General features: G+C 47.5%; 50 protein-coding genes, 1 tRNA gene and 1 pseudogene. 31 read left to right on the top strand and 21 right to left on the bottom strand.

Annotated features, from left to right (window positions below; genetic code table 11):
• Positions 1-562: histidinol-phosphatase (locus Q0340_RS05255; RefSeq protein ID WP_298082459.1), on the bottom strand; the 562-nt coding region annotated here is incomplete at its 3' end.
• Positions 563-633: 71 nt separating this feature from the next.
• Between Q0340_RS05255 and Q0340_RS05250 the strand changes: the two genes are divergently transcribed.
• The 17 genes and pseudogenes from Q0340_RS05250 (at position 634) to Q0340_RS05170 (ending at position 16,481) form a co-directional block, all read left to right on the top strand.
• The gene (locus tag Q0340_RS05250) at positions 634-1,896 is read left to right on the top strand and encodes a peptidase U32 family protein (protein WP_298082458.1); all 1,263 of its coding nucleotides are present in this window, start codon (positions 634-636) and stop codon (positions 1,894-1,896) included.
• Positions 1,893-2,393 (top strand): 5-(carboxyamino)imidazole ribonucleotide mutase, encoded by a 501-nt coding sequence (gene purE / locus Q0340_RS05245; protein ID WP_298082457.1) that lies wholly within the window; start codon positions 1,893-1,895, stop codon positions 2,391-2,393. Before Q0340_RS05250 ends, purE begins: the two co-directional genes overlap by 4 nt.
• A gap of 3 nt (positions 2,394-2,396) precedes the next feature.
• Positions 2,397-2,897 (top strand): effector binding domain-containing protein, encoded by a 501-nt coding sequence (locus tag Q0340_RS05240; RefSeq protein WP_298082456.1) that lies wholly within the window; start codon positions 2,397-2,399, stop codon positions 2,895-2,897.
• 2 nt (positions 2,898-2,899) lie between these two features.
• Positions 2,900-3,736: pseudogene (gene glyQ, locus Q0340_RS05235) on the top strand (glycine--tRNA ligase subunit alpha); the annotation flags it as partial.
• A gap of 167 nt (positions 3,737-3,903) precedes the next feature.
• Entirely contained in the window at positions 3,904-4,626 is a 723-nt protein-coding gene (locus tag Q0340_RS05230) for a Nif3-like dinuclear metal center hexameric protein (protein ID WP_298082455.1), read from the top strand.
• Between the two features lie 9 nt (positions 4,627-4,635).
• Positions 4,636-5,343 (top strand): zinc ribbon domain-containing protein, encoded by a 708-nt coding sequence (locus tag Q0340_RS05225; protein ID WP_177388624.1) that lies wholly within the window; start codon positions 4,636-4,638, stop codon positions 5,341-5,343.
• Positions 5,340-6,728: a 3-deoxy-D-manno-octulosonic acid transferase gene (locus tag Q0340_RS05220; RefSeq protein ID WP_298082454.1), complete on the top strand. Its 1,389-nt coding sequence runs from the start codon at positions 5,340-5,342 to the stop codon at positions 6,726-6,728. Before Q0340_RS05225 ends, Q0340_RS05220 begins: the two co-directional genes overlap by 4 nt.
• On the top strand, positions 6,728-7,477 hold the full coding sequence (locus Q0340_RS05215) for an RluA family pseudouridine synthase (RefSeq protein WP_298082453.1): 750 nt from the start codon (positions 6,728-6,730) through the stop codon (positions 7,475-7,477). Before Q0340_RS05220 ends, Q0340_RS05215 begins: the two co-directional genes overlap by 1 nt.
• Positions 7,478-7,543: 66 nt before the next feature.
• Complete coding sequence (locus Q0340_RS05210) at positions 7,544-8,884, top strand: signal recognition particle receptor subunit alpha (protein WP_298082452.1); 1,341 nt, start codon at positions 7,544-7,546, stop codon at positions 8,882-8,884.
• A 78-nt stretch (positions 8,885-8,962) separates the two neighbouring features.
• On the top strand, positions 8,963-9,193 hold the full coding sequence (gene rpsP / locus Q0340_RS05205) for a 30S ribosomal protein S16 (protein ID WP_297901685.1): 231 nt from the start codon (positions 8,963-8,965) through the stop codon (positions 9,191-9,193).
• A gap of 1 nt (position 9,194) precedes the next feature.
• Positions 9,195-9,437 (top strand): KH domain-containing protein, encoded by a 243-nt coding sequence (locus Q0340_RS05200; RefSeq protein WP_005873158.1) that lies wholly within the window; start codon positions 9,195-9,197, stop codon positions 9,435-9,437.
• Complete coding sequence (gene rimM / locus Q0340_RS05195) at positions 9,430-9,960, top strand: ribosome maturation factor RimM (RefSeq protein WP_298082451.1); 531 nt, start codon at positions 9,430-9,432, stop codon at positions 9,958-9,960. Before Q0340_RS05200 ends, rimM begins: the two co-directional genes overlap by 8 nt.
• Positions 9,957-10,658 carry a tRNA (guanosine(37)-N1)-methyltransferase TrmD gene (trmD, locus tag Q0340_RS05190; protein ID WP_298082450.1) on the top strand — a complete coding sequence of 234 codons (702 nt, stop codon included), beginning with the start codon at positions 9,957-9,959 and terminating at the stop codon, positions 10,656-10,658. The genes rimM and trmD overlap by 4 nt, the downstream gene beginning before the upstream one ends.
• Positions 10,655-11,011, top strand: a complete 357-nt coding sequence (gene rplS, locus Q0340_RS05185) for a 50S ribosomal protein L19 (protein ID WP_297987718.1) — start codon at positions 10,655-10,657, stop codon at positions 11,009-11,011. Before trmD ends, rplS begins: the two co-directional genes overlap by 4 nt.
• Before the next feature lie 294 nt (positions 11,012-11,305).
• Entirely contained in the window at positions 11,306-14,260 is a 2,955-nt protein-coding gene (locus Q0340_RS05180; RefSeq protein ID WP_298082449.1) for an acyl-CoA dehydratase activase, read from the top strand.
• Positions 14,260-15,477, top strand: a complete 1,218-nt coding sequence (locus tag Q0340_RS05175) for a 2-hydroxyacyl-CoA dehydratase (RefSeq protein ID WP_298082448.1) — start codon at positions 14,260-14,262, stop codon at positions 15,475-15,477. Before Q0340_RS05180 ends, Q0340_RS05175 begins: the two co-directional genes overlap by 1 nt.
• 374 nt (positions 15,478-15,851) lie before the next feature.
• Positions 15,852-16,481 (top strand): hypothetical protein, encoded by a 630-nt coding sequence (locus Q0340_RS05170; protein ID WP_298082447.1) that lies wholly within the window; start codon positions 15,852-15,854, stop codon positions 16,479-16,481.
• Positions 16,482-16,532: 51 nt separating this feature from the next.
• Here Q0340_RS05170 and Q0340_RS05165 read toward each other — a convergent pair.
• The 3 genes from Q0340_RS05165 to Q0340_RS05155 form a co-directional block, all read right to left on the bottom strand.
• A tRNA-Ser gene (locus Q0340_RS05165) sits at positions 16,533-16,623 on the bottom strand.
• 624 nt (positions 16,624-17,247) lie between these two features.
• The gene (locus tag Q0340_RS05160; protein WP_297883182.1) at positions 17,248-17,664 is read right to left on the bottom strand and encodes a polymer-forming cytoskeletal protein; all 417 of its coding nucleotides are present in this window, start codon (positions 17,662-17,664) and stop codon (positions 17,248-17,250) included.
• The gene (locus Q0340_RS05155; RefSeq protein WP_306528386.1) at positions 17,616-18,536 is read right to left on the bottom strand and encodes a M23 family metallopeptidase; all 921 of its coding nucleotides are present in this window, start codon (positions 18,534-18,536) and stop codon (positions 17,616-17,618) included. Before Q0340_RS05155 ends, Q0340_RS05160 begins: the two co-directional genes overlap by 49 nt.
• Before the next feature lie 165 nt (positions 18,537-18,701).
• Between Q0340_RS05155 and Q0340_RS05150 the strand changes: the two genes are divergently transcribed.
• On the top strand, positions 18,702-19,145 hold the full coding sequence (locus tag Q0340_RS05150; RefSeq protein ID WP_005873145.1) for a Dps family protein: 444 nt from the start codon (positions 18,702-18,704) through the stop codon (positions 19,143-19,145).
• Between the two features lie 523 nt (positions 19,146-19,668).
• Here Q0340_RS05150 and Q0340_RS05145 read toward each other — a convergent pair.
• Complete coding sequence (locus tag Q0340_RS05145; RefSeq protein ID WP_297941615.1) at positions 19,669-20,025, bottom strand: histidine triad nucleotide-binding protein; 357 nt, start codon at positions 20,023-20,025, stop codon at positions 19,669-19,671.
• Between the two features lie 129 nt (positions 20,026-20,154).
• Between Q0340_RS05145 and pheS the strand changes: the two genes are divergently transcribed.
• The 6 genes from pheS to serA all read left to right on the top strand — a co-directional run bounded on the left by pheS (position 20,155) and on the right by serA (position 28,986).
• Entirely contained in the window at positions 20,155-21,150 is a 996-nt protein-coding gene (gene pheS, locus Q0340_RS05140) for a phenylalanine--tRNA ligase subunit alpha (protein WP_298082446.1), read from the top strand.
• Positions 21,147-23,477, top strand: coding sequence for a phenylalanine--tRNA ligase subunit beta (gene pheT, locus Q0340_RS05135; protein ID WP_298082445.1), 2,331 nt, complete (start codon positions 21,147-21,149; stop codon positions 23,475-23,477). Before pheS ends, pheT begins: the two co-directional genes overlap by 4 nt.
• Complete coding sequence (gene aroA, locus Q0340_RS05130; RefSeq protein ID WP_298082444.1) at positions 23,474-24,748, top strand: 3-phosphoshikimate 1-carboxyvinyltransferase; 1,275 nt, start codon at positions 23,474-23,476, stop codon at positions 24,746-24,748. The genes pheT and aroA overlap by 4 nt, the downstream gene beginning before the upstream one ends.
• Positions 24,738-25,574, top strand: a complete 837-nt coding sequence (locus tag Q0340_RS05125) for a 4-hydroxy-3-methylbut-2-enyl diphosphate reductase (RefSeq protein WP_298082443.1) — start codon at positions 24,738-24,740, stop codon at positions 25,572-25,574. The genes aroA and Q0340_RS05125 overlap by 11 nt, the downstream gene beginning before the upstream one ends.
• Before the next feature lie 112 nt (positions 25,575-25,686).
• Positions 25,687-27,354 carry a 30S ribosomal protein S1 gene (locus Q0340_RS05120; RefSeq protein ID WP_298082442.1) on the top strand — a complete coding sequence of 556 codons (1,668 nt, stop codon included), beginning with the start codon at positions 25,687-25,689 and terminating at the stop codon, positions 27,352-27,354.
• A gap of 54 nt (positions 27,355-27,408) precedes the next feature.
• On the top strand, positions 27,409-28,986 hold the full coding sequence (gene serA / locus Q0340_RS05115) for a phosphoglycerate dehydrogenase (protein ID WP_298082441.1): 1,578 nt from the start codon (positions 27,409-27,411) through the stop codon (positions 28,984-28,986).
• Positions 28,987-29,648: 662 nt separating this feature from the next.
• On the opposite strand, the gene Q0340_RS05110 is transcribed toward serA, so the two are convergent.
• From Q0340_RS05110 to Q0340_RS05100, 3 genes are all read right to left on the bottom strand, one after another.
• Complete coding sequence (locus Q0340_RS05110) at positions 29,649-30,599, bottom strand: DUF3137 domain-containing protein (protein ID WP_298082440.1); 951 nt, start codon at positions 30,597-30,599, stop codon at positions 29,649-29,651.
• 240 nt (positions 30,600-30,839) lie between these two features.
• Positions 30,840-32,966 carry a DUF1007 family protein gene (locus Q0340_RS05105; protein WP_298082439.1) on the bottom strand — a complete coding sequence of 709 codons (2,127 nt, stop codon included), beginning with the start codon at positions 32,964-32,966 and terminating at the stop codon, positions 30,840-30,842.
• A 3-nt stretch (positions 32,967-32,969) separates the two neighbouring features.
• Positions 32,970-33,896 (bottom strand): zinc ABC transporter substrate-binding protein, encoded by a 927-nt coding sequence (locus Q0340_RS05100; protein WP_298082438.1) that lies wholly within the window; start codon positions 33,894-33,896, stop codon positions 32,970-32,972.
• 114 nt (positions 33,897-34,010) lie between these two features.
• Between Q0340_RS05100 and Q0340_RS05095 the strand changes: the two genes are divergently transcribed.
• Both Q0340_RS05095 and Q0340_RS05090 read left to right on the top strand, forming a co-directional pair.
• Entirely contained in the window at positions 34,011-34,364 is a 354-nt protein-coding gene (locus tag Q0340_RS05095) for an HTH domain-containing protein (protein WP_298082437.1), read from the top strand.
• A 134-nt stretch (positions 34,365-34,498) separates the two neighbouring features.
• Entirely contained in the window at positions 34,499-34,939 is a 441-nt protein-coding gene (locus Q0340_RS05090; protein ID WP_005873131.1) for a hypothetical protein, read from the top strand.
• A gap of 841 nt (positions 34,940-35,780) precedes the next feature.
• Here Q0340_RS05090 and Q0340_RS05085 read toward each other — a convergent pair.
• The 4 genes from Q0340_RS05085 to rpmB form a co-directional block, all read right to left on the bottom strand.
• The gene (locus Q0340_RS05085) at positions 35,781-36,011 is read right to left on the bottom strand and encodes a YdcH family protein (protein WP_177387402.1); all 231 of its coding nucleotides are present in this window, start codon (positions 36,009-36,011) and stop codon (positions 35,781-35,783) included.
• Between the two features lie 248 nt (positions 36,012-36,259).
• Positions 36,260-37,453, bottom strand: coding sequence for a bifunctional glutamate N-acetyltransferase/amino-acid acetyltransferase ArgJ (gene argJ, locus Q0340_RS05080; RefSeq protein ID WP_298082436.1), 1,194 nt, complete (start codon positions 37,451-37,453; stop codon positions 36,260-36,262).
• Positions 37,446-38,576: a potassium channel protein gene (locus Q0340_RS05075; protein ID WP_298082435.1), complete on the bottom strand. Its 1,131-nt coding sequence runs from the start codon at positions 38,574-38,576 to the stop codon at positions 37,446-37,448. The genes argJ and Q0340_RS05075 overlap by 8 nt, the downstream gene beginning before the upstream one ends.
• A gap of 18 nt (positions 38,577-38,594) precedes the next feature.
• Complete coding sequence (gene rpmB, locus Q0340_RS05070) at positions 38,595-38,786, bottom strand: 50S ribosomal protein L28 (RefSeq protein WP_040304421.1); 192 nt, start codon at positions 38,784-38,786, stop codon at positions 38,595-38,597.
• Between the two features lie 144 nt (positions 38,787-38,930).
• Between rpmB and rpe the strand changes: the two genes are divergently transcribed.
• Together rpe and Q0340_RS05060 are read left to right on the top strand one after the other, a co-directional pair.
• Entirely contained in the window at positions 38,931-39,572 is a 642-nt protein-coding gene (gene rpe, locus Q0340_RS05065; protein ID WP_298082434.1) for a ribulose-phosphate 3-epimerase, read from the top strand.
• Positions 39,573-39,593: 21 nt separating this feature from the next.
• Entirely contained in the window at positions 39,594-40,400 is an 807-nt protein-coding gene (locus Q0340_RS05060) for a 3'-5' exonuclease (protein WP_298082433.1), read from the top strand.
• A gap of 786 nt (positions 40,401-41,186) precedes the next feature.
• Here the strand turns inward: Q0340_RS05060 and Q0340_RS05055 are convergent.
• The 4 genes from Q0340_RS05055 to Q0340_RS05040 form a co-directional block, all read right to left on the bottom strand.
• The gene (locus Q0340_RS05055) at positions 41,187-41,348 is read right to left on the bottom strand and encodes a hypothetical protein (protein ID WP_298082432.1); all 162 of its coding nucleotides are present in this window, start codon (positions 41,346-41,348) and stop codon (positions 41,187-41,189) included.
• Between the two features lie 510 nt (positions 41,349-41,858).
• Positions 41,859-42,092, bottom strand: coding sequence for a hypothetical protein (locus Q0340_RS05050; protein WP_298082431.1), 234 nt, complete (start codon positions 42,090-42,092; stop codon positions 41,859-41,861).
• Between the two features lie 174 nt (positions 42,093-42,266).
• The gene (locus tag Q0340_RS05045; RefSeq protein ID WP_298082430.1) at positions 42,267-43,403 is read right to left on the bottom strand and encodes a glycerate kinase; all 1,137 of its coding nucleotides are present in this window, start codon (positions 43,401-43,403) and stop codon (positions 42,267-42,269) included.
• A gap of 299 nt (positions 43,404-43,702) precedes the next feature.
• Positions 43,703-45,079 (bottom strand): GntP family permease, encoded by a 1,377-nt coding sequence (locus Q0340_RS05040; protein ID WP_298082429.1) that lies wholly within the window; start codon positions 45,077-45,079, stop codon positions 43,703-43,705.
• Positions 45,080-45,203: 124 nt separating this feature from the next.
• On the opposite strand from Q0340_RS05040, the gene Q0340_RS05035 reads away from it, so the two are divergent.
• The gene (locus tag Q0340_RS05035) at positions 45,204-45,338 is read left to right on the top strand and encodes a hypothetical protein (protein WP_298082428.1); all 135 of its coding nucleotides are present in this window, start codon (positions 45,204-45,206) and stop codon (positions 45,336-45,338) included.
• A gap of 614 nt (positions 45,339-45,952) precedes the next feature.
• On the opposite strand, the gene Q0340_RS05030 is transcribed toward Q0340_RS05035, so the two are convergent.
• The 5 genes from Q0340_RS05030 to bamD all read right to left on the bottom strand — a co-directional run bounded on the left by Q0340_RS05030 (position 45,953) and on the right by bamD (position 51,739).
• Positions 45,953-46,375 carry a Sua5/YciO/YrdC/YwlC family protein gene (locus tag Q0340_RS05030; protein ID WP_298082427.1) on the bottom strand — a complete coding sequence of 141 codons (423 nt, stop codon included), beginning with the start codon at positions 46,373-46,375 and terminating at the stop codon, positions 45,953-45,955.
• Between the two features lie 13 nt (positions 46,376-46,388).
• Complete coding sequence (locus tag Q0340_RS05025) at positions 46,389-47,288, bottom strand: DMT family transporter (RefSeq protein WP_298082426.1); 900 nt, start codon at positions 47,286-47,288, stop codon at positions 46,389-46,391.
• A gap of 288 nt (positions 47,289-47,576) precedes the next feature.
• Positions 47,577-48,212, bottom strand: a complete 636-nt coding sequence (locus Q0340_RS05020) for a GyrI-like domain-containing protein (RefSeq protein ID WP_298082425.1) — start codon at positions 48,210-48,212, stop codon at positions 47,577-47,579.
• Positions 48,213-48,575: 363 nt separating this feature from the next.
• The gene (gene lon / locus Q0340_RS05015; protein ID WP_298082424.1) at positions 48,576-51,083 is read right to left on the bottom strand and encodes an endopeptidase La; all 2,508 of its coding nucleotides are present in this window, start codon (positions 51,081-51,083) and stop codon (positions 48,576-48,578) included.
• Between the two features lie 8 nt (positions 51,084-51,091).
• Positions 51,092-51,739 carry an outer membrane protein assembly factor BamD gene (gene bamD / locus Q0340_RS05010; protein ID WP_298082423.1) on the bottom strand — a complete coding sequence of 216 codons (648 nt, stop codon included), beginning with the start codon at positions 51,737-51,739 and terminating at the stop codon, positions 51,092-51,094.
• A 252-nt stretch (positions 51,740-51,991) separates the two neighbouring features.
• Between bamD and Q0340_RS05005 the strand changes: the two genes are divergently transcribed.
• Together Q0340_RS05005 and Q0340_RS05000 are read left to right on the top strand one after the other, a co-directional pair.
• Positions 51,992-52,747, top strand: coding sequence for a type II secretion system protein (locus tag Q0340_RS05005; RefSeq protein ID WP_298082422.1), 756 nt, complete (start codon positions 51,992-51,994; stop codon positions 52,745-52,747).
• Positions 52,748-52,759: 12 nt separating this feature from the next.
• The coding region (locus tag Q0340_RS05000; protein ID WP_298082421.1) for a prepilin-type N-terminal cleavage/methylation domain-containing protein at positions 52,760-52,971 on the top strand (212 nt) is incomplete at its 3' end.

The raw sequence follows: 52,971 nt of genomic DNA, 5'->3' as shown, positions 1-52,971 counted from the left end.
GCTCCACGACGATGCCGCTTTTTTTGATCGCATTTATCGCACCGCCTGCTAAAACTCTAATATCTTTTTTCGGAGTAAATTTAAAAATTTTAATCAGATCCATGTGTCCTAAAATGTCGAATTTGCCGCTTTTGCACAGCGCGCAGATCAGCGCAAAGTATTCGCGATAAACATCGTCTATTTCGCGCCCGCTCCACTGATCTAAAAATTCCTCGTTATCAAAGCCCCAGTTGTTTAAAAAATGCACCGAACCGATGAGGTAATCAACCTCGCGCGCGAAAATCCGCTCATCTATTAGCTCTTTTTTCGTCATAAAATCGACCTCATATCCCAGCCGCACGTCGATCCGCCCGCTAAACTCATCTCGCAGATCCCTAATCATCCCCTCGTAAAGCTCCATCTGCTCGAAGCTCATTCGGTATTTTTGATCGAAGTTCATCGGCGCGTGATCTGCAAAGCCGAAAATTTCTATGCCTCGTGCGATCGCGGCTTCCAAATACTGCCGTGGCTCGCCGTTAGCGTGGTTGCAAAGATAGGTGTGGTTGTGCAGATCGGCTCGCATCAACTGCTCCTTAAATAAATTTTTGGCTAAATTGTAGTAAAATCGCGCTTAAAAAATCACTAGGAATATATTTGAAAAAACCCGAACTCTTAGCTCCTGCTGGGAATTTAACGAAACTAAAAATCGCCCTGGCTTACGGCGCGGACGCCGTGTATGCAAGCACCGGCTCATTTTCGCTGCGCCAGCGAAGCGCGAAGGAATTTAGTAAGGAAAGCTTCGCGCAGGGCGTCGCATACGCGCACGAGCGCGGCAAGAAGCTATATGCGACCGTAAACGGCTTTGCGACCAACGGCCAGCTAGGAAATATCGAAAGGCATTTGGAATTTCTTCGCGATCTGCGCGTAGATGGAATTTTAATCGCCACCCCAGGCGTTGCGAGCCTCGCGCGAGCCGTAGCTCCAGAAATTCCGATTCACGTCTCTACCCAGGCTAACGTGCTAAACTATCTCGACGCTCAGGTTTGGGCGGAGCTGGGCGCCGTGCGCATCGTCGCGGCGCGGGAGATGACGCTCAAAGACGCCGTGGAGATTAAAGATAAAATTCCGAGCCTCGAGATCGAAATTTTCGTGCACGGCTCGATGTGTTTCGCATACAGCGGGCGCTGTCTTGTTAGCGCGGTGCAAAGCGGACGCTTCAGCAACCGCGGAAGCTGCGCGAACGACTGTAGATTTAACTACGAGCTTTACGCGAAAAATCCCGAAACCAGCGCGCTTTTCCGCTTGCAAGAGCGCGAAGGGGAGGGCACTTTCGTAATGAACGCGAAGGATCTTAGCCTCATTTCGCACGTGCAAAAGATCATGCAAACGGGCGCGATCGACAGCTTCAAAATCGAAGGGCGCACCAAGAGCGAATACTACGTCGCATGCGCCACGAACGCCTACCGCGTGGCGATCGACGATGCCGCGGGCGATAAATTTGAGGCCGGCGTTTACGAGCGCGAGATCGCGACGCTTAAAAACCGCGGCTTTAGCGACGGATATTTGATAAAGCGCCCGTACGAGCGAGAGGATACGCAAAATTTAGACCGCAGCATCGAGCTTGGCACGCATCAGGTCTGCGCGATCTCGCAGGATGGCGAGTTTATAAGCGTCAAAGATAAAATTTTGCCAGGCGTTTCGTATGAAATTTTCGCTCCGCGCGGCTTTAAAATTTGCGCTTGCGATAATGAGATCGGCGAAATTTTTGAGCTTGACGGCAAGCCATATTTGAAATTTAAGAGGCTGCAAAGCCGCAGCGGTAAGGAATTTAGCGAGATTCACAGCGGCAATCTAAAGGAGATTAAGCTGCCCGCGAAACTCGCGGAGTTTTGCTTTTTAAGAAAGGAGATAGAATGAAATTTGTTTCTATAATAATGGGCTCAAAGAGCGATTACGAGGTCGTTTACGAGGCGGCTAAAATTTTAAACGAATTCGGCGCGCCGTACGAGATGATCGTATCTTCGGCGCACCGAAGCCCCGTCCGCACGGCTAAATACGTCGCGGACGCCGAGAAAAAGGGTGCGCAGGTTTTTATCTGTGCGGCGGGCATGGCGGCGCATCTTGCTGGAGCGGTCGCTGCGAATACGACCAAGCCGGTGCTAGGCGTCCCGCTCGGCGGCAGCGCGCTTGGCGGCGTAGATGCGCTGTATTCGACCGTGCAGATGCCTGCGGGTATCCCCGTCGCGACGCTTGCGATCGGCAAGGCGGGCGCGAAAAACGCGGCGTATCTGGCGGTGCAAATTTTAGCTCTAAGCGACGAGGTGCTAAGCTCGAAGCTAAAGGCGGATCGCGCGGCAAAAGCGGAGGCGCTGAAAAAGGACTCCGAGCAGATTGAAGTGCTACTTGAGGGCTAAACTTTGAAAATTTTAAAATTGCGCGAAGGCTTTGAAATTTGCGGCTTAAAGGCTCGTACAAACAACGCAGATGAGGTGAGCGGGCGAGGGGTGATCGCAAATTTGTGGGGCGAGTTTTTAAAATTTAACGCTAGCAGAAGCAGCGCTGCGAAAAGTGAAATTTATGCTGCGTATTACGACTACGAAAACGGCGCACAGGGCGAATACTCCGTGCTAATAGGCACTTGCTCGAAAGAACAGCACCATAAAGAAAGCCACGACGAAGCTTGCAAATCCGCGAAGCAGTGCTGCAAAAATGAGCGCGATGAAACCTGCGAAAAATTACATATCGAAGCGGGCGATTACGCGGTTTTTGATTTTGCGAACGAGCTTACGAGAGCTGGCGAATACTGGACCAGAATTTGGAAATTTTTTAAAAGCTCGAAGCTTCAAAGAGCCTTTAAAACGGACTTTGAAAAGCACTCGGAAGATAAAATTGAAATTTACATATCGATAAAAGGATAAAAATGACGTTTTCACAGATTATTTTGACGCTTCAAAACTACTGGCACGAGCAGGGTTGCTTGCTCGTTCAGCCCTACGATATGCCCGCGGGCGCAGGCACCTATCATCAGGCTACATTTTTGCGCAGCCTTGGAAGTAAGCCATGGCGCGCGGCATACGTAGCACCCTCGCGTCGCCCCACAGACGGGCGCTACGGCGAAAACCCAAACCGCTTGGGCGCGTATTATCAGTTTCAGGTGATCTTAAAACCGAGCCCCGATAATATCCAAGAGCTCTATCTAAAAAGCTTGGAAAAGCTGGGGTTAGATCTTAAAAGCCACGATATCCGCTTCGTAGAAGACAACTGGGAGAGCCCGACGCTCGGAGCCTGGGGGCTTGGCTGGGAGGTTTGGCTGGATGGCATGGAGGTGACGCAGTTTACCTATTTTCAGCAGGTAGGCGGCATCACGTGCGAGCTAATTAGCGGCGAGATCACCTACGGACTTGAGCGCTTGGCGATGTATCTGCAAAACAAAGACGACGTTTACGACATCGTCTGGGACGACAAGGCGGGGCTCGTGACCTACGGCGACGTGCATAAAAGGGGCGAGTTCGAGTTTAGCAAATACAACTTCGAGCTTGCGGACACCGCGATGCTTTTTAATCAATTTGAAAACTGCTTTTGCGAGTGCAAAAGTATCCTAAAGCACGGCCTGGCGCTTCCCGCGTATGATTACTGCATGCTCGCGGCGCACACGTTCAACGTCCTTGACGCGCGCGGAGCGATTTCGGTCACGCAAAGGCAGGATTATATTTTAAAGATCCGCGATCTTGCCAAAAACTGCGCGCTTTGCTACGCAGATCCGCAAAAATACGTAGCCGAGCTGGACGCTGCGGCGTGCAGCGATAAAAAAGGCGGCAAAGAGGGCGGCGCGGCGGGCGCAAATTCTGCGAGCGTAAATTTAAAAAACGCCCACGGCAAGCAAAATTCCGCAAATAAAACAGATAAAAGCGCAAAGTAAAATTTATGAAAACGGGCGAAATTTATGAAATTTTAAACGCCGCCGCGCCTTTTTGCGATGCGGAGGCGTGGGATAATAGCGGGCTAATGCTCGGAAGCTTGGATGATGAAATTTCAAAAATCTATCTAAGTCTCGACGTTACTAGCGAGCTGGTGCGCGAGGCTGAGGCGGGCTCGCTTTTGGTGGTACACCACCCGCTGATTTTCAGCCCGCTAAAATCGCTCGATCCGCGGCTTTATCCTGCAAATTTGATCTATGAGATGATCCGCAAAAATATCTCTCTCATCGCGATGCATACGAACTTTGACAAGCACGTTTTAAACGGGTTCGTAGCGCGCGAAATTTTAAAATTTGAAATTACGGATGAGCGGGAATTTTTGGTTTTCATGCGCGCGGATTTGAGCTTTGAGGCTCTGTGCGCGGATATAAAACGCAAGCTTGGCATCGAGCATCTGCGCGCCGTGAAGACGAAAAATTTCATCCAAAATATCGCGCTTTGCACCGGCAGCGGAAGCGAACTGAACCAAAGCTTGGGCGTAGACTGCTTCATTACGGGCGACATAAAATATCATGCGGCGCTTCAAAATTTAGAAAACGGCGTGAGTTTGATCGACATAAATCATTTTGAAAGTGAGCGCTATTTTGGGCGCGCGCTCGCACCTTTCTTGCAAAAAAGCGAAATTGAAGTTATAATAAGCGAGCAAAAAAATCCATTTACGTATTATTAAAGGAAGAAGATGAACAAATATTTAAGCCAATTGGTAGAGCTTTGCGAATTCGATAAGCAGCTGGACGGGTTTAAGCCTAAAATCGAGGCCGCACAGGAGAAGCTGAGTAAAAAAAGCACTGAAATAAACGGCGCAAAAGAACAGATCGAAACTCTAAATGCGGAGATCGCAGAGCTAAAATCTCAAATTTTACAAGCAAACGCGCAGCTGAGCGCCTTTTCGTCCAAGTTAAAAAGCACGGGCAAAAAAAGCGGCGCCGCAAAAACCGAAAAGGAGATCAAAGCTCTTAGCGTCGAAGAGGATATCGCAAAAGAGCAGCTCGAGGCCACAAACGAGGAGATCGAAAGGCTAGAAAAGATCGTAGCCGCAAAGGAAGCGCTCGTAAAAGAGCAGAGCGAAAAGCAAGAGGCGTTTGAAGCTGAGCTAAAAAGCTTGCAGGAGCAGGTAAGTGCCGAGATGGGCGAGGTCGAGGTCGCACGCGGCGCGATCTACGCCAAGCGCGATAAGCTAATGCAGGCGATGAACCCAAAAACCGTCTCATTCTACGAAAAGATCCGCAAGTGGGCGGGCAATACGGCGGTCTCGCCGGTGCGTAAACAGGCCTGCTATGGCTGCTTTATGCGCATAAGCGACAAGACCTATTCCGCGGTCATCAAAAGCGACGACATCGTAACCTGCCCGTATTGCGGCAGAATTTTATATAAAGAAGCCGAGTGATCTACACCGCCTTGGCGTTTTTGGCGTGGCTCGTCGCTGCGCCTTTTATTTTTATCCTAAGCTTTAAAAAAAAATACCGCACGAGCCTGAAGGCGCGATTTTTTCTATACAAAAACCCTAAATTTAGCCCCGCTGCGGTGCACTTTCACGCCTGCAGCCTGGGCGAAGTAAACGCTCTTGCGCCGCTAATTTCTAAATTTGAGAGCGTCGCGCTTAGCACGACCACGCAGACGGGCTTCGGTGCGGCGTGCGCGCTTACGCCGAACTCTCGCTACCTGCCGTTTGAAAACTGGCTTCCGTTTTGGCTTGTGGGCAGCCGCGTGCTGGTGATTTTTGAAGCGGAGCTGTGGCTAAATTTGATCCGTTCCGCTAAATCGCGCGGAAGCTACGTCGTCCTGCTAAACGCGCGCATTAGCGACCGCTCGTACGCGAGTTATCTGCGCTTTAAGCTTTATTATCGCAAAGCGTTTGAAAATATCGATCTGGTGCTTGCGCAAAGCGAACTTGATGCGGCGCGGCTGCGGGAGATCGGCGCAAAAAATATAAAGGTCGCGGGCAACGTAAAAAGCGCAAATATCGCCGTTGCGACGAAGGACTATTCCGCCGCGGTCGCAAATAGCTTTGTGCTCACGATCTCAAACACTCACGAGGGCGAAGAGGAGCTCGTTTTATCGAATTTAAACGATTTTATAAAATTTCGCAGCTCGCAGAATACTCTCGAAAAATACCCGCGCACAACGGGCTCTCATGGTGATAAGAGCTTGCCTGGGGCTGAGCTTCGCGACGAAACGGGCTCGACTGAGCCGGTAAATTTAAACGCAGCTTCTTTGGATGCGGCTATTCCAAGCGACGCTTCGTCTGCTGTGCCGAATACGGCGCCTTTAAACGGCGCGTCTTTAAATTCTACCGCACCGAATACGACGTCTTCGACTGCCGCGCCGCAAAAGCTAAAAATCATCCTGGCGCCGAGACATCCGGAGCGCTTTGAAAAGGTACATGAAATTTGTGAGATTTGGGCGCGTGAGCATGGGCTTAGCTTTGAGCGGTTTAGCGACGGCGCAGGGCTTGGGAGCGATTTTATCTTGCTCGATGCCTTCGGGGAGCTAGCGAACTTTTATAAAATTTCAAACGTCGTGATCTTAGGCGGCAGTTTTTTGCGCAATATCGGCGGACATAGCCCGATCGAGGCAGCGAGCTTTGGCGTGCCGATCATCAGCGGGCGATTTTTTCATAATCAAAAGGCGCTGTATGCGCTCGTGCAAAACATCGCTCTGTGCGGCGCGAACGAAATTTCAAGCGCTTTAAAAGAGCCGCTAAAGGGCACGCGGATAGATAAAATTTGCGATCTGCAAGAGATAGAAAATTTAATCAAGGAAAGAATTTAATGCAAGAAAAAGCCTACAAACTGCTAGCGGCGCAGGAAAACATCTCACACAACGAAGCCAAGGTCCTCATCGACGCGGGGCTTGTGAGCGCGCGCGGCGCAAAGATCGCTCTAGCGCGCGAGATGCTCGGCGAAAATACTAAATTTAGCGTGATGAAGCCCGCAAAACCCGCGATCATTTACGAGGACGAGAACGTTTTGGCGGTCAATAAGCCGCCCTTTATGAGCAGCGAAAATTTGGAAAAAATCTATAAACTCGGCCTTCTAAACCGCCTGGATAAGGAAACCAGCGGCGTCGTGCTGCTGTATAAAAACGAAGAATTTCGCGAAGCGGCGATTGCGGAATTTAAAAATTTGCGCGTGAAGAAAAGCTACATCGCGATCGTGAAGGGGATCGTGAGCGAAGAGATGAAATTTGACGAGCCGATTTTGACGATAAAGACCCGAAGCGGTGCGTTTTCTAAAATTTCGCCAAACGGCAAGAGCGCATTTAGCGAGGTTTATCCGCTTATGGTAAGCGGCAAAAAATCGCTCGTAAAGGTGCGGATCGAGACGGGCAGGACGCATCAGATCCGCGTGCATCTGGCAAATGCGGGATTTGGCGTAATAGGCGATGAAAAATACGCTAAAAGCCGCGCGAAGCGGATGTTTCTGCACTCGTACGAGACCGAGATTTTGGGGCTGAAATTTAAAGCTCCGCTAGGTACAAGCTTCAACGAATTCGGCTTCGAAATTCCTAAGGATCTCTGATATTCAATGGCTTTTAAGTTAATTTTAGGTAACATCGCAAGTTTAAAAATTTTATAAGGGATCAAAGTGTTTGAGATCATAAGCGAGTCGTTTAAAAACGCGGTCAATAAATTAAAAACAATCGATGACGAAAAAGCTTTAAAAAACGCCTTGGAGACGCTAAAAAAGGCGCTTTTAAAGGCCGACATGCACCACAAAGTCGTAAAGGATTTTTTGGCGCTCGTCGAAGCCGATCTTCGCATCGGTACGATAGGACAGAAGCCGTTTTTGCAGTCCATCAAGACAAATTTGACTAAAATTTTAACGGCGCCTAGAGGCAGCAGCCAGGGATTTGTATTTGCCGGCACGCCTCCTACGGTAGCTTTGATGACGGGACTTCAAGGAAGCGGAAAATCCACAAGCACGATAAAACTCGCAAACTATCTGAAACTTCGTAAAAAAAAGGTCTTGGTCGCAGCGTGCGACTTACAGCGCCTAGCCGCAGTCGAGCAGCTCCGTCAGCTGTGCGAGGCGAATGAGATCGAGCTGTTTTTCATCGAGGGCGAGAGCGATCCGTTAAGGGTTGCGGAAAAAGCGCTAAGCAAGGCTAAGAGCGGGCTTTATGACGTACTGCTCGTAGATACGGCGGGACGTCTTGCGATTGATGAGGCGCTGATGGCGCAGCTTGCGGAGATGAAAAAAGCTCTAAATCCGCATGAAATTTTTTACGTAGCGGACGCTATGAGCGGTCAAGACGGCATTAAAACGGCCGCTAAATTTGATGAAATTTTAGGCCTTACTGGCGTGATCTTAAGTAAATTTGATGCCGATACCAAAGGCGGCGTAGCCCTTGGTATCGCGCAGCAGCTGGGCATCCCGCTTCGCTTTATCGGAACCGGCGAAAAGGTGGTCGATCTGGAGGGCTTTATACCCGATAGAATCACCGGCCGCATTATGGGCGAGGGCGATTTGGCGACGCTAGCCGAGAAAACAAGCGCCGTCTTTGACGAAAGAGAAGCCAAGGCTCTAAACAAAAAGATCAAAAAGGGCGAGTTTAATTTCAACGATTTCGTAAATCAGCTCGAAAGCGTGAAAAAACTCGGTAATATGAAAAATTTAATCGGTATGATCCCGGGGCTTTCCGGCATGGCGAATAAGATAAAAGATATCGATTTGGAAAACTCAAAAGAGATACTTCATATCAAAGCGATGATCAGCTCTATGACGCCGAAAGAGCGCGAAAATCCCGATCTGCTAAATAATTCGCGTAAGCGCAGACTTGCTGCTGGCGCGGGGCTTTCGCAGGTGGAGGTGAACCGCTTTTTGAAGCAGTTCGCGGGCGCTTCGAAGCTTGCAAAGAAATTTTCAGGCAAGGGCGGCATGCAGGGGCTTGCCTCGATCGCTCAAAGGCAAAATTTACCGAGATAATTTCTCGGTAGAGTTTGCAGATGTTTAAGTTTTAGCCATCTGCAAGTTCTAAAACTTACAAAAATTTAAGGAGAAAAAATGGCAACAGTTGTTAGGCTTACAAGAATCGGAAGAAAGAAGCAGCCTTTTTACCGCATCGTGGTAACGGATAGCAGAAAAAGACGCGACGGCGGCTTTATCGAGACGATCGGCTTTTATAACCCGTTAAAAGAGAGCGATAATATTAAATTCGACGCGGAGCGTTTGGCGTACTGGAAGAGCGTAGGCGCGAAGTTAAGCGATAGGGTCGCTCAAATCACAAGCAAATAAAATGGTAGAAAATTTTATAAAAGAATACGCAAAGTTGATCGCCGACTATCCGCAGTCCGTCTCTACGCAAAAGCGGGTCGGTGAGAACTTTACCGAGATCATCGTCTATGCCGACAAAGCCGATACCGGCAAACTCATCGGCAAGGACGGCAAAATGATAAACGCCATAAAGACCGTCATCATCGGCTATAAAGCAAAAGATCCGATCAATTATAAAATTACCGTCAAAGCCAAAGATGCCTGATGATCTTTTAGAGGTCGCGAAGCTTGGTCGGACTATCGGTCTAAAGGGCGCGGTTAAAATTTTCGATCGCAGCGACTTCCCCTCTCAGTTTAAAAAAGGCACCAAATTTTATCTGCGAAACGGCGAAATTTTAGAAATTCTATCTTTTAACGGCGCAAACTTTAGCGCTATTTTTAAAAATTACGAAAGCGTAGAAGCGGCGGCAAATTTAACCAACCAAATCCTTTACCGAAGCAAAGAGGACACGCGAAAATTTTGTAAATTGCAAAAGGGCGAGTTTTTCTATTTCGATATTATCGGGCTTGAAATTTATGAAGACGGCGCGATTTTAGGGCGCGTAAAGGACATATCGCAGATCGGAAGCGGTTATCTTTTTGAGATAGAAACGGATGAAAGCTTAATCTCGCAGGCTTTGCCGAAAGAATTTTTCATCCCCTACGTAGACGCCTATGTGAAAGAAATTTCGCTTAGCGAGCGTAAAATTTTTACACAAAATGCGCGCGCGATTTTGGAAAACTCATGAATTTTATCTTCATCTCTCTATTTGAAAATCTCATCGCGCCGTATTTTGAGGACTCTATTTTAAAGCGCGCGGTCGATAATAAAATAATTGCGACGCATTTTTTTAACCCGCGAAATTTCACGACAAATCGGTATAAAAAGGTAGATGATTATATGATCGGCGGCGGTGCGGGGCTTTTGATCGGCACGGAGCCGCTTGCCGGAACGATCGAACGCGTAAGAGCTAAATTTAAAAACGCCAAGTTTATCTACCTCTCGCCCGCCGGTAAAAAATTTAATCAAAACGACGCCAAACGCCTAAGCGGCGAAGAGAGCTTATGCTTTATCTGCGGGCGCTACGAAGGGATCGATGAGCGCATAGTCGAGAGATATGTAGATGAAATTTTTTGTATCGGCGATTTCGTTCTTACCGGCGGCGAGCTCGGCGCGCTTTGTATGTGCGATGCGATAAGCCGCAACATAAAGGGCGTTTTAGGCAACGAAAGCTCGCTTGTCGAAGAAAGCTTTGAAGGCGGAATTTTAGAGGCGCCTGCATTTACAAAGCCTGATATTTTTGAAAATTTACCTATAGTTTCAGAGTTTTTAAAGGGTAATCACGCTAAAATGCGCAGTTTAAAAAATCAAATGGCGCTATGCAAAACGAGGTTCTTCCGCCCGGATATGTACCGAAAGATCGCCAGAAATAAAGGAAATTTATGAAAAACAAATATATCCAAGCGTTTGAGGACGCTCAGATCACAAGCAAAAGTGTGCCTGATTTCCGTGCCGGCGACACCTTAAAGGTAGCCATCAGGATCAAAGAGGGCGATAAGAGCAGGATTCAAAATTTTGAAGGCACCTGCATTGCGCGCCGCGGAAACGGCGTCAGCGAGACTTTTATCATCCGCAAGATTGGCGCAAATAGCGTCGGCGTAGAGAGAATTTTCCCAATCTACAGCGAGAGTATCGAAAATATCGAAGTTCTAAGAAAAGGTCGCGTTCGCCGCGCGAAGCTATTTTACCTACGCGACAGACGCGGTAAAGCGGCTAAAATCAAAGAGCTTCGAAAATAATCCTTTAAATTTACGCTTCTTAATTCAAAAGGAAGCTCTTTTTATAATGCGCGAGATTTTAAAAAATTTCGCGCAAAATCTACTCGCATTAAATCTAAAATTTTACAACTTTTCCATTAAAATTTTTAATTTTAAACTGCCTAAAAATCGTCTTTTTCTATAGAAAAAGATAAAATATATCCTGATTTTATTTGCGTTTAAAAATATTACTATAAAATGCAAATTTTAATTTAGAAAACTCGCGCTAAATTTGAGAATTCGGCCGAGTAAAATTTATTCAGTAAAGAGCGAGATGTGATTTTTTTAGGCATTGACGTAGGATCAACCACTGTTAAAACGGTAGTTTTAAACGAAAAATATGAAATTTTAAGCAAGAGCTACGAGCGGCATTTGGCAAAGCCCAAAGAGCTGGTGCTGGATAAAATTTTGCAAATCCAAAAAACCTATGCAGGCGAGCAATTCAGTGTCGCCATAGCGGGTTCGGCTGGTATGGGTATCGCCAAAAATTGTAAAATTCCGTTCGTCCAGGAGGTTTTTGCTACCTCGCTCGGCGTCAAACGGATGTTTCCGAAGACCGACGTCGTCATCGAGCTGGGCGGCGAGGATGCTAAAATTTTATTTCTCACGGGCGGACTTGAGGAGCGGATGAACGGCTCGTGCGCGGGCGGCACCGGTGCATTTATCGATCAGATGACCAACCTTTTGCATCTGGATATCACGGAGCTTGATCGCCTAAGCTTTGCGGCGAGTAAAATTTATCCGATCGCTTCACGCTGTGGTGTGTTTGCTAAAAGCGACATTCAGCCGCTACTAAATCAGGGCGTTAGAAAAGAGGATATTTGCGCTAGTATCTACGCCGCGGTCGTCGAGCAGACGATTTCTGGGCTCGCGCAGGGTCGCGAGGTCAAGGGCAATATTTTATTTTTGGGCGGCCCGTTGTTTTTCCTAAAAGGTCTTCAGGCGCGCTTTAAAGAGGTGCTAAAGCTCACCGACGAGACCGCGACGTTTCCCGACATTGCGCCTTATTTTGTGGCTTACGGCAGCGCGCTGTACGCAAAAGATACGGGCGAGACGTTAAATTTAGAGGAGACGATCGCGCTTTTAAAAAAGGAACCCGACAGGACCGCACTGGAAGCCGAGCCGCCGCTTTTCAAAGACAGAGCGGAATTTGACGAGTTCACCGCTCGCCACGCCCGCGCGAGCGTGCCTAAGGTGGATATCCACACCTACAGCGGAGACGCGTATTTGGGCGTGGATTGTGGCAGTACTACGATCAAGGTCGTGTTGATGGGCGAAAACTACGAACTATTGTATAAATTTTACTCATCCAATAAAGGCGATCCGGTCGATATCCTACTGCCGCGTCTTAAGGAACTATACGATCTTTGCGAGGGTCGCATCAAGATCAAGGGCAGCGGCGTTACCGGCTACGGCGAGGATCTCATTAAAACCGCCTTTCGCTTCGATTACGGTATCGTCGAGACGATCGCGCATTACAGCGCTGCGCGCCACTTCAATCCGAAAGTAGATTTTATCATCGACATCGGCGGGCAGGACATCAAGTGTTTCTCCATTAAAGATGGCAATATCGATTCTATCGTGCTAAATGAGGCATGTAGCTCGGGCTGCGGCTCGTTTTTACAGACCTTTTCAAATTCTTTAGGCTACGATATCAAAGATTTTGCGAATTTAGCCCTTTTTGCGACCCATCCCGCCAAGCTTGGTAGCCGCTGCACGGTTTTTATGAACTCTTCGGTCAAGCAGGCTCAAAAAGACGGCGCTACGATCGAGGATATCAGCGCTGGACTTGCTATTAGCGTCATAAAAAATGCGATTTACAAGGTTATCCGCGTGCGAAACGCCGACGATTTGGGTCAAAACATCGTAGTGCAGGGCGGTACCTTTTTAAACAACGCTGTGCTGCGCGCTTTTGAAAAAGAGCTTGGCAAGGACGTGATCCGTCTAGATATCAGCGAGCTTATGGGTGCATACGGCGCGGCGCTTTTTGCCAAAAATAACGCAAACGAGCGCACCGATATGATCAGTCGTGCAGAGCTTGAAAATTTCACTCATCGCAGCGAATTTAGCGTCTGCAAGCTCTGCACGAACAAATGCCCGCTTACGATCAGCTACTTCGGCGATACTAAATTTGTCTCGGGCAATAAATGCGAGCGCGGCGCGGGCAAAGAGATTCGCCACGACATTACGAATTTATTCGAATTTAAAAACGAGCTTTTGCGAAAATATCGCAAGCCTCCGAAGCAGGATGCGCCGCGGGTCGGAATTCCGTTTGTTTTGAATATGTTTGAGATGATCCCGTTTTGGAGCGCGTTTTTTGAAAATTTAGGCATGAGCGTCGTGCTGTCGCAAAAGCCGCGAAAAGAGACGTTGTTTTTAGCAAGCCAAAGCATCCCGAGCGATACCGTCTGCTACCCGGCTAAAAGCGTGCACGGCCACATCTACGATCTGCTAAATAAGAGCGTCGATTTTATCTTCTATCCGTGTATGAGCTATAGCCTGGATGAAAATATCAGCGAGAACTGCTACAACTGCCCCGTAGTCGCATACTATCCCGAACTGATACGCGCGAACGTAGGCGCGCTGGAGGAGAAAAAATTCCTCTACCCGCACGTGGATCTTAATATGCAAGATTCGTTTTGCAAAACGATGCAGGCTGAGCTCGCGAACGCCGGGTATAAATTTCATTCTGACGCCGTGAAAAACGCCGTCTTGCAAGGCCTTAAGGAGCTACAAAACTATAAAAATACTGTTTTAATAAAAGGCGAGGAGACCCTAAAAGAGATACAAAGTAGCGGTGCCAGCGCCATTGTGCTAGCGGGTCGTCCGTATCATATCGACAAGACGATCAACCACGGCATCGATCGCTATCTAAATTCCTTGGGCTTTATAGTGCTTAGCGAGGATTCGCTGCCTTTGACGCAGGTGCGCACGAAATCGCTAAATCAATGGACCTACCACGCCAGGCTTTATAGCGCGGCGCGGTTTGTTTGTAAATACCCGCGCATGCAGCTGGTGCAGCTAGTCAGCTTTGGCTGCGGGATCGACGCGATCACGGGCGACGAGGTGCGCGACATACTGCGCCAAAACGGTAAAATTTACACTCAACTTAAAATCGACGAGGTTACGAACCTAGGTGCGGTTAAGATCCGTCTGCGTAGCCTAAAAGCGACTATGATAGAGCGCGAAAGGCAAGGCGCGCAACAAGAAGCAAGAAAGGATGCGCGCTAATGTTTGCTAAATTTACGAAGGATATGAAAGCGACCCACACGATATTGATCCCCACGATGATCGATCCGCATTTTCGCTTTATGCAAGGCGTGCTGCGCGACGAGGGCTACAAGAGCGTCTTGCTCGGCGAAAATCGTCAAAATATCGTCGAGGAGGGGCTTCGCAGCGTGCATAACGACATGTGCTATCCCGCGCTGCTCGTCATCGGGCAGTTTATCGACGCGCTAAAAAGCGGCGAGTTCGATACGCACAAAGTAGCGCTTCTCATCAGCCAAACGGGCGGCGGCTGCAGAGCGAGCAACTACATAAATTTGCTTCGCAAAGCGCTTGAGGACAGCGGCTTTAGCTACGTCCCCGCGATCTCGTTAAATTTCGGCTCGCTAGATGAGAATGAATTTAGCCTCGGCAAAAAATCGCTTCTAAAGCTCTTTGCCGCGATATTTTACGGCGATTTGATGATGGGGCTGTATAATCAGTGTAAGCCCTACGAAAAGATCAAAAACCAAACGAATGAAATTTACGAACTCTGCGCCGAGCGAATCAAAAATTTGACCGATCAAAGATCGTTTTTCAATCTTAAGAAAAATTTTAAATTTATCCTCTCGCAGTTCGCTAAAATCGAGCGCGACGATAAGCCGCGAGTGAAGGTGGGTATCGTGGGCGAAATTTATCTCAAATACTCGCCCATCGGCAACAACGGCCTAAACGCCTACCTCATCCGCGAAAACGCCGAGCCCGTAAATACGGGGCTGATGGACTTCGTGCTTACCTGCATCTACGATGCGGTCTACGACAAGCAGCTCTACGGCAAGGGCGGCGCGGCGTATTATGGCTCGCTTGCGGTCGCTAAGGTAGTGGAATTTTTCCAGCGCATGATGATTAAGCAGATGAAGCGCTTCGGATTTCGCGCACCGAGCCCATTTAGCGAGGTTCGCGCCGCCGCCGACGGCTACATCGGTCACGGCGTGAAGATGGGCGAGGGCTGGCTGCTGACGGCGGAGATGGTCGAGTTTATGCGCCACGACATACAAAACGTCGTGTGCGCGCAGCCCTTCGGCTGCCTGCCAAACCACATCATCGCGCGCGGAATGATCCGAAAGATCAAACAGAACTACCCGCAAGCAAACATCGCCGCTATCGACTACGACCCGGGCGCAAGCGCGGTAAATCAAGAAAACCGCATAAAGCTGATGCTTGCTAACGCAAATCGAAAGTAGCCCGCCACATATCAAAAATGGCTTTGGAATTTTAGATTCTAAAGCCTATCGTAAAATTTTAAAATTTAAAAGCAAGCTCGCGATGACGGTTAAATTTTGACGCGCAAATAGCTCGCTTCCTTTCGCGAAATTTCCTCGAGATTTTAAAATTTTAAAATCTTGGCAGCGCCATTGCGCCTATTTTGCCTTTTCCTCGCGTTCTGGCTTTAATTCTTGCGAAATTTCATCGGAATTTTATGGAAGTCCGCGCGAAATTCTACGCGTCGCCGCCATAGAATTCCGCCGCAGAATTCTATTCTGCCGCGCCGTAAAATTCCACTCTCGTTAAGGCAAAATTTAATACAATCCGTCTTTAAATTTTACAAAGGAAGTTTATGAAATTTTGGATTTATGGCACGCTTTTGGCGCTATACTGTGGAGCTTTTAGCGGATGTGCGAGTAAGAATTTGCCGGGCTACATGCAAGGGCGTGAGCATATCGTCGCGATGAGCGCGACGTCCGGCGGTCAGCTGCGAATGAGTGGCGAGATTTATGATTACGTATTTGATGCGAATCTTAGCGCCGTGCGCGCCAAGGTTGCGAGTCTGGCGTCGCTAAATAAAGACGCGATAAGGCGCAACGTAAGCATGCTTACGATCGACAGATACAATGAAGGCAGTGATGCCGCATATATCCAGCACGAAATCGAGCTCGTAAAATACGATCTACCGCTATCCGTGCAGGCTAAACTGATGGACGACCCAGAGCAGCTGGAGCCCGCGTATAGTTCTACGTTTCGCTACTCTTATCTGATCGAAGGCAAATATTTTAAGCGCCTAAAAGATCACGACGAGCTGCGCAGATCGCACCGCCTAAGCGTACCGATCGAATACCCCTCGCGTATAGCGGTCGATAGCGGGATCAAAAGCGAGCGCGATGCGAAAATGGATACCGATATACAAGGACTCATCGTAATGCCGCTAATGATGCCAGCGCTGCTTTTAGGCAGTATTCTAGGCGGCTAGAATCGATTGAATCACGGAAGTGAAATTTTATTGATTTAAATTTTAAAATAGTGGCGGACAGAGAGGGATTTGAACCCTCGAGCCCCGGTTAGAAGCTGCACCCTTAGCAGGGGTGTGGTTTCGGCCACTCACCCATCTGTCCACAAAAAGAAATCGCATTATACATAACTAATCTAATAATGGGCTTAAATTAGCTCAGTCCGCGGAATTTATCACCTCGCGGATATTTGAGCTGGCGGCACAAAGAGCTATAATGAGTCAAAACACTCGGCGTAGATAATTTATACTTGCTTACATAGCTTCTGCGAAACTTAAAACTTACGCGAGCTTTTAAAGTATGTGCGAGCAAAAATTTTGCGTCCATGCGTTATTTTGCGGCGAAATTTTAAAATTTTAAATTCAGTCGGGCGCGAATTTTAAAATCCGGCTTACAAGCAAAATTTCAAAATCCCGTGTAAGCGCAAAATTTTAGGATTTAGGGTTTTACGATCTGCATAATTCTGAAATTTTAAGCATATTTAAGCTTTAAAATTTTGAAAATTTCAAAGCTTAAAAATTTCAATAATTTTGGTTGTGAGGATTTTAAAATTTGGAATTTTTTAAAATTCCAAATTCTAAGATTCACTCTAAGATCTCGCAAATATAAAAATCTTTAAAATTCTAAGAATTCCAAAGGCTAGAAATTTTAAAATTTTAATATCAATCAGATTCTAAAACCCCGTTAGCTAAAGCCTTTAAAATCCCAAGAATTCCAAATGTGCGCGATTTATTCGCCTAGAGCTTTGTCGATGAGCTTGACGTCTTCACTTGCGCTGCCGTCGATGACTAGGGCTTGATCGCTGCCACTTACCGCGCTTTTTCCATTAAATTTCGCGCCCACTTCGATGCCGAAGCTTTGCGATAGCACGTCGCCCACGAGTACGCCGCCGCCTAGCAGCTCGACGAGCTCGGCTTCGATATTGCCGAAAAATTTGCCGCTGATTACGATATGCTTGGCCCTAATCGAGCCGCGCGCGGTACCATTTTTACCGATGACGACGGTGTTATCGGAGATCACGTCGCCTTCGACATTGCCATCGATATGCAAAATGCACGACAGGTGCAGCTCTCCTTTGATGAGCGTGCCTGACGAGATTATTGTTGTTTGAGCGGTGTTTGCATCGCCTTTATTAAAGATTGCCATGGGACATCTTCCTCCTTAGTAAAAATTTCTTTGTAATTTTTTTCGTTCCAGTTGATGAAATTTAGCGGATCTAACGGCAGCTGCAAAAATCTAATCTCGTAGTGCAGATGAGGTCCGGTGCTAAGCCCGGTGTTGCCGCTAAAAGCGATGAGATCACCTTTGTTTACAAACTCTCCTACTTTGCGAGTTAAATTTGAATCCAAATGCGCATATCGTGTCGTAAAGCCGTAGTTATGGCGGATCTCGACTAGATTACCATAGCCAGTAGCGCCAGCGCCGCTGTATTGGATGATACCATCTGCAGGCGCGTAGATAGGCGTTTTAGGCGGCGTACGTAGATCAACGCCCGGGTGAAACTGCTTGCGCTTTAAGATGGGATGGTTGCGCCAGCCGAATTTCTCGCTGAGCTGATGAGTGCGCATGACCCTGCCGTTTGGGATCTGCATAAAAATTTCTTTGATCAGTGCGTCGGAGAATTTTTCGTTGATGATCTTTTGCGCGCGCTCTTTGATCTCTTGTTCGGAAGTAGGCTTGATGTGAGATAGGCGGTCGATCGCGCGCTCATCCTCCTCAGGATCGAGCCCAAACTGATGCTCTAAATCCGAAATTTTACCCTCGATGGCTTCAAATTCCATCTGACTTGCCGCGATACCGTCGCGAAGTTTTTGATTTAGCTCGTTAAGCTCGGTTTTGGTTCGCGAAAGGCTATCGATTTTAGAGCCCAGATACCTGATATATAGCGCACCCGTGACGAAAACGGTAAAAACAAATAGTACTAAATATAACGCGATCTTTTTGATGATTTGCGAGAGCAAAAAATTCCTAGAACCGTTAAGGTCGGTTATGGTTATCATAAATTTGTTTTTCATAATGCGACATTATAATGCAGCATAGCTGAAATTTCAAAAAAATTGTAGATAAATTTAAAAGCCATTTAATTTCAAAATTTCACTAAAAGATAAAATTTATTATTTAGTATAATTATAATTTAAGTAAATCTTGCTATAATTACAGCAATTTTAAATAAAGGAGACACAATGTCAAAAACAGTAAAACAACTAAACAAACTTCAGGCGGACGCTCATGCGTTCTTTGTTGCATTCCACGATTATCACTGGAATGTTAAGGGCTTACAATTCGCGCAGGTTCACGCTTACACCGAGAAAGCATACGACGAGATGGGCGAGCTTTTCGACGATATGGCTGAGCGCGCGCTTCAAATAGGTGGCAAGGCCGTAACTAAGGCTAAGGATCTAATTGAGCTTTCAAAAGACGCTCCGATTAGTGTAAAAGATAGCTATAGCGTATCTGAGGTACTTGAGGATGTTAAAAAAGCCTACGAGTATTTGGTAAAAGAATTTAAAAAGCTTCAAGAAGTAGCCGAAGAAGAGGGCGACGATACGACTTCAAATATTGCGCAGGATCACTATGGCGATTATGAAAAACGCCTATGGATGCTAAGCTCAATGCTAAGCAAATAATCCCCGCAAATCCTTTCAAAATTTTTAGGGGCGCATGCCCCTAAAACTTAAATCTACTATTTAAATTTTTAAAATTCTAAGATTATGATTTCACACTAAAATTTTAAATTCTGCTTGAAAACTAAAGCCGAATCGCTCATTCAAAGCAAAATTCATGTAGGTTTTAAATTTCATATAATTGAAATTTAACTCATTCGCCATGTAAAAGCATAACTCTTTTTATAAAGCTCGGTTTCATTTAAAATTTTGCCGCGTCGTTAAAATTTCTTGCCGATTTCAAATTTGAAATTCTAAGAGCTAAAGCTTTACAGCTAAAGAATGGCATTTACTAAGAGATCGTCTGTGATAAATTTATATTTCTTTTTAGCGTCTGATGATAAATTTTAGCTTGTAGTTTTACTATTTTGATTATTTTTAAAACCTCGGTGCCTATAAATGAAACGGAATTTTAAAAATTTCAAAGAATTCCGCAAAATTTTGCAATTTCACGGAATTTTGATTTTAATAGAATTTGGTTCGAGCCTTAAAAATTCTCTTCGGTATTGCGGTCACTTACGCGGTCCCATGGTAGTTTTATTCCGCCTAGGATATGAAAGTGCAGATGCATCACCTCCTGCCCGCCGTTTTCGCCGCAGTTGCAAACGAGGCGGTATCCGCTCTTATCAAGCCCCATTTTGCGAGTTACTTCTTGGATAAAAGCGCTCATTTTGCTCATCACTTCAGGAGGCGTTACTTGGAAGTTTTCGTAGCATTTCTTAGGGATCGCCAGGATATGGATCGGCGCTTTTGGGTTGATGTCGTGGAAGGCCAAAAATTCATCGTTCTCTAACACTTTGTTGCACGGGATTTCGCCGTTTACGATCTTTTCAAAGACGTTCATTTTAGATCCTTTTATGAGGTTGAAATTTAGCCGCGATTATAGCCAAAAAATCCAAACACGCAAATTTACCTAGCTTTTATCAAATTTTAACTACAATCGCGCCATTAAATTTAACCACAAGGATAGAATTTGCAAGAGATTAAAGCAAAAATCGACGCTGCGGCAAGCCTAGGTGAGCTGGAAGCCGTGCGCTTGGAGCTTTTCGGCAAAAAAGGCATCGTAACGCAGCTTTTTGCCGAGCTTAAATCCGCAGCACCCGAGCAGAAAAAAGAGCTTGCCGTAAGCGCGAATGAAAAGCGCGATTATTTTAGCGAGCTCATCGCCGCAAAAAAGGCGAGCCTGGAAGAGGCGAAGCAAAAAAAGGCGATGAAAAATGAAGCAATCGACGTCACGCTTTTTAACGAAAACGTAAGCTGCGGCGCGCTGCATCCGGTGATGGAGACGATGGATAAGATCATAGATTACTTCATCGCGCAGAATTTCAGCGTCGAAAGCGGCCCGCTCATCGAGGACGACTTTCATAATTTCGAAGCGCTAAATTTACCCAAATACCACCCTGCGCGCGATATGCAAGATACGTTTTATCTAAATGACGGGCGGCTGCTACGCACGCACACCAGCGGCGTTCAGATCCGCACGATGGAGAAATTTAAAGCTCCGCCGGTGCGTATGATCGCCCCGGGCGCGGTCTTTCGCCGCGATATGGATCTAACCCACACGCCGATGTTTCATCAAGTGGAGGGTCTCGTAGTCGAGCAGGGAGACCGCGTGAGCTTTGCAAATTTAAAATACGTTTTAGAGGAATTTTTGCGCTATATGTTTGGAGACGTAAAGGTGCGCTTCCGCCCTAGCTTCTTTCCGTTTACGGAGCCGAGCACCGAAGTCGATATCAGCTGTATTTTCTGCCACGGCGAGGGATGCCGCGTTTGTAAACAGACGGGCTGGCTCGAGGTGCTAGGCAGCGGCGTGGTCGATCCTAACGTCTTTAAAGCAGTGGGCTGGAAAAACGTCAGCGGATACGCATTCGGGCTCGGCGTGGAGCGTTTCGCGATGCTGCTGCACGGTATCCCCGATCTGCGCTCGCTATTTGAAGGCGATATTAGATTATTGGAGCAGTTTAAATGATAATAACGAGAAATTGGTTACAAGAGTGGATCGACATAAGCGAAATTTCAAGTGAAAGGCTGCTTTCTACGCTAAATTCCATCGGTCTTGAGGTTGACGCTCACGATAAAATTTCACTTCCTAAAGGCGTCGTCGTAGGACTCGTAAAAAGCAAGCGTCGTCACGAGAATTCCGATCATCTAAATGTCTGCGAGGTTGATGTCGGTAAGCAGAGCCTGCAGATCGTCTGCGGCGCGAAAAACGTCGAGGCAGGGCAATACGTCGCAGTTAGCCTAATCGGTGCCGTGCTTCCGAGCGGTCTTGAGATAAAGCCCGCCAAACTTCGCGGTGTGGAGAGCTTTGGCATGATCTGTTCGGCAACCGAGCTTGGACTTGCCAAGACGAATGACGGCATTATGGTGCTTGATAGCAGCATCGGCGAGCTCGTGCTCGGCAAGGAGCTGCGCGAGTATGAAATTTTTAATGATGATCTTATCGAGATCGAACTTACCGCTAATCGCGGCGACTGCCTTAGCATCTTAGGCATAGCGCGCGATCTAGGCGCAGCGCTTGATCTGCCGCTAAAGGAAAAGCACGAGTTTGAAGATGCCGACGGAGCGCCTGGTATCGGTAGAATTTTAAGCGTGCGTGCAAGCGATGAGGTAAGCGCTAAATTTGCTTTTCGAGCTTACGAGATCAAAGGCGAGCTGAAGTTAAATTTAAAGCAGACCTTGCGTCTTGCAAGCGTTGGTATTTTGCAAAGCTGCGCGGTGCAAAATTTCATCAACTACGCTACTCATTCTACCGGAGTGTTGCTGCGAGCTTATGATTTTGAAAAGATCGCTTCCGCAGATGGCAAGGTAGCGCTTGACATAAAGCCTATGCCAAACGGCGAGTTCGGCGTTTATGCGGGCAAGAGATTGCTTAGCGTAGCAGGGATTTGCCAAGACGCGGAGCTAAAGGCGTGTTGCAGTAGCAAAGTGGTGCTATTAGAGGCAAACTACACCGCTCCACTGATCATTGCTAAAGCAGTAAACGAAAACAAAAGCCTAAAGGGCGATGAGCACGTGTATCGCTCAAGCAGAGGTAGCGAGCCAAAGCTTAGGCTGGGGCTAGATCTGCTATTTAGATTGCTACTTAAAAATAAAGCCGTGAGCCTATATGCGGGCACACAAAAGATTTCAAATGCTTTGGAGCCGCTTATCGTGGGTTTTAGCGAAAAAGAGATAAACTCAATGATCGGCGCGCAAATTCCGCGCGATAAGATCGTAAAAATTTTAAAAAGGCTGGGTTTTGAAATAGGGCTCGAAGCCGATCTAATCACCGCCAAGGTGCCGCCTTTCCGCCACGATATCGTAAATTCTCACGACGTGTGCGAGGAGATAGTGCGTATCGTGGGCATCGATAATATCGCCGCTGCGCCGCTAAGTTTCTACGAGAAAAACCGCCTAAACGATACCTACGTAAGCTTATGTAATGGGCGCAAGCTTCGCAGCAAGGCGGCAGCAGTGGGATTTTTCGAGTGCGTGCATTATGTGTTTGACGACGGCAAGGCGCTGCAAAGCTTAGGCTTTAAGCCGTGCAAGGTTAAAATTTTAAATCCGATCAACGGCGAGCTGGACGCGCTAAGACCGACGCTGATTAATCATCTGCTGGAATCTGCTGAGCGAAATTTAAAGAATTCCCGCAGAAGCGTTAAGCTTTTTGAGCTAGGAGAGGTGTTTGATGCGGACGGCTCGCAGAGCCTAAGGCTGGGCTTCATCGCTAGCGGACTAAAAGCCGAGCCCTCTATCGCGGCTGGCGCAAAACCCGCTGCAGTGGATTTTTTGTATTTTGCAAATTTAATCCAAAGCGTCATCGGTAAATTTAACGTTAGACTCCCGAGCAAAAATTTGAAATTTTTAAGCGAATTCGAGCAGGCGCAGATCGAGCAGGGCGGGCAGATAGTGGGCTTTATCGGGCGCGTGGATTACGCCGTAGAAGCAGGGCGTGATCTGGATAAAAGCTATCTGTGCGAGATCGATTTTTCCAAGCTTAAATTTGAAAATATCGTAGCGGACGCTTATTCGAAGTTCCCTAGCGTATCGCGCGATCTAAGCATTTTGGTGCCGAGCGGAATGCGCTTCGAGCAGATTAAGCAGTGTATAGACGCCCTTAAAATCGAGGCGCTAAAGGAGCTTATCCCGAGCGATCTTTATAGCGACGAAAGCCTGGGCGATTCAAAGAGCCTGACGATCAGACTTGTATTTCAAGACCTTCAAAAAACGCTCTGCGATGAGGAAGTGGCGGGCTTTACCGATAAAATTTTAGCCGCTCTTAGCAGCGAGCTGGGACTTGGGCTGCGATGAGAATTTTTGCGCAAGCGGGCCCTTTGCGGGCGGAGATCTCAAATATCGCCGCGGATAAATCGATCTCGCACCGTGCGGCGATTTTTTCGCTGCTAGCGGAGGGGACGAGTAAAATTTCAAACTATCTAGCCGCCGAGGATACGCTAAATACGCTAAAGATCGTGGAGCTTTTGGGTGCTTGCGTGCAGCGCGATGCGAGCGAAATTTTAATCACTCCGCCGGAGGTTATCAAAGAGCCTAACGTTCCGCTTGATTGCGGCAACTCTGGCACCGCTATGCGGCTATTTATGGGCTTTTTAGCAGGACGCGAGGGATTTTTCGTGCTGTGTGGCGATCGGTATCTAAGCGAGCGTCCGATGAGGCGCGTTGCGGATCCGCTTTGCAAGGTGGGCGCTAAAATTTACGGACGAGCAGGCGGCGAAAAGGCGCCGATCGCGGTGCTGGGGCAAAAGCTCGGGTATTTTGAATACGCGAGTAAAATTGCGTCCGCGCAGGTAAAGACCGCTCTTATTTTAGCGGCCTTGCGCGGCAGCGGGTGTAAATTTAGCGAGCCAGAGCTTAGCCGCGATCATAGCGAGCGGATGCTAAAAGCGATGGGTGCGCAAATTTCGCAAAACGGTCTTGCGATTGAAGTCGCAGCGCTTAGCTCGCCGCTTAGACCGCTTGAAATTTTTATCCCAAACGACCCCAGCTCGGCGTTTTTCTTCGCCGTAGCCGCAGCGATAATCCCAGGCTCGCGCATCGTGCTAAAAAATATGCTGCTAAACAAAACCCGCATAGAGGCGTATGAAATTTTAAAACGCATGGGCGCCGAGGTAAAATTTCATAAAACGAGCGAAATTTACGAGCAGATCGGCGATATAGAGATCGCTTACGCGCCGCTTCACGCCGTGGAGGTGAGCGAAAATATCTCGTGGCTGATAGACGAGGCGCCTGCGCTTGCGATCGCCTTTGCCTGCGCGCAGGGAAGTAGCGTGCTTAAAAATGCCGCCGAGCTGCGCGTAAAGGAGTGCGACCGCATAAAGGTAACCTGCGAAGGGCTTCGCGCCTGCGGTATCAAGGCGCGCGAGCTGCAGGACGGCTGGCAGATCGAAGGCGGCGAGGCGAACGCGGCGATCATCACGCCGTGCGGCGATCACCGTATCGCAATGAGTTTTGCGATTTTAGGCCTAAGATCGGGGATGATCATCGAGGATAGCGATTGTATCGCGACGTCGTTTCCGAACTTCACCGCGATTTTAAGACAGATCGGAGCCGGCGTTGAAGATTGAGATGGCCAAAAGCTACGGCTTTTGCTTCGGCGTCAAGCGCGCGATCAAGATCGCAGAAAGCGCCGGCGAGGCCGCTACGATCGGCGAACTCATACATAACGCCGAAGAGATTAATAGGCTAAGGCAAAATTTCGGCGTCAAAACCCTGGGGGGCGTTAGCGAGATCAAGGACGAGCAAAAGCTCATCATCCGCACGCACGGCATCCAAAAGGACGATCTGCAAAACCTAAAAGCGCAAAACAAGCAGCTCATCGACGCTACCTGCCCCTTTGTGACTAAGCCGCAGCAGATCGTAGAAAAGATGAGCGCGGAGGGTTACGACATTGTGATCTTCGGCGATAAAAATCATCCCGAGGTAAAGGGCGTGAAATCCTACGCAAAATCGCGCGTATTCGTGATCATGGATACGAAGGAACTGCAAGACGTCAAGCTCGGCTCGCGCGTCGCGCTCGTTTCGCAGACTACGAAAAAGATAGAAAGCTTTACCAAAATTGCGGATTTTTTGATGCAGCGCGCTAGGGAGCTGAGAATTTTTAATACGATTTGCAATGCGACGCTGGAAAATCAAGAGGCGGTAAAAAGCCTGTCTCAAAAGGCTGACGTGATGATAATCGTAGGCGGAAAAAATTCCTCCAACACCAAGCAACTTTTTTTAATTTCGCAAAATTTTTGCAAAGACAGCTACCTTATAGAAAACGAAAGCGAGCTTGAACGCTCGTGGTTTGAAAACAAAAGCCTCTGCGGCATCTCTGCAGGAGCTAGCACGCCTGATTGGATCATCAAAAAAGTAGTAGCGAGAATCGAAAGTCTAACGCAGAATTTATAAGCCCTCTTATCAAATTTACTCTTAGAAATTTATCAAATCGAAAGCAAATTTTGGCTAGAATCGCGCATTTTAGTTCTTTTCAAAAAAGCACAAATAAATTTAAAGGAAGCATATGGCTGAGGTGAACGAGAAGGTTCAAAACCACGCAGAGGAAGATTTTGCGACATTGTTAGAGGAGTATGACGCCGGGAAGTCTCGCGACGAGGTCGTCACAGGTAAGGTTATCGCCCTTAAGGACAGTGAGGTTTTCATAGACGTAGGCAGGAAGTCGGAGGGCATTTTGGACGCCGCCGAGGTGAGCGACGATCAAGGAAACCCGCAGGTTAACGTAGGAGATGACATCAAAGTCGCTATTATCGGAAGCAGAGGCGGTCGCCCGGTCGTATCGTATAAAAAGGCCCTAAAGAAGGAAAAAGTAAAGGCGTTCATCGACTCCTATAATGAAAACGCAGAAAATGTCTATGACGTTAAAATTCTATCGTTTAATAAGGGCGGTTTCGTTTGTGCTAACGCAGATGATGTGGAATTTTTTATGCCGCGCTCGCAAAGTGCGCTTAAAAACCCAAATGGCGCCGTCGGTAAAAATTTCAAAGTAAAGATCATCAAGGTCGATAGAGATGAACAAAGCATCGTAGTATCGCGCAAGAAGCTACTTGATGAGGATCGCAAAGCAAGCAAAGAGGCGATCGAGAAAGTAATCGCTACCGAGGGCATCATCGAAGGCGTCGTCAAAAAGATCACCACCTACGGTATGTTCGTAGACGTAGGCGGCGTGGACGGGCTCGTGCACTACAGCGAAATTTCATACAAAGGTCCTGTAAATCCAAGCTCGCTCTACAAAGAGGGCGATAAGGTCCCGGTTAAAGTTATCAAATACGACAACGATAAAAAGCATCTCTCCCTTTCGATTAAAGAAGCGATGCCAGATCCTTGGAACGAGATCAAAGATAGCCTGGAAGTGGGCGATACTATCCGCGTAAAAGTAAGTAATATCGAGCCTTACGGCGCGTTTGTCGATCTTGGCAACGACATCGAGGGCTTTTTGCATATCAGCGAAATTTCGTGGGATAAAAATATCAAAAATCCGAAAGATTTCATCAGCGAGGGCGAGGAGCTTGACGTCGAAGTCGTAGAGATCAATCCTAGCGAGCGCAGGCTGCGCGTGAGCCTTAAAAATTTACTCACCAAGCCTTTTGACGAGTTTGTTGCTAAGCATAAAGTGGGCGACGTGCTAAAAGGCAGCGTCACTACGATTACAAACTTCGGCGCGTTTGTGAGGATCGATGGCGTAGAGGGACTCTTGCATAACGAGGACGCTTCGTGGGATCGCGGCGAGAAGTGCAAAAATTTATTCAAAGTAGGCGACGAGATCGAGGTTAAGATCATTAAGATCGACAAAGATACTCAAAAAATTTCTCTAAATCACAAAGAGCTCGGCGATAGCCCTATTAGCGATTATGCCAAGAGCCACAATCAAGGCGATGTCGTAAAAGGCAAGATCCGCGATATTAAAGAGTTCGGAATTTTTGTCGAGCTTGGAGGCGGTATCGACGCGCTTATCCGCAAGGAAGATCTTGGCAACGTAAGCGTAGATAGCCTAAAAGTAGGCGACGAGATCGAGGCTGCGATCGCTTTCATCGATGAGAAGAAAAACAGAATCCGCCTAAGCGTGCGCAGACTGGCTCATCAGAAGGAGCGCGAGGCGCTAAACGAGATCAATAGCAACGACGACGAGAAGCAAAGCCTAGGGGATCTGATCAAAGATCAACTAAATAAATAATTCCTCCCGCAAGGCATCCCCGCCTTGCGGACCTACTTCTAAAGGTTAAATTTAATGAAAACTATCATAGTCTGCGACGCAATCCACAAAATCGGTTTTGATCTGCTTAAGCAGGAATCGGATGTTAGAGTAATCGACGCTACTAACGTGCCCAAGAGCGAGCTATACGGAATTTTAGGCGATGCGGACGTCGCGATTACCAGAAGCTCTACAGCGGTGGATGAGAAATTTCTAAATGCCGGCACCAAGCTAAAAGCGATCGTGCGCGCAGGCGTAGGCGTCGATAACTGCGATATTGACGGCTGTTCCAAGCGCGGCATTATTTTGATGAACGTACCTACGGCAAACACCATCGCCGCGGTCGAAATGACCATGTGCCATCTGCTAAATGCGGCGCGCAAATATGTAAATTCCTGCAACGATCTAAAAATTAATAGAATTTGGAAGCGCGAGAAATGGTACGGCACCGAGCTTTATAAAAAGAGCCTCGGCATCATCGGCTTTGGAAACATCGGTTCGCGCGTGGGGGTTCGCGCGCTTGCGTTTGGGATGAACGTCATCGCCTATGATCCCTATATCGAGCCTGAGAAGGCCACGAAGCTCGGAGTAAAATATACGAAAAATTTCGACGAAATTTTATCTTGCGATTTCATCACGATCCATACGCCGAAAAATCAAGAGACGATAAATATGGTAGGCGAGCCGCAAATAGCGAAGATGAAAGACGGTGTGCGCCTAATAAACTGCGCTAGAGGCGGGCTGTATAATGAAAAAGCGCTTGCAAACAATCTACGCAGCGGCAAGATCGCGTATCTCGGCATCGACGTTTTCGACAAAGAGCCTGCGACCGATCACGAGCTTTTGGATATCGAAAATTTAAGCGCGACTCCGCATCTTGGAGCAAATACTCTCGAATCGCAAAGCAATATCGCCCGGGAAGCCGCAGAGCAGGCGATCAGCGCCGCGCGCGGCTTAAACTATCCAAACGCTTTAAATTTGCCGCTTAAGCTCGAGGATCTGCCGCGCGGTATTGAGCCGTATATAAATTTGGTCTCGAAAATGGCCTATCTTGCGGCGCAGATCAACAAAGGCCCGATCAAATCGATTCGCATCGAGGGCAGCGGCGAGGTGGTGCAGTATCTAAAATCGATGCTCGTTTTTGCAATCGTAGGCGCACTGCACGATTCTTTGGGCGACTCGCTAAATTACGTCAACGCTAAATTTCTTGCGGATGAAAAGGGGATTGAGACGAGCTTTGGCGAGCTTGCAAACAGCGTCTATAAAAGCGAGATCGCGGTAAAAATTATGACCGACGAGGCGATCTCAAATGTCGCTGGTACGGTCTTTGACGGAAGTGAGGAGCGTATCGTAAATATCGGTGGATTTAAGACCGATTTTAAGCCGAAGGGCAAGATGATAATCTTTAAAAACACCGACGTGCCGGGCGTTATCAAATCCGTAAGCACGATCCTAGCCGACGAAAACATCAATATTGCGGACTTCCGCCTAGGCAGAGGCGAGGAGGGGGACGCTTTGGCGGTCATTTTGGTCGATTCCGAAGTGCAAAAAAGCACGCTCGATAAGCTGGCGGCTCTTCAAACCTGCCTAATGGTGCGCTACGCGGCACTTTAATCCCTTTCCGCTTAGGAGGCGGAATTTAAAATTTCGCCTCATCCAAATTCTTTAATAATTTAAATTTACAATCCAGCCTACGATGGTGTTTTATGAGACGATGCAGGAACGCGTGGCGAGGATTTTAGCGGAACTTGACGTACGTGCAGAGCTAGCGCTTGAGGTGCGTTGCGGTATGCGTCCGAGCAGATACCTTTTAGCGTGCGGCTTTTGCAAACGCCGTTTATGCGGGAAATTTAACTCTCGTCGGGGGACTTGTTTTTAAATTTAAATTTCGTCTTTGCGGATCTACTTTTAAATTTCATCATCTCAGCGCTGCCGATTAAATTTTGCCGCTATGCGGGTTTGGTACTAAAAGCTAGAGGCTGCGATGCAAAACGCGGTAAAATTATTTTGGGCATGAAGAGCTAAGCAAGAGTCGCTTCCAGGAAGCATCGGAGCGTTAAATTTATTTTATTAGACACGGCAAGGCGCTTTTGCTTCAAATTTATTTGCGGCAGGCGCTTCATCTCTCTAATCGTATCACTCGTTTAAATTTTGAACAGCCGCCGAGCGATTGCGCCGCTGATTAAATTTTACGTTTTTGTCGAAACTACGCTTCGTTAAAAATTCCACCTGGCCTAAATTCAGCCAATACAAAATTTAAGCCGTAATGCGTCCTGCTAGTTTGAGAGTTTTAGTGTCTCGATTAGGCTTAAAATTTTGCGGATCTGCGTTTGGTATTCGCGCGCGAGCTCTATGCTAGCAGGCCTATCAAAAAGAGTAGTTTCAAAAAGATCGGGCGCACCTTTTAAAAATAGATATAAGTGCTCATCCATAAATACCGCGCTCAAGCTAAACTCGCCGCTCGTTTCGCGATTTATTTCGCGCAGACGCTCCATAAACGCGGGCGTTAGCAGATAGCGCGCTTCCACTTTGTCATCCGCAAACACGCGAAAATCGCGCATAAAATCCACATCGTCCATCATCTCTTTTTCGCCGAAGATCTTGGCGTTTAGCTCCCTGCTTACCACTATCGTTTTACCCGAGGTTTTTTTCGCGAGCTCGCAGATCAGTACGTTGCCGTCAAAGTCCATATAGTTATCGTAGAATATTTTGATCAACATAATCGCCGCTATGAGCGGATTATCCGTTTTCATGTAAAACCTACCATTACTATGTACCTCGCTTAGGCTAAATTTAATCCCGCAGTGCGCGCCCGCAATCCGATCCTCGCTTTTGATCCTAGATTTCCTATAAATTCTAAATTTTTGAAATTCCTCTTCTTGCATGCCGGTATATGGATCGTATTTTAAACTGGCATCTATATCGTTTATTACGGCGCGGACGAATATCTCTTTGTAAAATTTATAGTAGCGAATTTCCGCTTCGCTTTCTTGACTGGCGCAATGCATAAGAAATATCCAAAAGATCTGAAAAAGGATCAAGACGCTCGAAAATTCGGCAATTTTTATTAGAGGAGTGTCTGCTTTAACGCCGTTTAGAAACACTAATACGAACAGGACCGCAAAAAAGGCGGCTATACTGAGGTAGTAATATCTATTAAAAACTCTAGCGCACGCTTTTTGTTCGATTAAAGTCTGTGAAATAGCATCTTGCAAAGAAGGCGACATATCTATCCTTGATAAAAATTTCGCCCGTATTGTAGCGAAATTTAGCGGAATTCATAAAGAGCGAATTCCGCCGCATAATTGAATGGTCGAGATCGGAGCTTAATTTATGCAGTCCGTGCGGCGCAAATTTTAAAATCTTAATATTCTGAAAACAATTCGCACCGGATTTAAAATTTAACGTATCGCGTAAACTTATATTTCACGCGAGCCGCCTTTGAAATTTGCGTTTAAATTTTGCGATCACAGTATCCTGAGGCTGTCTGAGATGAAATACATAAAAATCCCGAGCCCGAACATCACGAAAAGCCCCAAAAATTCGACGTATAGCTTCAAGCTTACGAGCCGCTTTGAGCTTAGTTCGTTTGCTTTCGCGCCGAAAAGCGCGGCTAAAAATATCACGACGCTCATTCCAAAACCGATGAAAAGCGCACTTGCGACGCTAAGCGCGAAGCTTCCGAGGCTGAAGGCAAGCACGAAAATCAGGATCGTGCCTGGGCATGGCACGAGCGCCGCAGCAAGCGCGATAAGCCACTCTCGCCCTTTCTCGCCACCGCCAGTCGCGCCATTTTGTAGCGAGCGAGACGAGGTTTGGTTTTTGGAATTTGTAGAATTCAAAGTCTGTTTTTGCTCGTTTTGGCTAGACGAGTTTTCCTCTAGGCTTGCGTTTAAATTTAAATTTGAATTTAGCTCTGCCGTTGTGGCGCCCGAATTTTCAGTATCTAAATGCTGCGCGGATTCGTCACTTTGAATATTAAATTTAGAAAATTTATAGCTCTTTGACGCTGCGTGAGCGGAATCCCCGGCGTTTGTAAATGCCGTATTTTTTAAGTGGGCGCCCGTCTCTGAGGTATTTGCGGCGGAAGCGCAAGCGGCGCAGGAGCAGCCCGCATCGTGGTGGGCGCCCGATCTTACGCGGCGAGCTTTGTCGTAGATGATGAGCGCCGTTATGACGATGATCAGAAGTGCCGAAATTTTCGTTGTGATCGAGGCGGAGTTTGCAGAGACGAGCCCTGCAACGTTTTGCAGCACGAACATGCTCGCGCTTACTAAAACGAGTGCTCCTAGTACGTGTAGAAGCCCGATTTTAAGGGCAAATCCAAAGGCCTTGACGTAGCTGCCGCCATGGGCTAAGAAATAGCTCGCCGTTAGCAGCTTCGCGTGCCCAGGACCCGCCGCGTGGAAAAAGCCGTATATGAAAGAAAGCGCCAAGACCCATAGGATGGTGCTTGCGCTTGCATGCTCGCTGCTTGCGCGAAACGCCGTTTTGAGGCTTTTCATAAAATCCATCGTCTTTTGCGCGACAAATCCCAGCGAGACCTCTTTGTGCTGCTCGCTTGAAATCTCGTCGCTGTCGGATGTGGCGCCGTTTTTGCTCGCGTTATTTTGCGCTAAATTTGAATCATCGCCTAAAGAAGCTGCGGCATTTTCGCTGTTTTTTGCAGCGACCTTTAAGCTTTCGCTACTAAGGCGGTCGGAATTTGCGGGACCACCTTTTACCTGCGCGTCCTTTTTGGCGGCTTTATTAATCTGCGCGATAGTATCCGAAGCGGCTATATTTTTTTGCGCCTCTGCTGCAGCTTCCGAAACGATGTCGCCGACGGATCTTTGGTTTGATTTGCGCGCCGAGCTGGCATTCGGTTTATCTTGACCGCCTTGCGCAAGTTTGCTCTCTGAGCCCGCAAGGCCTTGCTCGCTAGATGCAAGGCTATCCTGCGCTAAATCGGAGTCCAGCGCGCCTGAAATTGGCGGTTTTTTATCTGCGATCTTTGGCTTTTCGCCGCTAAATTCTATAAAAGTGGTGGCTAAATTTGAATTAGGCTTCGCTACAAAGCCCTCGCCTAGATTAATGGGCTTGTCGTCAAGCATTTTGAAATTGAAAAATCCCTGATCGTCGTTAATGGAAATTTTAAGAACGCGGCCGTTTCGCAGCTCGAAGCCGACCTTTTGATCGAACTCAAACACGAGTCTGCCCTTTTTGACGAGGCTTATTGCGTTTTTAAAATTTCCCTTGATTTGCGTGCCTACGAGGTTGCTAAGCGCGGGCTTTGCGTTTTTTGGCGCTTGATCGTAGAATTCCGCCTCGCAAAGATAGTTTTTGGGGGTTAGATAATCGGTCATCGCCTTGGTTATCTCGGCAAGCTCGCTATTTTCAAGCTTGGCATTGGAATTTATATCGTAGGTCTGCATTATGACGTCGGTAAAATTTTGAGAGAAAAGCCACGAAAAATGCAGGCTCACGATCTTGCCGTCTTGTGCGACAGGGGTAATGCTAACGTGCGCAGTAGGCGTGTATAGGGCGCACAGAGCGCACGCAAATATCCGCGAGCTAAAGATCGCGGATAAAAGTAAAATTTTAATAAATTTCATCAACTACAAATTTTCTCCGAAAATGTCGATCGTCTTTTTCATTGTCTCATACCAATCTAGCGGCAGCTGATCAATCTCCATCACCTTTGCGCCTGTTTGTGCAGCGATGGTTTGTGCTGCCTTTTTGGAAAACTGCGGTGCGACGAAAATCACCTTGATCTTTTCCTCTTTGGCTTCCTCGATCAGCTCGGCTAAATCCGCAGGCTTAGGCTCTTTGCCCTCCACTTCGACTGCGATCTGCTCCAAATCGTATCGGTGCGCGAAATAGCCCCAAGACGGATGATAAACCATAAATTTCTTTCCCTTGACGCCCGCTAATTTCTGCTTTGCGTAAGCGTCCAGCTCGTCAAGCTTTTTGGCAAATTTATCGAAATTTGCTTCATAAATTTTAGCATCCTTAGGATACTGTTTGGTTAACGCGTCTTTAATATTTTTAGCTTGAATTTTTACAAGCTGCGGATCGAGCCAGATATGTGGGTCTAGGCCGTCGTGATGATGATGGTGCTCGTGCGCCTCGTGGTCTTTGTCACCATGCTCATGATGCGCGTCATGATCGTGATCATCGTGATGCGCGCTATGATCATGTTCGTCGTGATGGTGATGCTCTGCCATAGCCATTTTAGTGATGCCATCTTCTGTGCGGATTATCTTCATCTTCGGATACGATGCGGCAAGCTTTGGTAGCCAGACTTCATCAAATTCTATACCGACTGCAAAATACAGATCACTATTTTCTAGCATTTTCATCTCCGAAGGCTTAGGCTCGTATGTGTGTGGATCAGCGCCTTTGCCGACCATCGTATTTACCTGCAGGGTATCACCTGCTATTTGTTCAACAAAATACTTCGTAGGAAGTATGGTCGTGGTGACCGTAGGTTTGGCGAATACTACGCAACTAGCTGATAAAAGCGTGAAAATAAGCTTTTTCATAAAATTCCTTTCCAAAAAAAATTGCGGAAGTATATCAAAAGCAACTTAGTTGCAACTTAATATAAATTTATCTAAATTTCGCTATCATCGCTTAAATTTTAAAAAAGGCGTAAAATGGATCCCAAAGATTTTTTAGCGAGTCACGATATCGCTCCTACAGCGCTTAGAGTGCAGATCGTGCAGATCCTAAGCGAGAAAAAATGCCCGGTAAGCTACGATGAACTAGTAGAACAAACGGGTGCTAATAAAACCACGATATATCGCAATATAGCGCTTTTGGAAGAGAAAAATTTGATAATTACCAGCGAAAATAATCATAAAAGCTTTTATGAGCTCACCGACGGCGCAAAAGCGTATTTTGTCTGCGAAAACTGCCATAAAATGGAGGAGATTTCGATGCCAGCTTTGCCACAAAAAAATGTCAAAAGTGTGCTTGTGCGAGGATTGTGCGAGAAGTGCGGCGGCTGAGGCGGGAAATTTAATAAAAAGCGCTCAAAGAAACTTAGCTAAAACGCTAGGGCAAAATTTAACCGATTTTTAACGGATTTTTATAAAACAAACGATATAATCCGAGCGTTTCATATTTTAAAAGGGAAAATTCAGTGAATAAAAACGATACGATAAAAGCAATAGAGAAGTTTGTAAGTTCTCAAGAAATGACGATGTTTCGCCTGAAAAAGGGTATCTACGGCGATGCGATGAAAAACCTGGATCAGGTTTTTACGCCGTATAAGGAGTTCGCCGAGTTTTTCAAAAATCCCGCAAATAGACTGCAAGAGCTGTTAGGCAACATCGCGTACGAATCGATTTTAAACTACACTGAAGCAGGGCTATCGCACTGCGAGAAGATCCACTCGATCTATTTTGTGGAATCCAAAGGATTTTTCAAAAGCGGGCTAAAGTATATCGAGCCTGATGCGACCGCGAGAGAAAGAGCCAAGAGTTATTACGACAAATTGCTGGAAAATAATGAGAAGCTTAACGAATATATCGATATCGGCTTGCAAAGGCTACATGGCTTAGAAGCGAAGGTTTTCGAGTAGGCTAGGCTAGCTTTGGGATTTGATTTGCGCGGCGAAATTCTATCGCAAATTCTTGGCGCTTAAAATTCTATGATTAAATTTCACACCTTTTACAGATTTCACTTATACTATTTAATTCCGCGTTAGCGCCGCTTTTAATTGCGCATATAGCAAATAGGGTGGCTTGAGCAATTCCGTGGCGGCAGGCATTATCCGATACGATCAAAGAAATAATCTAAATTTTTAAAGCTCAACGAAGCGGGTTAAAATAAGCAAGCTTGGCTAAATTCTTTGAAGAGATTAAAGCAGGCTCTAGCATAAACTAGCGCTTGGTCGGAGTCTGCGAATTTGAAATTTAGCGGTTAGCGCGAACGGGAATTTAAAATTCTAGCGCTACTTTAGATTCCTTCGAAATGCGGAATTTTAAAAATAGGTATTGCGCCTGCAACAAGCAAAACGCAAGATTTGAAATTTACTAGAAAATGCTCGCTGCAAAGTAAAATTTAAGAGCCAGGCTGCAAGGCGCTACAGCGCAAAACGCATTCAGCAAGAGATATTTTTGGAAGCGGAAAGGGCGATAGAGAGCCGTAACGAATTATATTTGATTGCGCTAATACCGCATTGTTGGTATATGCAGTGATGTAGCCGATACGTAAAAATTATTTAGTGGTGTCAATATGGTGAAGCGTGCGATATAAATTTTAACTCATTTTGGCGCGCTGTTTTAATATCTCTATCGCGCGCGGCAAATTTAAGCGGCTAAACTTATTACGATTAAAAAATTCTAAACGCGGATTAAAGCTTGGCGGCGAAATAAGCCTTGCTAGCACTCTGCTGAATCTTAATTTCGCCGCAAGCAACTTTATTTATCTGCCTTTTCGGCTTTATATTGCGCTAGCAGGGTGCCTAGCTCATCTTTTATGCGAAGCTTTTCCTTCTTCATCGCATCGATCTCCAGATCGCTCATATGCACTCTGCCGGCTTGTGCGTCGGCGATCTTGTGATCCAGCTCATCGTGCTTCTCAAAAAGCGAATCAAATCGCGCGTTTTTGCCTTTTAACTCAGTGATTAAATCTCTGTATTCATGAAACATGCTTTACTCCTTTGAAAAATTTATTTAAGTATATCAATAAAGCGCTTAAAACCTAATTTCAGCTATCGAATTTAGACTGAATTTCACGCATGAGATTCCAGATTTTAAGAGGTAAAATTTTTAGCCTTTAAAAATTTAAAACAGGCAAATTTAAATGATAAAATTTTAAGAGCAGAGCTTTAAAGCCCTGCTGCTATTCGCTATTTTCGAGACGAGATTTTTATTATGAAAGAGTAAGCTGTGAATCTTTATGATCTATAATCGGCGTTGATTTTTACGTAGTCGTAGCTAAGATCGCAGCCGTACGCGCTAAACTCGCCCTCTCCGAGCCCTAAATCGCACCAGATCGTAAAGCTTTTTTGCTGCATTACGGCGTGAGCCGCAGCCTCGCGCGCGGCGTCCAGCTCGCGATTTTGCGCATCATAAAGCAGCACGTTGTCGTATTTGATACGCAGCTTTTCTTCGTCGCATTCGATACCGCAGGCGCCTATGGTGGAGGCTATGCGACCCCAATTCGGATCTTCGCCGAAGATCGCCGTTTTAACAAGCGGCGAATTGCTTAGCGCCTTTGCCGCCCTGCGGGCATCCTGGGCGTTTGCGGCACCGCTTACCCTAAATCGCACCAGCTTGGTTGCGCCTTCGCCGTCTTTTACAAGCATTAGCGCAAGCTCGCGCGTCAGGGCGTTTAGCGCGGAGGCGAAAGCATTCTTTTCGTAGGCGCATTTGGCGCTACTGCAGAGCATAATCGTATCGTTGGTGGAGGTGTCACCGTCGACGCTTACGGTGTTGAAGCTCTGCTCCGCCGCCTTTTGTAGTAGCTCGTCCATATCCGCGCGCGGTATTTTTGCGTCAGTTAGGACGAAGCAGAGCATGGTCGCAAGCGCGGGATTGATCATACCTGCGCCCTTGCAAACGGCCGCGATGTGAAATTTCTCGCCGTTTTCTAAAGAAATTTCATATGCAAGCTCCTTTTTTATCGTATCTGTCGTCATAATGGCGGTGGCTAGGGCGTCCGAGTTTCGTGCCGAGAGGTTAAAATTTTGCGCGGCGGCGATAATTTTTTCCTTTTTAAGGCGGTATCCGATGACGCCGGTGGAGCTCATGACGGGGTTTATCAGAGCGGTCTTTTTGCCAAGCTCGCTAAAAATTTCATCGATATCGGCGATTCCTTGCTCCCCGGTCATCGAGTTTGCGTTTTTAGAATTTACGAGGATAAAATTTGTTTTAAGCTCCCCGCCCGCGCGCTCTTGCGCCCTTTTGAAATGCCTAATCGGCGCGGCTTGAAATTTATTGCTCGTAAAGATCGCGCTTACGGCAAAGGGCTCGTCCGCGCGGATAAATCCCAGATCGTTCCCCTCTTTTTTAAAGCCCGAATTCATGCCGTCGAAATAAAAGCCTTCGACGTTTTGCAAACCGCCCTCAAGCTTAGTTATTTTAAACATATCTCATCTCCTGTGGCTTGTATTTGCTGCGGATGAGTTTTTTAGTGTTGCGGATGCCCTCTGCCGTGCCGATGACTAAAAATTTCACCCCAGTACCGATGAGGTAGTCGCCATCTGGCATCGGGATAAAGCGGCTGTTGGGCTCTTTGATTCCCACGACGTCGGCGTTTGTAAAATCGCGCAAGCGAGTTTCTTTTAGGCGCTTGAAGCGGATCCACGAAAAATCGGGCACCGTGATCTCTTCGATATCAATGAGAGAGTCCTTTTTATACAAAAATCGCTCCAAAATGTTTTCCATATCGGGGCGCACGCTGATCGCAGAGAGCCTTTGTGCCGCGAGTTTGGACGGCGAGACGATAGAATTTGCGCCGAGTTTTTTTAGCCTCTGCGTGTCGCTGTCATCATTGCTATTTGCCATGATGAAGTAGGGAGTGATGCGACCAAGCTCCTTTTCGTATAGGCGCACCAGCGAGATTATTGCGATATTATCGGCTAAATTTGAAGCCAAGGTGATGACGCATTTGGCCGATGAGAGGTGGGCTTTTAGCATCGTGGTTTCCACGTGCGGCTCGCCTACGATGAAGTAGGGGTAGCGGTTTTCCTCGGCGATTTTGGCTAAATTCGGATCTGGATCGATCACCACGAAGGGTAGGTGGTTTTCGCGAAACTGCTTGGCAAGCTCAGCGCAGTAGATGTTGTTGTAACAGATAATGTAGTGGTTTTTGAGCCTTGCGATGTTATTGATCATTCGTTGTTCCCTAAGTAAATTTTGAAGTTTGCCGTTTTTTATGACCTCGACGACGACGCCCAGGCAAAACGAAAAGGTTCCAAAGCCCATGAGGATGAATAAGACGGTAAAAATTCTACCTGCGGGCGATATCGGCGCTACTTCGGTAAAGCCTACCGTCGTGAAGGTCATACCCGCCTGATAAAAGGCATCCACGAGCGAAAAGCCCGCTATAAAGACATAGCCTAATGTGCCGATTAGCATCATCAGCACAATGGTTATAAGCGGTAAGCGAAAAGGACGTAGCTGGTCGTAAATTTCTGTGTAGAGGTTGATGTCCGGCTTAGTCGAGCCGGACCAGTCGAGGAATCGCTTGATCTTGTCCAAAACAGACATAAATTCCTCTTTAAGAGGTTATTTTGATTGTTTTTTCATAGTTCGTAGAGTTGAGGCGGCGACTTTGATTCGTCTGGTTGAGCCGTCTTCTAGCTGAACGCGGATGGTGCGTAGATTGACCTGGAATTTCTTTTTGGTTCTGTTATTTGCGTGGCTAACGTTATTGCCTACCATCGCACCTTTGCCGGTGATTGCGCATCTTCTTGCCATAATAAATCCTTGATGATTAAAATAAATGGTGATTATAGCGAAAAAATTTCAAATTATGCTTAAAATCCGCTGCGGTTTAAATTTAGCGAAATTTATGACAAAACTAAGTAAAATTTCGCATCTTGAAATTTTAAAGGAATCTTAATGTATGTCGCACCCAGCATTTTATCGGCGGATTTCGGCAGGCTCGCGGAGGAAATTCGCGCAGTCTGCGAAGCGGGCGCCGATCTCATTCATGTAGACGTGATGGACGGACATTTCGTACCCAATCTCACGATCGGACCGCTTGTAGCAAGCGCCGCGGCAAAGGCGAGCAGCAAGCCTTTAGACATCCATCTGATGGTTAAAAACGTGCCGTTTTTCGTCGATCTTTTTTTGCCGCTAAAGCCGAAATTTCTTAGCTTTCACATCGAGGAGGAGACCCATCCGCTGCGCCTCATAGATCATATCCGCCGCAGCGGCGTCTCGCCCGCAGTCGTGCTAAATCCGCACACTCCGCTTAGCGCGCTGGAGTTTATCTTGGGCGAGGTCGATATGGTGCTTTTGATGAGCGTCAATCCAGGTTTTGGCGGGCAGAAATTTATCCCCTCGGCGCTTGAGAAAATTAAGCAGCTGCGCGAGCTGATCGATCGCAAAGGCGCAAAATGCCTCATTGAGGTCGACGGCGGCGTAAACGGGCTAAATATCGCAGATATCGATGAAGCCGGCGCCGACGTCGTGGTAGCGGGCAATTACATATTTTCTTCAAACGACTACGCGGAGGCGATCCGTGCGCTTAAAATTTAGGCGCGGCACAGGGGTAAAATTTTGACGCATAGAATCGAAAATCTCATAAATTTACTGGCTCAAAAGAGCATAAATTATTACGATTTTATCTCAAAAGCAAGCGATATTGCCGAAATTACCGAGCTTTTCGAGCCAAAAGACCTCTCGATGTGGCGGGCGCTGGGCATAGAGATAATAAAACTCGACAACGGCAAAATCACGCTCAAAACCCGCGAGACGGATATTTCGGATGAAATTTTTTGCTTCGTAGATATAGAGACGAACGGCGGGCTCTCAAACGGCCAGATCATCGAAATCGGCGCGATAAAAACGCGCGGCACGCAGGAGCTGGATCGCTTTGAAAGCTTCGTTTATGCGCCCGTCGTGCCCGAAAATATCACGGAGCTTACCGGTATCCGCGCGGACGATCTTGTGGGCGCACCGCCGCTAGCTAGCGTGCTGGAGCGGTTTAGGTTATTTTTGGGCGATAGCGTTTTTGTGGCGCACAACGTCAAATTTGACTACGGCTTCATCGACGCGAGCCTGCAAAAATGCGGCTTTGGAATGCTTTTAAATCGCAGGCTCTGCACCGTCGAGCTCGCGCGCCGCACGATCGAGGCGCAAAGATACGGGCTCGGCTCGTTAAAAGAGCTTTTAGGCGTACAAAACGTCCACCACCGCGCATTTAGCGACGCCGTTTCCTGCTTTGAAATTTTCAAATTCGCGCTCTCGCGCCTGCCGTGGAGCGTGCAAAGCACCGAAGACCTGATACTTTTTAGTAAGACCGCAAAGAGCCTGGCGCTGCCTAAGCCGCAGATTTCGGGGCGCGGCGAGGGCGAAATTTTATAAATCGCGCGCTGAATTAAGAGATGAAATTTTAGCGAAATTTCGCGTCGCCGTTTGAGAGGTAAATTTTGCGCTTTTAAGCGGCGGCGCTTTAATCTGCGCGGATTGCGGTAGCGTAAATTCGATCCGAGCGATTTTGGGCGCGCAAATCGGCGCGTATGGACCTAGATTTTGAAATTTTACCCTTGTCGTAGCGATTGAATGCGCACAAATCGCGGCGGCGCAAATTTAAAGCGCTACTGCGGCGAGATGTGATTGCGAGCGAACCGAAACGGCGCGAATTTAAGCAGGCGCAGTTTTAAACCGCATTGCGATCGCACCGGATTTAAGTGCAAATGCCCGCAGCGGCGCACTCCGCGTATGCCGGCTAGGCGGGATCACGTGATTTTAATTTGCTCGGGCGGGTGCGGCAGCGAGCGCTCGTGGAGCCTTTTTGCTTTCGCGGTTTTGATCTTTGCGGCGATAAATTTTGCGCCCGCCCGCGGTTTTACAACCTTGCTTCGGGCGAATTTTATGAGCGCTTGCAGTCGCGTGGATGCGCCCGAAGCGTCGCGCGCTTTAAATTTTAAAATTTAGCCTAGACGCGCGAATTCGATGCTTTAAACTCTAAAATCAATAAATTTTGCCCGCGCCTGCGCATCTTTTGCGTTCTAAAAGCAATAAATTTAGCGCGCCCGCACTGTCGCCGTAGATGCGCTAAGCGCGAAGGTTTTCTGCATTCGCCGCTTAGAATTTTAAGATTTGATTTTAGCTTGACGACCTGATCGGTACGTGCCCGTGCTGAAAATTTTAAAATGGAGCTTTATAAAATTTTGCGGCGCCGACCGAAAATGAAATTTCATAAATTTTTATCGTAAAACACAGCGCGATCGGAGCAAATTTAAACGCAAGCCCAGCTCTGTCGTAGCGGCGTACGGAGACCGCATCCGCACTAAATTTAGCGATAAGCAAATCCGCGATCCCAATAATACGAATTTACGCAGACACGGCCCGTTCCTCATCAAAGCGTCATCGGAAAGCTGAGGAGCTTTGCGAGCGAGCGGAGTAATGCGTCGCCGTCATCTTTGCAAGAAGCGCGATCTTGCGATTAAGCGGCCTTTTTTTGCCTCAAAATGGACATATCGCGGGCTAAAATTCGAAACGGAATTTCATAGGGCGGATCGCTGCTTTTAAATTTACGTTGCAAATTCCATAGGCTACGAATACGGCATAAATTTTAAAATTCTGTCTGTTTTAATCACGCCTTGAGGTATGTATTGCGAGGGTACGCGAGCCGCTTGATTGGAAATGAGTTTTAGATCGCGCCTTGCGTATATAACGCGCGGCAAAATAAATTTTTGCGCCGTAAAATTTCACGCCGCTACGTCACCGCCGAGCCGCCCGCTGTCTTAACTCTCATCCGATCACTTCGTATCTTCAAATGCGCTAGAATTTCAGCAAAGCTACGTTTTAATGCAAAATTTATCTACTTACCGCGGTCTGCGGCGGATGAAATTCTGCTTCCCGTCGTAAACTGCGCGCGGTATTTGCTCGCCGCGCATGCGCGTCATAGCCCGTATCCTTGCCGCAAGCCGCCGTTTTACCAACGTCCATCGTTGTGGCTCTCGCCTGCTTCTTCGCGTATATTTTTATGCCTTGTAAGCTGCGCATCACCGCATCTGCGTCAAGATTGCGCCGTGCCTTTAAAGCGCACAAATCTATCCTGTATAAAATTTCGCTTCTTCGCCATGCTCGCCTCCTGCCGCACTTTGTCGTGCTTGTCTGTTGCGAGCAGTCGCCGCCTTATTTAGCGACCGCACCTGCCGCGCATACACACTGCACTCTCTGCAAGCTTTAGCGCCCGTGTCTTGAAATTTCAGTCCAAAATCCCTATTTGGCGCTGCGCCCTAGCAGAAACAATCTCACCGCTTGTTCGGCGACGCGGGCTAAATTTTGTGTCGCGGTCTCTTTTTCCATCGCGCGCTCAAGGCTCATCGGTTCGTTTAGGATGCAAAAAAATGCGCCTATACCCCGCTCATTACAGCCGCCGGCACAGGGCGAGATGCCGCCTGCCAGCGCGATTACGGGCACGCCGTAGGAAGCGGCAATCTTTGCGACACCGCAGGGGGTTTTGCCCATCGAGCTTTGAAAATCGAGTCTTCCTTCGCCTGTGATGACGAGCTCGGCGTCTTTCATATCGCGATCCAGTCCGATCTCTTCGGTGATGATGTCGATGCCCGGCTTAAGCGTCGCGTTTAGAAAGCTCACAAAGCCAAAGCCTAGCCCGCCGGCAGCTCCTGCTCCGGGGCTATTCCAAAGCTCGCGTCCGAGGTGCTTGCTTACGACGCTTGCAAAATTTATAAGTCCTGCATCGAGCTGCTTTACCATCGCTGCATCCGCGCCCTTTTGCGGAGCGTAAATATATGCCGCGCCGTTTTCGCCAAAGAGCGGATTATCCACATCGCAGGCAATAAGAAACTCACACTCTTTAAGATGCGGCAGCACCGAAGTGCAATCTATCGTGGCGAGTTTAATCAGATCCTCGCCCGCTCCCGCAAGCTCTGTGCCATTTGCATCTTTAAATTTAAAACCGAGCGCGCGTAGCATCCCCATGCCCGCATCATTCGTAGCACTTCCACCGATACCGATGATAAACTTTCGCGCGCCGTGTGCGATCGCATGCGCTATCATCTCGCCAAAGCCATAAGTGCTCGTTTTTAGCGGGTTACGGCGCGATTTTTCGATGAGTGGCAGACCTGATGCGGACGCCATTTCTAAGATGCCTAGCTCGCCTTTTAAGGCGTAGCGCGCGGGCGTTTTTTCGCCTAAAGGGTTTGCTACGATAACGTCCATGAACTTAGCTTTTAGCGCGTCGGCAAGGGCTTCAACGCTTCCTTCGCCGCCATCTGCGATAGGTTTGATGAGCACCTCGCAGCCTAGCTTTTCGATGCCTGATTTTACGGCGTTGCCCGCCTCAAGCGAGCTAAGAGAGCCTTTAAACGAATCGATCACAACCAAAACTTTCATAAAATTCCTTTCAGACGGGGCTTGCGCGGATATTGCGAAAGCCGCTTTTTAATTTGGTATTTTAATAAATTTAGCCCTAAATTTAGCTTTGAAGAGTTTACGCGTCGCTGTATTGGGAAATGAGGAAAATTTTAAACCGCCGCCGTTTTAAACGGCAAGGCGCGCTCGCGCGATAGAATTTAAGCGGCGAGGGCAGAGCGCTTGGGGCTGTGTAAATTTAGAGCAAAAAAGCCGACCCGCCCCGCGCAGTAAAATTTAAAGCGCGACGGCGGGCTTTTATTGCCCTAAATTTAGAGCCGCTAGATCAAAAACAGCGACAAAATCCACACGCTGATCATACCCGTAATGCCCATAATTAGGGTTAGCATGGTCTGTGTGCGGTAGCCTTGCTGCGGGTTCATCTTGCTGAAATTCGTAACGACCCAGAAGTAGCTATCGTTAGCGTGCGAAACGGTCATTGCGCCCGCTGCGATCGCCATTACGACGAGCGCGCCGGACATTTCGGAGGTGAAGCCCAGTACCTGCATCAGCGAGCCGTCCGCGTTAAATGCGCCCATGATCGAAGCGGTGGTGATGATCGCCACGGTGGAGCTTCCTTGCGCGCTTTTTAGGATAGCCGAGATTAAAAACGGAAAGAAAATCCCCGCGGCCTTAATCGCGGTCGCATTGTCCTTGATATATGTTACGAAACCCGCTTCGGTGATGACCTTGCCCAGCACTCCGCCCGCTGCGGTGATGAAGAGGATCGGACCTACGATCTTTAAGGATTCGTTTGTGATCTCGTTAAATTCGCCTAATTTGCCGGTTTGTACGAGCAAAAATACCGCAAAAACTACGCCCAAGGCTAGCGCAATGATAGGATTTCCTAAAAATTGCGAAATTTCGCCTGCAAATCCGCCTACTTTTAGGATCTTGGCGACGGAGCCCAGCGCCATAAATAGGATCGGCACCAAAATAGGGGCTAAGCTTAAAAATCCGCCTGGCAATTTGCCGTATTGTTTAAGCAGATCGTCGTAGCTTTTTGCGATGACTTCATTCGCTTCAGCCTCGCTTATATGGACATTTTTAGCGACTTTTTTTGAAAAAAAGTATGTAGCGATCAGCACCGGCAAGGACACTACCGCGCCCATTGCGATTACGAGCAGTAGATTGCCGCCTAGACCCACGGCGCCTGCTGCGGCGATCGGTCCGGGAGTCGGCGGGATGAATACGTGCGAGGCATAAAGTCCGCCCGAGAGCGCTACTGCAAGAGCGACCGGATTTTCGCCGATTTTTTTGCTGATCGCTTCTCGGATCGGGTTTAAAACGACGAAGCCGCTGTCGCAAAATACGGGGATACCTACGATCCAGCCCATTATGAGCATCGCAAGCTCGGGGCGCTTTTGCCCGACTACGTTTACGACCATATCGGCGAGTTTGAGCGCCGCGCCCGTCTTTTCGAGCACGGTGCCGATGAGCGCGCCGAAGATTATGACGATACCGATACTCTTAAACGTGCCGCTGAATCCGTCGCCGATAATCGCGGGGATCTTGGCTAGCGGTATGCCCGCGACGATCGCGAGCGCCAGGGAGATAAGCATTAGCGCCAAAAATGGGTGAACGCCTGCTTTGGAGATCAAAAAAATCATCACGACGACCGCTATGGCGAAGCAGATGATTAACGCAACACCGCTCATAAAAGCTCCTTGAATGGATTTAATTTGCTCGCAAGCGGTTTAAGCTAAGCCGTTTGCGCTTCAAATTTAATGCGGTAATTTTAGCGAAATTTTAATATAAAGCAAGAAAGGCGGCGTTAAATTCATGAAAATTTATGTTTTATACGGGAATGATGGACTAGTCGGCGGAGTTTATCGGTTGGAATTTATCGGTTGGAATTTATCGGTTGGAATTTATCGGTTGGAATTTATCGGTGCCGCGCGGCGAGAGGCGGTTTAAATTTTAAAATTTGCAGCGTTTGGCTTGACACACGTTGCGCGGCGGCGGAAATTTTATCGCGGATCTGCCGTCGTGGCGCAGTAATGGGAGGGCGTGCGCTTGTACTTTGCACATAGGTTTAGCAGCTAAAGGGCGTGAGCTACGTGGGCGACTTTGCGGCGCTTGCTGCGGTAGCGGTGGAGATAGGGCAGTAGTGGCGGAAGTGGCGGTGAGGCAGCGGTGGCGGGACTTTTGATATACAATCAGCGATGATAGAATTTTGATCGCAAACTGCTTGCAGCAGCCGCGATAAAATTTTGATTGAGTATCTGACGATAGAATTTCATTCAAAAGCTAGCAATAGCGAAATTTTACGGCTCCGAAAACGGCAGGAATTTTACTATTTGAAAGCAATGTGGGGGATTATAGCTTTTTATACGATTTTTCTGCGAGTCTGCCGTGATCTTTTCGCAATTGTTTAAAATTCCAGACGGTATTTGCGCGGTCTATATATGACGAAATTTTACGGTTCGTGAAATTTATAAGAGCCATTTAAATTTACACAGTCGCTTAAATTTATAAACTAGCATCTCTTTTTGAGCGCTCTTTGCGCGCGTAAATTTTAATCGGCAGCTCTATCTAATCCGCAAAATTTTAGTTTTTGAAATTTTATATATTTTCGAGCTTGCGTTTTGGCTGAAATTTTGATCCACGACCTGATCCGCCGCCCCTTTCGCCCAGGTTTCGTCGAAGTTTTGTCCGTTTAAATTTGCGCTGCTGGAGTAAAGCCAGTCAAATTGCCTCAAAAACTCCTCGTGAGCGCACCCTTTTACGACGCGCACGGCCTTGGCGTTTGGGTATAAAAACGTTGTCTTTCTCGCGCGACGCACTAAATTTTTAAATTTAGCGGGCACGCGAGCGAGATTTTTTAGCTCGCTAAGCTTTGCCGTCGTTATGAGGCAGGGTTTGTCCGCCGCTCGGCGTTTTAGCGCGTTTATCTCGCGAAAATCCTTGCTCAAAAATCCCGCCGTCGTATCGGTCTGCGCCAAATAGATCATCTCTCCTCCAAATTTACGCCTTTTTCCTATCTTTAGCCAGCAAAAATATGCACGAGATTATGAGTGTAAAGCCCGCAAAATCAAGAAACACGAACTCCGTACCCAGCCAAAAATAGGCAAACGCCGCCGCACTTACCGGCTCGATGCACGCGATCATGCTCGCCCTGCTTGCGCCTATTATCTTTAGCCCCGTCATGTAAAAGCTAAACGCGCATATCGTGCCTAAAATCACCACCGCGGCAAGCGCCGCAAAGCCCTGCGCGTCGCTCACGCCGCCTAGCTGCCAAACCCGCGTGTAAAGCGCGAGCGCGCCGCCGCCGATGACCATGCCCCAGCCTAAATTTAGCGCAATGGGGTATTTTTGATTTAGTTTCGTTGGGATGAGGCTGTAAACCACGACGCCAAGCGCGCTAATCAGGCACCAAACCAGCGCCTCTGCGCTGATAACAAGCGAGCCCAGATCGCCGTGAGTGGCGAGTAACACGACGCCGAGCACCGCTAAAATAAGCGCGATGAGCTCGACCTTTTTAGGCGCGCGCCGCTGTAAAAAGCAAACGACGGCGAGGATGAGCGCGGGGGCGGAGTACTGGATCACGGTCGCGACGGCGGCGTTTGAGAGCTCGATGCCGCAAAAGTACGAATACTGCGTCATCATAAGCCCAAAAAATGCGTAGATGAGCAGCTGTGGCAACAGCGCGCGATCTTTTAACGGTGCAAAGGCTAGGCGCGGCGAGCGAATGACATAATACGCTACCATCGCAAGCCCGGCGAGGCCTAGGCGGTAGGGCACGAGCCAGTCGGCGCTGACGCCCTTTTGCGTGAACAGATACTGCCCGCAAACCCCGCTAAAGCCCCATAATACGCCGCCAAGAAGCGTGATGAAAACGCCGAAAAATTCGCTCTGAGATCTCATTTGCCGCCTTAAATTTAAAGCCAAAGTATATAATCTTATGCTTAAGCTGGGGTTAAATTTGGGGTTCTGCGGAGTTTGTTGGGCAATGTTTGCAACTAGTAGAATTTTGTAAATTTTAAAATTTGAAACAAATAAAGAGATGATAAAATTTATGAGGCTACGTAAAAATGAAATAAATTCTAAATTTAGCTTAACGTTCTTGATTTATGGAATAAATTTTGACATTTACGATATGCTAAAGCTTATAGTGTATTGCTTTTATATAAGTCGAATTTGGCTAAAAAACGGCTAAATTTTTCTAATTGGCAGTCTAATTATCGTTTTGCATTTTTGCGGCGCGGTTTTTCTGGGGTCGCTTAGGTAGATTTCGTGATGCGTCCTTTGCTCGCCAAAGTCCTTTGCATAGCCGTTTGCGGCGATAAACTCGTCTATTTTAGCAACGCTTCTGGGCTCGTCGTCAAAGCTACCTATGTGTAAAATTTGCGCGCAAAGCCCCTCATCTATCCTCAAAAACTCCGCTGCGCCGCAGTCTAGCTTTTTTTTCCAAGCAGCCTGCTGCACTGCCCAGTCGAAATTTTCTCGCGTGATAAAATCAGGCAGTCTAATCGCGCTAATCCAGCTAAAATCGCTCTTTCTAGCGTAGTCTGCAGCGCCGCAAGCCGAGCCGCTCTGTCGCCAAAACCCCTCTAGGGGTGGTACGACGTACTCAAAAAAGCCATCGATCTTATAATCGGTTTTGTAACTCATTTTTAGCGCGTAGCTCACGGCGTAAAGCACCTCTATCGCGCACTGATACGCGCCGCCTGATTCGTTCGGGTCGCCTTCGCCGCGGATGCAGACGAAATTTGCAGGCGAGACGGTTAAAATTTGCGGGACCTGTTTTGGCGCGTAAAGCTGTCTAAACTCTTTTTTAAAATCAAACATTTTATTCCTTTTGTGAGGTAAATTTCATAAAATTTTGCGCTAGAAGCGAAGCTGAAATTTTAAATGGTTGTAAAATTTTACAGCATTACGTGATCGCGCGTATGCGAAATTCTACGAAATTTTACGTTCATCGTAACTACTGCGAGAAATTTTGCCGCAAGCGCGTCAATGCGTCGCTACGCAATAAAATTTCACGCCACCCTCAAACAGGATATGAAATTTACTGCAAGTATTTGAAAAATTTTAATACATGCAGATAGATTTTATGCAGGCAAAATTTCACACGGGCGAAATTTCACGCCGCTATAAATATTTTAAAATTCCGCCGAAGCGCGCGGCTAAATTTAAAACGGCGCTTTAAATTTAAACGAGCGCCAGCTTCAGCACCTCTTCGATCCGATCTACCGGCGTTATTTTCAGATCGTTTTTGACCTCGTCAGGGATCTCTGCTAGGTCGCGCTCGTAGTTTTTGCGCGGGATCAAAACCTCGGCGATTTTGGCTTTGTGCGCGGCGATGAGCTTCTCCTTAAGCCCGCCGATCGGCAGCACCTTGCCGCTTAGCGTGATCTCGCCCGTCATCGCAAGATCTGCGCGCACCTTGCGCTCGCTTAAAATCGACGCGATCGCCGTGCTCATCGTGATACCCGCACTCGGTCCGTCCTTCGGCGTCGCGCCCTCGGGCACGTGTATGTGAAGGTCGAATTTGTTATAAATCTGCTCTGAGCTTTCGGAATTCTCCTCTGCGCCTAAATTTCGCGCCGCCGAGCTTTTAGACGCGCCGCCATTTGCGCGCAATGCGGAGCTTTTACCGCCGCGCGGGGCTTTTGCCGCGCCCGCCTTCGCGTCTTGAGCCGCTTTGAGCTTGCCCTCGTCGATAAGCACCTTTACGACGCTAAAGGCGATCTGCGCGGATTCTTTCATCACGTCGCCAAGCTGGCCCGTGATCGTCATCGCACCCTTGCCTTTGATCTTGACCGCTTCGATCTTGAGCACGTCGCCGCCTACCGCAGTCCACGCAAGCCCGTTTACGATGCCGATTTGATCGCACTTTTCGACTTCGTCGATCTCGAAAACCTTTTTATTTAGAAATTCGCTTAAATTTTTCGTCGTTACGACGATTTTTTTAAACTCTTTGTCCTTTAAAATTTTAACCGCGACCTTACGGAAGATCGCTGCGATCTGGCGGCGCAGGTTTCGCACGCCGCTTTCGCGCGTGTACTCTTCGATGATCTCGGAAAGGGCGGCGGGGTTGATCGCTACGTCGGCGGATTTGAGCCCGTGGCGCTGCAGCTCCTGAGGGATCAGATAGTCCTTAGCGATCTGAAATTTCTCCTGCGGCGTGTATGAGCTAAGCTCGATAAACTCCATCCTATCGCGCAGCGGCGCAGGTATGAGAGATACGTCGTTCGCCGTAGCGATAAAGATGATCTTACTAAGATCGATGTTAAAATTTAGATAGTAATCCCTAAAGCTCGAGTTTTGCTCGGGGTCTAAAATTTCAAGCAGAACCGCCGTCGGATCGCCCTTGTATGAGCTTGAAATTTTATCGATCTCATCAAGCACGATGACGGGGTTCATCTGATTTGCCTCGATGAGGCCTTGCACGATACGCCCAGGCATCGCGCCGATGTAGGTGCGGCGGTGTCCGCGCAGCTCGTTTACGTCCTCAAGCCCGCCCAAAGCGATACGGATAAGTTTGCGCTTAAGCGCGGTCGCGATAGAGTTTGCAAGACTCGTCTTGCCTACGCCGGGAGGGCCGTAAAAGCACAGGATTGCGCCGCCGTTTTTGCCGTCCTCTTTGCTCTTTTTGCCGCTTGTGCCGCGAAGCTCCAAAAGCTGCTTTAGCGCGAAATACTCCTCGATGCGCGCCTTGGGCTTTTTCAGGGAGTGGTGGTCTTTGTTTAGCTGCGCGGTGACGCCCTCGATAGACATCTTGTGCTTAGCAGTCTTTTCAAAAGGCACCTCCAAAACCCAGTCCAGATAGCTCTGCACTAGCCCCGCATCGGCGCTGTCCGGATGGAGGCGGGCAAATTTATCGATCTGCTTTTTGATCTCTTTGTAGGCATCCTCGCCCAAATAGGGCTTTTTGGCTTCCAGCTTTTTGCGGTATTCCTCGATCTCGACGTCGCGATCGGCGTCGCCGCCGAGCTCCTTTTGGATCTGTTTGAGCTGCTCTTTTAAAAAATACTCCTTGTTCGTCTTGTCGATCTTGGAATGAACCTTGCTTTTGATCTCCTTTTCGAGCCTCTGCGCTTCGATCTCGTCGGAGATGTAGTTGATGAGGTTGAAAAGGCGCTTTTGCAAATTGCTCTCGGTAAAAAACGAGTAGGCTACCTGCTTTTTTAGACGCAGTGCGCTTAAAATCAGATCGCAAACGCGCGCGGCGTCAGTGCCGTCGTCGATGGTCTTTAGCAGATCGTTCGGGAAAAAATGCGTAAGAGTGCTAAGCGTCTTGGTTTTTTCCTTTAGCACGCTTACCAGCGCGTCTAATTTCTGATCGTTGCCGCGCTCGTCGTGGATGATATCGACGGTAGCGACCAGCGGATCTTGCGAAATTTCTTTTACGATTTTGCCTTTTAGCGCGCCTTGGAATAAAATTTTAACCCGACCGTCGGGAAGCGGCACGGTTCTCATCACGGAGCCCACGACACCTGCGTTATAGATACCGCCAAAGCTTCTATCGCCGCTAAATTCCGACTTTGAGCTTACGACCATTATCATAGATTCATTTTTGGCGGCTAGATCGAGGGCTTTTTTGTTATGCTCGTCGCCGATGAAAAGGGGCGCTATCATAAATGGATATAAAAATAGCTCGTCCTCGACGATGATAGGCAGATCGCTAGGGAAGGTTGTATTTTGCATCAGTTGCATCGCTCCTCCTACTCAAAAATCGCGCGGTACCAAGGCGAGCGCGGTTTGATGATGTCGGTGCCGTTTAACGGGGACTCTTCGATGCGTTGCTCGTAAATTTTAGCAGAACTTTCGCGGTCGGTGCGCTGGTAAAGGTCTTTGATGTCGATATTTAGCTGATGCTCGGCAAGCCTAAGCTTTGTTAGCATCGTCTCAAGTAGCGGACGATACTCGCTCTGTGGATATTCAGCTATAAATTTTCGAATTTCGTCGATGCTGTTTAGCATTAGCTTTTGGTTGCGATTTGGGCGACTAAAGGAATCGAAATTTGCTCTAATTTTTAGAAATCTTGCGTATTCGATCTTTTGCGTCGTGCCGTAGAGGCGGATATATTCGTCTAGGTATTTGTTTGCTTTCTCGTAGTTTTCATCCTCCACAAAAGCCCACGCCATAATGAGTGTCATCTCCTCAAGCAGCGGAGAGGCGATGTGTTCGCTAGAAAAGCTAGTGTAGTGCTTCTCGGCATCCTCCATGCTGGCGTTATTGATATCTTCTAAAATTTTAGAATACCATGCCTCAGGGCTTAGATTAAAAAGCTCGCCGTCGCCCTTGCCGCTGCAGCCGCCGATAAACGCGATAAATAGGAGAGCGGATAGAATTTTACTTAGATTTGTCATAAAAAATCCTTGGAATTTATTTAGCTCGTAATTTTATAGTCTTTGAGTAAATGCAAGCTTAAATTCTGCGTTCAAATTTAAAAATGGAATTTCTTTAAAATTTTTGTACGTTCGGGCTTAAAAATCTTTGTAAACCAAAAAAATTTACGCGATAAATTCTAAATTTAAGTTTAACAATAGTATAATTAGCGCCGATAACGCAGAGTAAGTTTGCGTTTCCGTAATTTCAAAATTTTAAAGAAAGGATGTAAGATGAAAAAAGGTTTTACTCTAATCGAGCTGATCTTTACTATCGTGATTTTGGCGATTACGACGATGGCAATCCCTCGTATCGTCGCGCAAACCACCGAGCTAAATGCCCTTGCGATCAAAGAGGAGCTTGTATATAACGCTAAAGCTTTTATGTCTCGTATATCTAAAGCGCAGTGGGATAGCGCATACGCAGCAGATGCTAGCTGCGGAGGTGATGCAAGCTGCATGAAGAGAATTCTAACGGTAAATCCGTCGATGAAATCGGATAATAGCACTTTGGAAGCTAGGCCAGGAATTTTAAATGAGGCTAGTAAGCGCGAGGTCAGTGCTCAAGCTCCGGCTACAAAAAGGCAATTTGGCAGGGGTAACAATGCAATTTCTTTTGGAGGTGGTCGATATAATGATATCGACGATTTCGACCGGTTCACGACGGATATAACAGTCGGTAATTTGGTGGGTTCTAGTAGCAAGGGTGATTTTATCCTTAATACTAGGATTAATGTCGATGTGGATTATGTAACAGAGCCTTTTAGTGCGGCGGAGTATGCTACTGGTACTGATATAAGAGGTGTTCTTAGAGATCTACCTAACGACGAGTCCGCCGCCCCTACTAATATAAAGATGGTTAGGGTTGCTGCTACGGATCTAAACGACGCCGTAGCTAAAGATGGTACTGCCAAATCAGTTGTTTTAAAAGCATTTTTATCTAATATCGGCGTCGGCGTTCAGACAACCGTCACTAGACTACATAACTAATAGGAGCGCGAGATGAAAAGAGGCTTTACCCTTATAGAGCTTGTGTTTGTTATCGTAGTGCTAGGTATCATCTCGATGTTTGGCGCTGATCTATACACTAAGATCTATAAATCTTACGTGCATGTGCGGGCAGTAAATCAGCTGGAAGCTAGAACGCAAAATGCGATGATGCTAATAACAAATCGCTTGGAAGATAGAATAAAAAGCTCTACTATAGGCAGAGA

It is taken from the genome of uncultured Campylobacter sp., assembly GCF_938045595.1.
GTDB lineage: Bacteria > Campylobacterota > Campylobacteria > Campylobacterales > Campylobacteraceae > Campylobacter_B.
Note: the sequence above shows the minus strand (reverse complement) of the source record. Positions and strands in the feature narration are given on the sequence as shown.

What these genes read in the sequence shown, in the direction of transcription:
- purE (WP_298082457.1), top strand. Translation starts at nt 1,893, where the DNA reads ATGAAATTTGTTTCTATAATAATGGGCTCAAAGAGCGATTACGAGGTC.
- Q0340_RS05230 (WP_298082455.1), top strand. Translation starts at nt 3,904, where the DNA reads ATGAAAACGGGCGAAATTTATGAAATTTTAAACGCCGCCGCGCCTTTT.
- Q0340_RS05225 (WP_177388624.1), top strand. Translation starts at nt 4,636, where the DNA reads ATGAACAAATATTTAAGCCAATTGGTAGAGCTTTGCGAATTCGATAAG.
- Q0340_RS05215 (WP_298082453.1), top strand. Translation starts at nt 6,728, where the DNA reads ATGCAAGAAAAAGCCTACAAACTGCTAGCGGCGCAGGAAAACATCTCA.
- rpsP (WP_297901685.1), top strand. Translation starts at nt 8,963, where the DNA reads ATGGCAACAGTTGTTAGGCTTACAAGAATCGGAAGAAAGAAGCAGCCT.
- Q0340_RS05200 (WP_005873158.1), top strand. Translation starts at nt 9,195, where the DNA reads ATGGTAGAAAATTTTATAAAAGAATACGCAAAGTTGATCGCCGACTAT.
- rimM (WP_298082451.1), top strand. Translation starts at nt 9,430, where the DNA reads ATGCCTGATGATCTTTTAGAGGTCGCGAAGCTTGGTCGGACTATCGGT.
- trmD (WP_298082450.1), top strand. Translation starts at nt 9,957, where the DNA reads ATGAATTTTATCTTCATCTCTCTATTTGAAAATCTCATCGCGCCGTAT.
- rplS (WP_297987718.1), top strand. Translation starts at nt 10,655, where the DNA reads ATGAAAAACAAATATATCCAAGCGTTTGAGGACGCTCAGATCACAAGC.
- Q0340_RS05175 (WP_298082448.1), top strand. Translation starts at nt 14,260, where the DNA reads ATGTTTGCTAAATTTACGAAGGATATGAAAGCGACCCACACGATATTG.
- Q0340_RS05170 (WP_298082447.1), top strand. Translation starts at nt 15,852, where the DNA reads ATGAAATTTTGGATTTATGGCACGCTTTTGGCGCTATACTGTGGAGCT.
- Q0340_RS05160 (WP_297883182.1), bottom strand. Translation starts at nt 17,664, where the DNA reads ATGGCAATCTTTAATAAAGGCGATGCAAACACCGCTCAAACAACAATA.
- Q0340_RS05150 (WP_005873145.1), top strand. Translation starts at nt 18,702, where the DNA reads ATGTCAAAAACAGTAAAACAACTAAACAAACTTCAGGCGGACGCTCAT.
- Q0340_RS05145 (WP_297941615.1), bottom strand. Translation starts at nt 20,025, where the DNA reads ATGAACGTCTTTGAAAAGATCGTAAACGGCGAAATCCCGTGCAACAAA.
- pheT (WP_298082445.1), top strand. Translation starts at nt 21,147, where the DNA reads ATGATAATAACGAGAAATTGGTTACAAGAGTGGATCGACATAAGCGAA.
- aroA (WP_298082444.1), top strand. Translation starts at nt 23,474, where the DNA reads ATGAGAATTTTTGCGCAAGCGGGCCCTTTGCGGGCGGAGATCTCAAAT.
- Q0340_RS05120 (WP_298082442.1), top strand. Translation starts at nt 25,687, where the DNA reads ATGGCTGAGGTGAACGAGAAGGTTCAAAACCACGCAGAGGAAGATTTT.
- serA (WP_298082441.1), top strand. Translation starts at nt 27,409, where the DNA reads ATGAAAACTATCATAGTCTGCGACGCAATCCACAAAATCGGTTTTGAT.
- Q0340_RS05110 (WP_298082440.1), bottom strand. Translation starts at nt 30,599, where the DNA reads ATGTCGCCTTCTTTGCAAGATGCTATTTCACAGACTTTAATCGAACAA.
- Q0340_RS05105 (WP_298082439.1), bottom strand. Translation starts at nt 32,966, where the DNA reads ATGAAATTTATTAAAATTTTACTTTTATCCGCGATCTTTAGCTCGCGG.
- Q0340_RS05100 (WP_298082438.1), bottom strand. Translation starts at nt 33,896, where the DNA reads ATGAAAAAGCTTATTTTCACGCTTTTATCAGCTAGTTGCGTAGTATTC.
- Q0340_RS05095 (WP_298082437.1), top strand. Translation starts at nt 34,011, where the DNA reads ATGGATCCCAAAGATTTTTTAGCGAGTCACGATATCGCTCCTACAGCG.
- Q0340_RS05085 (WP_177387402.1), bottom strand. Translation starts at nt 36,011, where the DNA reads ATGTTTCATGAATACAGAGATTTAATCACTGAGTTAAAAGGCAAAAAC.
- argJ (WP_298082436.1), bottom strand. Translation starts at nt 37,453, where the DNA reads ATGTTTAAAATAACTAAGCTTGAGGGCGGTTTGCAAAACGTCGAAGGC.
- Q0340_RS05075 (WP_298082435.1), bottom strand. Translation starts at nt 38,576, where the DNA reads ATGTCTGTTTTGGACAAGATCAAGCGATTCCTCGACTGGTCCGGCTCG.
- rpmB (WP_040304421.1), bottom strand. Translation starts at nt 38,786, where the DNA reads ATGGCAAGAAGATGCGCAATCACCGGCAAAGGTGCGATGGTAGGCAAT.
- rpe (WP_298082434.1), top strand. Translation starts at nt 38,931, where the DNA reads ATGTATGTCGCACCCAGCATTTTATCGGCGGATTTCGGCAGGCTCGCG.
- Q0340_RS05045 (WP_298082430.1), bottom strand. Translation starts at nt 43,403, where the DNA reads ATGAAAGTTTTGGTTGTGATCGATTCGTTTAAAGGCTCTCTTAGCTCG.
- Q0340_RS05040 (WP_298082429.1), bottom strand. Translation starts at nt 45,079, where the DNA reads ATGAGCGGTGTTGCGTTAATCATCTGCTTCGCCATAGCGGTCGTCGTG.
- Q0340_RS05035 (WP_298082428.1), top strand. Translation starts at nt 45,204, where the DNA reads ATGAAAATTTATGTTTTATACGGGAATGATGGACTAGTCGGCGGAGTT.
- Q0340_RS05030 (WP_298082427.1), bottom strand. Translation starts at nt 46,375, where the DNA reads ATGATCTATTTGGCGCAGACCGATACGACGGCGGGATTTTTGAGCAAG.
- Q0340_RS05025 (WP_298082426.1), bottom strand. Translation starts at nt 47,288, where the DNA reads ATGAGATCTCAGAGCGAATTTTTCGGCGTTTTCATCACGCTTCTTGGC.
- Q0340_RS05020 (WP_298082425.1), bottom strand. Translation starts at nt 48,212, where the DNA reads ATGTTTGATTTTAAAAAAGAGTTTAGACAGCTTTACGCGCCAAAACAG.
- lon (WP_298082424.1), bottom strand. Translation starts at nt 51,083, where the DNA reads ATGCAACTGATGCAAAATACAACCTTCCCTAGCGATCTGCCTATCATC.
- bamD (WP_298082423.1), bottom strand. Translation starts at nt 51,739, where the DNA reads ATGACAAATCTAAGTAAAATTCTATCCGCTCTCCTATTTATCGCGTTT.
- Q0340_RS05005 (WP_298082422.1), top strand. Translation starts at nt 51,992, where the DNA reads ATGAAAAAAGGTTTTACTCTAATCGAGCTGATCTTTACTATCGTGATT.